Annotated in this window: 47 protein-coding genes, 5 tRNA genes and 1 rRNA gene (1 of these 53 running past the window's edge); 18 read left to right on the forward strand and 35 right to left on the reverse strand. The window is 44.9% G+C overall.

Going from position 1 to position 57671, the window contains the following annotated elements; all coding sequences use genetic code 11:
• The 7 genes from ACU01J_RS17050 to trxA all read right to left on the reverse strand — a co-directional run.
• Nucleotides 1-125, reverse strand: a 16S ribosomal RNA gene (locus tag ACU01J_RS17050); the annotation flags it as partial.
• Nucleotides 126-729: 604 nt separating this feature from the next.
• A complete protein-coding gene (fre, locus tag ACU01J_RS17055) occupies nucleotides 730-1443 on the reverse strand; it encodes an NAD(P)H-flavin reductase (RefSeq protein ID WP_481086792.1) in 714 nt (237 codons plus the stop codon).
• A gap of 14 nt (nucleotides 1444-1457) precedes the next feature.
• Entirely contained in the window at nucleotides 1458-1727 is a 270-nt protein-coding gene (locus tag ACU01J_RS17060; RefSeq protein WP_004409626.1) for a 2Fe-2S iron-sulfur cluster-binding protein, read from the reverse strand.
• A complete protein-coding gene (gene ubiD / locus ACU01J_RS17065; protein WP_481086793.1) occupies nucleotides 1724-3580 on the reverse strand; it encodes a 4-hydroxy-3-polyprenylbenzoate decarboxylase in 1857 nt (618 codons plus the stop codon). The genes ACU01J_RS17060 and ubiD overlap by 4 nt, the downstream gene beginning before the upstream one ends.
• Nucleotides 3581-3673: 93 nt before the next feature.
• Entirely contained in the window at nucleotides 3674-4669 is a 996-nt protein-coding gene (locus tag ACU01J_RS17070; RefSeq protein WP_481086794.1) for a hypothetical protein, read from the reverse strand.
• 107 nt (nucleotides 4670-4776) lie between these two features.
• A complete protein-coding gene (gene rho, locus ACU01J_RS17075) occupies nucleotides 4777-6036 on the reverse strand; it encodes a transcription termination factor Rho (RefSeq protein WP_481086845.1) in 1260 nt (419 codons plus the stop codon).
• Between the two features lie 197 nt (nucleotides 6037-6233).
• The gene (gene trxA / locus ACU01J_RS17080) at nucleotides 6234-6560 is read right to left on the reverse strand and encodes a thioredoxin TrxA (protein ID WP_053440774.1); all 327 of its coding nucleotides are present in this window, start codon (nucleotides 6558-6560) and stop codon (nucleotides 6234-6236) included.
• Between the two features lie 112 nt (nucleotides 6561-6672).
• Between trxA and rhlB the strand changes: the two genes are divergently transcribed.
• A complete protein-coding gene (gene rhlB / locus ACU01J_RS17085) occupies nucleotides 6673-7974 on the forward strand; it encodes an ATP-dependent RNA helicase RhlB (protein WP_481086795.1) in 1302 nt (433 codons plus the stop codon).
• Nucleotides 7975-7981: 7 nt separating this feature from the next.
• On the forward strand, nucleotides 7982-9472 hold the full coding sequence (gppA, locus tag ACU01J_RS17090; protein WP_481086796.1) for a guanosine-5'-triphosphate,3'-diphosphate diphosphatase: 1491 nt from the start codon (nucleotides 7982-7984) through the stop codon (nucleotides 9470-9472).
• A gap of 74 nt (nucleotides 9473-9546) precedes the next feature.
• On the opposite strand, the gene ACU01J_RS17095 is transcribed toward gppA, so the two are convergent.
• The 3 genes from ACU01J_RS17095 to recQ all read right to left on the reverse strand — a co-directional run bounded on the left by ACU01J_RS17095 (nucleotide 9547) and on the right by recQ (nucleotide 12573).
• Nucleotides 9547-10218: a 7-cyano-7-deazaguanine/7-aminomethyl-7-deazaguanine transporter gene (locus ACU01J_RS17095; RefSeq protein WP_481086797.1), complete on the reverse strand. Its 672-nt coding sequence runs from the start codon at nucleotides 10216-10218 to the stop codon at nucleotides 9547-9549.
• A 203-nt stretch (nucleotides 10219-10421) separates the two neighbouring features.
• On the reverse strand, nucleotides 10422-10742 hold the full coding sequence (locus ACU01J_RS17100) for a DUF3630 family protein (RefSeq protein ID WP_481086798.1): 321 nt from the start codon (nucleotides 10740-10742) through the stop codon (nucleotides 10422-10424).
• Nucleotides 10735-12573, reverse strand: a complete 1839-nt coding sequence (recQ, locus tag ACU01J_RS17105; RefSeq protein ID WP_481086799.1) for an ATP-dependent DNA helicase RecQ — start codon at nucleotides 12571-12573, stop codon at nucleotides 10735-10737. Before recQ ends, ACU01J_RS17100 begins: the two co-directional genes overlap by 8 nt.
• 163 nt (nucleotides 12574-12736) lie before the next feature.
• Between recQ and rarD the strand changes: the two genes are divergently transcribed.
• The 3 genes from rarD (at nucleotide 12737) to ACU01J_RS17120 (ending at nucleotide 15257) form a co-directional block, all read left to right on the forward strand.
• On the forward strand, nucleotides 12737-13651 hold the full coding sequence (gene rarD, locus ACU01J_RS17110; RefSeq protein ID WP_481086800.1) for an EamA family transporter RarD: 915 nt from the start codon (nucleotides 12737-12739) through the stop codon (nucleotides 13649-13651).
• A 73-nt stretch (nucleotides 13652-13724) separates the two neighbouring features.
• Nucleotides 13725-14519 carry an AraC family transcriptional regulator gene (locus ACU01J_RS17115; RefSeq protein WP_481086801.1) on the forward strand — a complete coding sequence of 265 codons (795 nt, stop codon included), beginning with the start codon at nucleotides 13725-13727 and terminating at the stop codon, nucleotides 14517-14519.
• Between the two features lie 72 nt (nucleotides 14520-14591).
• Nucleotides 14592-15257 (forward strand): LysE family translocator, encoded by a 666-nt coding sequence (locus tag ACU01J_RS17120; RefSeq protein ID WP_481086802.1) that lies wholly within the window; start codon nucleotides 14592-14594, stop codon nucleotides 15255-15257.
• Between the two features lie 809 nt (nucleotides 15258-16066).
• Here the strand turns inward: ACU01J_RS17120 and uvrD are convergent.
• Nucleotides 16067-18238, reverse strand: a complete 2172-nt coding sequence (gene uvrD, locus ACU01J_RS17125) for a DNA helicase II (RefSeq protein ID WP_481086803.1) — start codon at nucleotides 18236-18238, stop codon at nucleotides 16067-16069.
• 325 nt (nucleotides 18239-18563) lie between these two features.
• Here uvrD and ACU01J_RS17130 point away from each other — a divergent pair, with 325 nt between their 5' ends.
• From ACU01J_RS17130 to ACU01J_RS17145, 4 genes are all read left to right on the forward strand, one after another.
• Complete coding sequence (locus ACU01J_RS17130; protein ID WP_481086804.1) at nucleotides 18564-18824, forward strand: BufA1 family periplasmic bufferin-type metallophore; 261 nt, start codon at nucleotides 18564-18566, stop codon at nucleotides 18822-18824.
• Nucleotides 18825-18897: 73 nt separating this feature from the next.
• Complete coding sequence (bufB, locus tag ACU01J_RS17135; RefSeq protein ID WP_481086805.1) at nucleotides 18898-19755, forward strand: MNIO family bufferin maturase; 858 nt, start codon at nucleotides 18898-18900, stop codon at nucleotides 19753-19755.
• Complete coding sequence (locus ACU01J_RS17140) at nucleotides 19752-20516, forward strand: HvfC/BufC N-terminal domain-containing protein (protein ID WP_481086806.1); 765 nt, start codon at nucleotides 19752-19754, stop codon at nucleotides 20514-20516. The genes bufB and ACU01J_RS17140 overlap by 4 nt, the downstream gene beginning before the upstream one ends.
• A 10-nt stretch (nucleotides 20517-20526) precedes the next feature.
• Nucleotides 20527-20982 carry a DoxX family protein gene (locus ACU01J_RS17145; protein ID WP_481086807.1) on the forward strand — a complete coding sequence of 152 codons (456 nt, stop codon included), beginning with the start codon at nucleotides 20527-20529 and terminating at the stop codon, nucleotides 20980-20982.
• On the opposite strand, the gene ACU01J_RS17150 is transcribed toward ACU01J_RS17145, so the two are convergent.
• Entirely contained in the window at nucleotides 20979-21191 is a 213-nt protein-coding gene (locus tag ACU01J_RS17150; RefSeq protein ID WP_481086808.1) for a hypothetical protein, read from the reverse strand. The genes ACU01J_RS17145 and ACU01J_RS17150 overlap by 4 nt on opposite strands.
• A 96-nt stretch (nucleotides 21192-21287) precedes the next feature.
• Nucleotides 21288-23330: an oligopeptidase A gene (prlC, locus tag ACU01J_RS17155; protein WP_481086809.1), complete on the reverse strand. Its 2043-nt coding sequence runs from the start codon at nucleotides 23328-23330 to the stop codon at nucleotides 21288-21290.
• 218 nt (nucleotides 23331-23548) lie between these two features.
• Between prlC and ACU01J_RS17160 the strand changes: the two genes are divergently transcribed.
• Nucleotides 23549-24388, forward strand: a complete 840-nt coding sequence (locus ACU01J_RS17160) for a 23S rRNA (adenine(2030)-N(6))-methyltransferase RlmJ (RefSeq protein ID WP_481086810.1) — start codon at nucleotides 23549-23551, stop codon at nucleotides 24386-24388.
• A 314-nt stretch (nucleotides 24389-24702) separates the two neighbouring features.
• Nucleotides 24703-26061 (forward strand): glutathione-disulfide reductase, encoded by a 1359-nt coding sequence (gene gorA / locus ACU01J_RS17165; RefSeq protein ID WP_481086811.1) that lies wholly within the window; start codon nucleotides 24703-24705, stop codon nucleotides 26059-26061.
• A gap of 204 nt (nucleotides 26062-26265) precedes the next feature.
• On the opposite strand, the gene ACU01J_RS17170 is transcribed toward gorA, so the two are convergent.
• The 13 genes from ACU01J_RS17170 to ACU01J_RS17230 all read right to left on the reverse strand — a co-directional run bounded on the left by ACU01J_RS17170 (nucleotide 26266) and on the right by ACU01J_RS17230 (nucleotide 38226).
• Nucleotides 26266-27579: a zinc metalloprotease gene (locus ACU01J_RS17170; protein ID WP_481086812.1), complete on the reverse strand. Its 1314-nt coding sequence runs from the start codon at nucleotides 27577-27579 to the stop codon at nucleotides 26266-26268.
• A gap of 373 nt (nucleotides 27580-27952) precedes the next feature.
• Nucleotides 27953-28873 (reverse strand): SPOR domain-containing protein, encoded by a 921-nt coding sequence (locus tag ACU01J_RS17175; RefSeq protein WP_481086846.1) that lies wholly within the window; start codon nucleotides 28871-28873, stop codon nucleotides 27953-27955.
• A 172-nt stretch (nucleotides 28874-29045) separates the two neighbouring features.
• Nucleotides 29046-30698 carry a phosphoethanolamine transferase gene (locus ACU01J_RS17180; RefSeq protein WP_481086813.1) on the reverse strand — a complete coding sequence of 551 codons (1653 nt, stop codon included), beginning with the start codon at nucleotides 30696-30698 and terminating at the stop codon, nucleotides 29046-29048.
• Nucleotides 30695-31060, reverse strand: a complete 366-nt coding sequence (locus tag ACU01J_RS17185) for a diacylglycerol kinase (RefSeq protein WP_481086814.1) — start codon at nucleotides 31058-31060, stop codon at nucleotides 30695-30697. The genes ACU01J_RS17180 and ACU01J_RS17185 overlap by 4 nt, the downstream gene beginning before the upstream one ends.
• 205 nt (nucleotides 31061-31265) lie before the next feature.
• On the reverse strand, nucleotides 31266-32204 hold the full coding sequence (locus ACU01J_RS17190) for an ABC transporter permease (protein WP_408687040.1): 939 nt from the start codon (nucleotides 32202-32204) through the stop codon (nucleotides 31266-31268).
• 2 nt (nucleotides 32205-32206) lie between these two features.
• Nucleotides 32207-33184: an ABC transporter permease gene (locus ACU01J_RS17195; protein ID WP_053440748.1), complete on the reverse strand. Its 978-nt coding sequence runs from the start codon at nucleotides 33182-33184 to the stop codon at nucleotides 32207-32209.
• Between the two features lie 131 nt (nucleotides 33185-33315).
• Entirely contained in the window at nucleotides 33316-34869 is a 1554-nt protein-coding gene (locus ACU01J_RS17200) for an ABC transporter substrate-binding protein (protein WP_481086815.1), read from the reverse strand.
• Between the two features lie 93 nt (nucleotides 34870-34962).
• Nucleotides 34963-36678, reverse strand: coding sequence for a dipeptide ABC transporter ATP-binding protein (locus ACU01J_RS17205; protein ID WP_481086816.1), 1716 nt, complete (start codon nucleotides 36676-36678; stop codon nucleotides 34963-34965).
• A gap of 911 nt (nucleotides 36679-37589) precedes the next feature.
• Nucleotides 37590-37666 (reverse strand) — tRNA-Pro (locus ACU01J_RS17210).
• A gap of 105 nt (nucleotides 37667-37771) precedes the next feature.
• Nucleotides 37772-37847, reverse strand: a tRNA-His gene (locus ACU01J_RS17215).
• Nucleotides 37848-37893: 46 nt separating this feature from the next.
• Nucleotides 37894-37970: transfer RNA gene (locus ACU01J_RS17220), tRNA-Pro, on the reverse strand.
• A gap of 68 nt (nucleotides 37971-38038) precedes the next feature.
• Nucleotides 38039-38114: transfer RNA gene (locus ACU01J_RS17225), tRNA-His, on the reverse strand.
• Nucleotides 38115-38149: 35 nt separating this feature from the next.
• A tRNA-Arg gene (locus tag ACU01J_RS17230) sits at nucleotides 38150-38226 on the reverse strand.
• 314 nt (nucleotides 38227-38540) lie between these two features.
• On the opposite strand from ACU01J_RS17230, the gene ACU01J_RS17235 reads away from it, so the two are divergent.
• Entirely contained in the window at nucleotides 38541-38954 is a 414-nt protein-coding gene (locus ACU01J_RS17235) for a c-type cytochrome (protein WP_481086817.1), read from the forward strand.
• Nucleotides 38955-39038: 84 nt separating this feature from the next.
• On the opposite strand, the gene rep is transcribed toward ACU01J_RS17235, so the two are convergent.
• Nucleotides 39039-41054, reverse strand: a complete 2016-nt coding sequence (rep, locus tag ACU01J_RS17240) for a DNA helicase Rep (protein ID WP_481086818.1) — start codon at nucleotides 41052-41054, stop codon at nucleotides 39039-39041.
• A gap of 208 nt (nucleotides 41055-41262) precedes the next feature.
• On the opposite strand from rep, the gene ACU01J_RS17245 reads away from it, so the two are divergent.
• The 4 genes from ACU01J_RS17245 to ubiK all read left to right on the forward strand — a co-directional run bounded on the left by ACU01J_RS17245 (nucleotide 41263) and on the right by ubiK (nucleotide 46486).
• Nucleotides 41263-41829 (forward strand): TetR/AcrR family transcriptional regulator, encoded by a 567-nt coding sequence (locus ACU01J_RS17245; RefSeq protein ID WP_481086819.1) that lies wholly within the window; start codon nucleotides 41263-41265, stop codon nucleotides 41827-41829.
• An 18-nt stretch (nucleotides 41830-41847) separates the two neighbouring features.
• On the forward strand, nucleotides 41848-42954 hold the full coding sequence (locus tag ACU01J_RS17250) for an efflux RND transporter periplasmic adaptor subunit (RefSeq protein WP_481086820.1): 1107 nt from the start codon (nucleotides 41848-41850) through the stop codon (nucleotides 42952-42954).
• Between the two features lie 11 nt (nucleotides 42955-42965).
• The gene (locus tag ACU01J_RS17255) at nucleotides 42966-46088 is read left to right on the forward strand and encodes a multidrug efflux RND transporter permease subunit (protein ID WP_481086821.1); all 3123 of its coding nucleotides are present in this window, start codon (nucleotides 42966-42968) and stop codon (nucleotides 46086-46088) included.
• Between the two features lie 146 nt (nucleotides 46089-46234).
• Nucleotides 46235-46486 (forward strand): ubiquinone biosynthesis accessory factor UbiK, encoded by a 252-nt coding sequence (gene ubiK, locus ACU01J_RS17260; RefSeq protein WP_481086822.1) that lies wholly within the window; start codon nucleotides 46235-46237, stop codon nucleotides 46484-46486.
• Between the two features lie 235 nt (nucleotides 46487-46721).
• On the opposite strand, the gene ilvC is transcribed toward ubiK, so the two are convergent.
• The gene (ilvC, locus tag ACU01J_RS17265; RefSeq protein ID WP_481086823.1) at nucleotides 46722-48206 is read right to left on the reverse strand and encodes a ketol-acid reductoisomerase; all 1485 of its coding nucleotides are present in this window, start codon (nucleotides 48204-48206) and stop codon (nucleotides 46722-46724) included.
• Between the two features lie 145 nt (nucleotides 48207-48351).
• On the opposite strand from ilvC, the gene ilvY reads away from it, so the two are divergent.
• Entirely contained in the window at nucleotides 48352-49245 is an 894-nt protein-coding gene (ilvY, locus tag ACU01J_RS17270) for an HTH-type transcriptional activator IlvY (protein ID WP_481086824.1), read from the forward strand.
• 214 nt (nucleotides 49246-49459) lie between these two features.
• On the opposite strand, the gene hemN is transcribed toward ilvY, so the two are convergent.
• From hemN to ACU01J_RS17295, 5 genes are all read right to left on the reverse strand, one after another.
• Nucleotides 49460-50848, reverse strand: coding sequence for an oxygen-independent coproporphyrinogen III oxidase (gene hemN / locus ACU01J_RS17275; protein ID WP_481086825.1), 1389 nt, complete (start codon nucleotides 50846-50848; stop codon nucleotides 49460-49462).
• A gap of 186 nt (nucleotides 50849-51034) precedes the next feature.
• Nucleotides 51035-51523: a DUF2489 domain-containing protein gene (locus ACU01J_RS17280; RefSeq protein WP_481086826.1), complete on the reverse strand. Its 489-nt coding sequence runs from the start codon at nucleotides 51521-51523 to the stop codon at nucleotides 51035-51037.
• A gap of 8 nt (nucleotides 51524-51531) precedes the next feature.
• Complete coding sequence (gene yihI, locus ACU01J_RS17285; protein WP_481086827.1) at nucleotides 51532-52092, reverse strand: Der GTPase-activating protein YihI; 561 nt, start codon at nucleotides 52090-52092, stop codon at nucleotides 51532-51534.
• Complete coding sequence (locus ACU01J_RS17290; protein ID WP_481086828.1) at nucleotides 52092-52730, reverse strand: class I SAM-dependent methyltransferase; 639 nt, start codon at nucleotides 52728-52730, stop codon at nucleotides 52092-52094. Before ACU01J_RS17290 ends, yihI begins: the two co-directional genes overlap by 1 nt.
• A 725-nt stretch (nucleotides 52731-53455) precedes the next feature.
• A complete protein-coding gene (locus tag ACU01J_RS17295) occupies nucleotides 53456-54073 on the reverse strand; it encodes a c-type cytochrome (RefSeq protein WP_481086829.1) in 618 nt (205 codons plus the stop codon).
• Between the two features lie 136 nt (nucleotides 54074-54209).
• Here ACU01J_RS17295 and yihA point away from each other — a divergent pair, with 136 nt between their 5' ends.
• The gene (yihA, locus tag ACU01J_RS17300; protein WP_481086830.1) at nucleotides 54210-54875 is read left to right on the forward strand and encodes a ribosome biogenesis GTP-binding protein YihA/YsxC; all 666 of its coding nucleotides are present in this window, start codon (nucleotides 54210-54212) and stop codon (nucleotides 54873-54875) included.
• 509 nt (nucleotides 54876-55384) lie between these two features.
• On the opposite strand, the gene spfP is transcribed toward yihA, so the two are convergent.
• Nucleotides 55385-55432 (reverse strand): small protein SpfP, encoded by a 48-nt coding sequence (gene spfP, locus ACU01J_RS17305; RefSeq protein ID WP_438356636.1) that lies wholly within the window; start codon nucleotides 55430-55432, stop codon nucleotides 55385-55387.
• A 193-nt stretch (nucleotides 55433-55625) separates the two neighbouring features.
• Nucleotides 55626-57671, reverse strand: partial view of a DNA polymerase I gene (gene polA, locus ACU01J_RS17310; protein WP_481086831.1) — the 3' portion only. Its footprint extends 750 nt past the window's final position; only the last 2046 of its 2796 coding nucleotides appear in the window; its start codon lies off the right edge, out of view — the gene reads right to left on this strand; the stop codon is at nucleotides 55626-55628.

Here is a 57671-nt window from a genome sequence, read left to right on the forward strand (position 1 = left end):
CACCCGTCCGCCGCTCGACGCCCTTAACGTTCCCCGAAGGTTCAGTTAAGTCGTTTCCGCTCGACTTGCATGTGTTAGGCCTGCCGCCAGCGTTCAATCTGAGCCATGATCAAACTCTTCAATTTAAAAGTTTTGATTCCCTAAATTAATAGGGTAAGGCTTAATGAATACTGACTTCAAAACTACTGTGTAATTTTAAAGCTATTATCGTTCCAACAGAACGATAATGAATTGACTGTGCCAAATAACATCTCTCTATAAAGAAAGTCATTATTTGTATTGGTCACTTCGTTTCATTGAAACCTAATTTGATACCGCTCTTTACTAAGAAAAATATCTAATTGGATTATCATCAACGAGTGCCCACACAGATTGATAGGTTTATATTGTTAAAGAGCTTTTCTTTAAGAACTGAGCGTTAGCGCTTTCTCTCAAAGTGGACGTGCATTTTAGCGATTCAGACTTCAGTGTCAAACACTTTTTTGAAGTTTTCCTTAAAATCTTTTTTGAAGAAGTTAAGTGGCTAAATTGTCTTATTTATCCTACTGACTTATCGCTGAGGCCTTGTGGCGTCTGCCGTGTCAGTGGATGCGCATTATAGGGAGTTCAGACTTAAGCGCAACCCCTTTTTCAAAAAAAAATGACAAAAATGAGCGTTCGTTGAATTTGTATTCAAAACTAAACAAAAAGGGAGCAAAACGCTCCCTTTTTCACCATATTCACCGGGTTTTAAATAAATGCATACGCATCAGCAAACATTCTTTCTGCTTGGGCCTGCTTATTTAAAGTGAATTGCTCTCTTGCGGCACCCGCCATTTCAAAACGGCCTGCTATATAGATATCAAATTCAGCCAGTGATTCAAAATCTTGCTCAACCGCTTGAAGTACGTTGCCAGTTTTACCAGCCCACTCACTTGGCGCTTCCTCTACTACAGGCACAAAGTGTACGTTGTTATGCTTCGCGGCAATCTCTTCTAATTCCGCTTTCGCATACAGTTGGCATTCATCACGGCCACCCCAGTATAGGTGGATATCGTTGTTTAACTCTTGCGCCACACAGTGATCCAAAATTGAACGCACATAACTAAAGCCAGTACCACCAGCGATAAGTAGTAGTGGACGCTCACTTTCTTCTTGTACCCAAGCATCACCATGAGGAGCATCAATAGTGATCTCTCCATCTTGCGCAAGGGCCGCTTTCATCGCTTCCACTACTTCTAGTGCGTAAGCATTTTGCTCTGCGGCACCAATATGCAGTTCAAGTTCACCTTCATGACGACATGGACTGCTCGCGATCGAAAAAGGTCTTTTATCCTTTTCACCCATCACCACCATCAGGTACTGACCCGCTTTGAAGTCTACAGAGGTTTCCGGGTGTAATAAGATTTGGTAAGTATTGCAAGCCAACGGCTGAATCGACTTTACTTTGCATTGAATAGTCATTTTGTTCCTCTTACTTACTCTTCAAAAGTAAGCACTAATTTACTTTCTGCGAAGGCTTGGCAAGCAAATATCCATCCTTGTTGTTGCTCTTTATCAGTGAGCATTGGTTCAAGGTGATATGAGACTGTTCCTTCTAGTTTACGACACAAACAGGCAGCACATGCACCAACCTGGCAACGGTGTGGAAAATTAATATTATTGTTGAGCGCGGCTTCCAACACCGTTTGTCCATCCTGCACTTCAAATTCTAGGTTATCAGGCTGCAAGATGACGGTATGCTTCATAGGATACCCAACTTATCCCAGAACGCATCGATTTTCGCTACGAGTTGAGGATCTTTCTTGATAGGTGTACCCCATTCTCGAACAACTTCTTTACCTTCGACTTTATTCGTCGCGTCTAACACTAAACGTGAACCATTTTGCTCGAAAGCCGATACTTGTTTAGTATCTCGAGCAGGATCCATTCGAGTGGTGATCGCCCAGATAATGTCATTCCAATCTTTAGCGTTCACGTCATTATCACAAACAACAATAAACTTGGGGGCTCCTCGCTCTTGAAGAAACAGTTCAACCTTTTCGGACAACTGTTGTGATTGCCCTGCTTGCTCTTTATTCATGGTAACAATAGCAAAGCTGTTATTCGCTGCGGTCGATGGAATATAGATATCAACGACTTCTGGATTTTGCTCGATAAAGGCATCTAGTTCAGACTGGGTTAGTTGAGGACTTTCTTCATCCTCTTGCTTTGAACCCACCAGTTCTGCTTCCCACTTAATTGTTGCGTCTAGGCCCATCTTAGAACCAAGCCCAACCACCGGTGAGGCAAAATCAAGAGAGTCAATTGGTGTATTTTCAATGAACAAGGTATCTCGCACTGGATCCATATGCTGTGTCATCGCTTTAACGACATCATCCCAGTTACGCGCATCGACTTTTTCATCACATACGACGACAAATTTGGTATACATGAATTGACGTAAGAAAGACCATACTCCCATCATCACGCGCTTAGCATGACCTGGGTATTGCTTCTTCATCGTCACTACTGCCATTCGGTACGAACAACCTTCCGGCGGAAGATAGAAGTCTTCTATTTCAGGGAACTGCTTTTGCAGAATCGGAACGAATACTTCGTTAAGTGCGACCCCTAAGACCGCTGGCTCATCAGGCGGACGACCGGTGTAAGTACTGTGGTAGATAGGATCTTTACGCATGGTGATATGAGTAATAGTAAACACATGGTGTTTTTCTTTCTCATTGTAATAACCAGTATGGTCACCATAAGGACCTTCATCGGCAAACTCGTTTGGATCGATATAGCCTTCCATCACAATCTCAGCACTTGCCGGAACTTCTAGATTGTTACTGATCGATTTAACCACTTCTGTTTTGCGTCCGCGCAGCAGGCCTGCAAATGCATATTCCGATAGCGTGTCTGGTACTGGGGTTACTGCACCGAGAATCGTTGCCGGGTCTGCACCAAATGCGACCGAAACAGGGAAAGGTTCCCCCGGATTGGTTTCCATCCAATCACGAAGATCTAATGCACCACCTCGGTGAGCAAGCCAACGCATGATAATCTTGTTCTTGGCAATTTTCTGCTGACGGTAAATACCTAGGTTTTGGCGTTTTTTGTTTGGCCCTTTAGTAACTGTTAGACCCCACGTTAGTAACGGAGCTACATCACCAGACCAACAACTCATCACTGGGACTTTATCTAGGTCGACATCATCACCTTGCCACACAATTTCTTGGCAAGCGGCTTTACGTAGTCGTTTAGCTGGCATATTCAATACTTGCTTAAACACCGGCAGTTTATCCAGTGCATCTTTAAAGCCTTTGGGTGGCTCAGGCTCTTTTAAGTAAGCCAGCAATTTGCCCACTTCTCGCAGTTGTTTGACATCTTGACGCCCCATACCAATGGCAACACGCTCAGGAGTACCAAATAAGTTGGTCAACACTGGCATGTCATAACCAATTGGGTTTTCAAATAAGAGAGCGGGGCCACCTGCGCGCAGCGTGCGATCACTGATTTCTGTCATTTCGTAATCAGGGTCAACAGGATGAAGGATGCGTTTGAGCTTCCCTTCTTTTTCTAGATGAGCGATAAAATCGCGTAAATCCTTAAAACTCATAGGCCTATTAATGCACTGGTTAATCTGCAGGCAGTATAACAAAAAAGAGGAATCGACCGATCCCTCTTTTTATTGTGGTTATATCTCAAAATACTATTGACTGAGGACACTTAAAATCGCGCGACTATTAACTCGCTGATTGCTACTAGCCAGCTCTTCCAACCACGAGGAATAACCTTGGCTCGCTAGCTCTCTAGCAATGAATTTAGCATCATCGGAAACGGCCATTCGAGCAATTAAGAAGTCCTGAACTTGTGGAGACATCGGGCGCACTTTAGTTAATTCGCTAATTGCCCGTTCTTTAAGACTTGGGTTACTCGCGGCTTGCATCACTTGGTTAAGCGAAAACTCGTTCCCCACTCGCGCTAAGCGTACCAATTCACGTTCACTGTTAAAGTCTGCTTTCATTAGCCACAGTAGCTTGTACACCTCAGCACTTTCACTCACTTGTGCCAGCCTGACCATTACTTCCGATGACGGTAGCCAGCTGGTCACTGCCTCTTGAGTCAACTGATCAGTTAATCCTTTGACCGCCTCTGGTGACAAGCTGTCTAATTCACGTATCAATAGCGCTTCTCGTGCCTGAACCTGATACTCAGTGCCCTTAAGCCAATCTTTGAGGGTCAAATCCTTACGCTCAGCATCCAGTACAAACGCAAGGGTCGATTGTTCTTGATACCATTGCTTAAGTAAGCGATTAGCAATGGCTGGGTAATTAAAGGCTGGGACAGAAAACTCATAACCATCCCCTCTTTCCAATACTTGATAAGTAGGCACCATAGATTTTTGCTGTTCGACAAACAGCGCCATCTTAGGCGTTAAGATGATATTCTGATCTTCTATCTTTTTAAGTAGTAAGTAACGGGAAACTTCTTGGACAGGCAAAGCAAGTCTTTGCAGAGCAAAGTTGAGTCCATCAATATCATCTTCAATCACAAACTGGAGCAGTTCTGCGACCTTGTCATGAACTTGTGATTCTTGAAGCCATTGCTCAACTCGCTGGGGCTGCATTTCCGTTGCAGTAGCGACTGGTACACCAATGATTAGCGTTGCTGATAGGAGTACCGACGACAACATTCCTTGTTGCATGTTAACCTCCTTGTAACATTTACCTCATTGTGCTTGTTCTACTGAGATAATGCAAACAAAAACGCCACCAATAATGGTGGCGTTCTATAAAATAGATTTATCAGAATTTACTGACGACGCATCGCATCGAAGAATTCATCATTTGTCTTCGTCATTGCTAGCTTATCAATCAGGAACTCCATAGCATCGATTTCGCCCATTGGGTGAACAATCTTACGTAGGATCCACATCTTCTGTAGCTCTTCGTTCTTAGTTAGAAGCTCTTCACGACGTGTGCCACTGCGGTTGAAGTCGATTGCTGGGAATACACGCTTCTCGGCAATCTTACGGTTCAGGTGAATTTCCATGTTACCTGTACCCTTGAACTCTTCATAAATAACTTCGTCCATCTTAGAACCAGTATCAACTAGCGCTGTTGCAAGGATAGTTAAGCTACCACCTTCTTCTACGTTACGTGCAGCACCGAAGAAACGCTTAGGACGGTGAAGTGCATTTGCGTCTACACCACCAGTCAGTACTTTACCTGATGAAGGCACTACGGTGTTGTAAGCACGAGCTAGACGAGTAATAGAGTCAAGCAGAATAACCACGTCTTTCTTGTGTTCAACAAGACGTTTCGCTTTCTCGATAACCATTTCCGCTACTTGAACGTGGCGAGATGCTGGCTCATCAAACGTCGATGCAATTACTTCACCTTTAACTAGTCGCTGCATCTCGGTTACTTCTTCTGGACGTTCGTCGATAAGAAGTACCATAAGCTCACATTCCGGGTGGTTGTGAGCAATGCTTTGAGCAATGTTCTGTAGCAGCATTGTTTTACCCGCTTTAGGCGGAGCAACAATCAAACCACGCTGACCTTTACCAATCGGTGACGCCAGATCAAGAACACGTGCAGTAATATCTTCAGTCGAACCGTTACCACGTTCCATCACCATACGCTCGTTAGCGTGTAGTGGCGTCAAGTTTTCAAATAGAATCTTGTTACGCGCGTTATCTGGTTTGTCATCGTTAACTGTATTGACTTTTAGTAGCGCAAAGTATCGCTCACCATCTTTTGGTGGACGAATCTTACCAGCAATTGAGTCACCTGTACGTAGGTTAAAGCGACGAATCTGACTTGGAGAAACGTAAATATCATCTGGGCCAGCAAGGTATGAGCTGTCCGCACTACGTAGGAAACCAAAGCCGTCTTGAAGTATTTCCAGAACCCCGTCGCCAAAAATATCTTCACCACTTTTCGCATGCGCTTTAAGGATGGAGAAGATAATGTCTTGCTTTCTTAGACGTGCTAGGTTTTCTAAGCCTAAGCTTTCGCCAAGTTTGACAAGATCAGACACAGGTCTGTTCTTCAGTTCTGTTAGATTCATAGTGGTGGATACTTGTTTAGTCAAAATAAGGATCTGTTTTTTGGTTAAGATGGATTTGGTCACAGGATCGACCAAGAAGAGACAACTTGTTTAATTAACGTGCGATAAACTAGCACTAAATAGTAGCCTAGTCTAGATTTTGTTGGTATTCAAAAAACAAAACCGTGCACTATTCGATGCACGGTCTTATCTAACTATTATAGATTAGCGTCTAGGAACTCTTTAAGTTGAGTTTTAGACAGCGCACCTACTTTAGTCGCTGCTACGTTACCGTCTTTAAATAGAAGTAACGTTGGAATACCACGAATACCAAACTTAGGTGGAGTACCTGCGTTTTGGTCGATATTTAGTTTACCGATAGTGAGTTTGCCTTCGTACTCGTCTGCGATTTCGTCCAAAATCGGCGCAATCATCTTACAAGGACCACACCATTCTGCCCAAAAATCAACAAGAACTGGGCCTGCAGCGTTAATTACGTCGGCATCAAAACCGTCATCAGTTAGCTGCAAAATCTTATCACTCATCTTCCACTCCAATGTGTTTTTTCGGAACTGGTTGGATGATAACCAGTATTTAGATGCCCTATTGGAATGTATTTACTTTCGTATTGCAAGCTTAAGCTGATATTCTATAGCAATGAAAAAGACGCATATCACAGAGCAAAAGTTCGCCGATTTGGGCTTACACCCTCAAATTACTGAAGGTCTGGAGAAAAAAGGGTTCGAATTTTGTACCCCGATCCAAGCCTTGGCGTTGCCGGTACTGCTCACCGGCCAAGACATCGCAGGTCAAGCCCAAACGGGTACAGGTAAGACATTAGCCTTCCTGACTGCTACTTTTAACCACTTACTGACCACTTCTGAACATGAAGGTCGTAAGCCAAACCAGCCACGTGCGATTATTATGGCACCAACGCGTGAACTGGCGATTCAAATCTATAATGATGCTGAATCGTTGGTCGCAAGCACTGGTATCAAAGCAGCACTTGCTTACGGCGGCGAAAGCTATGATAAGCAATTGTCTAAGCTAGAAGACGGTGTTGATATACTGATTGGTACAACGGGTCGTATTATCGACTTCTACAAGCAGAAGGTATTTAACCTTAACCATATTCAAGCCGTTGTTCTTGATGAAGCTGACCGTATGTTCGATCTTGGCTTTATTAAAGACATCCGCTTCTTGTTCCGTCGTATGCCTGAGCCTAAAGAACGCTTGAACATGCTGTTCTCCGCCACGCTGTCTTACCGCGTACAAGAATTGGCATTCGAACACATGCACAACCCTGAGCATGTTGTGGTTGAGCCAGAAGTAAAAACAGGACACCGCATTCAAGAAGAACTGTTCTACCCTTCAAATGAACATAAGATGTCTTTACTCCAGACGCTTATCGAAGAAGAGTGGCCAGATCGCGCGATCATCTTTGCCAACACCAAACATAAGTGTGAGTCTGTATGGGGACACCTAGCAGCAGATGGACACCGTGTTGGTCTATTGACCGGTGACGTTCCACAGAAAAAACGTGAGCGTATCCTAGAGCAATTCACTAAAGGTGAAGTCGACCTACTGGTTGCAACCGACGTTGCGGCTCGTGGTCTACATATCCCTCAGGTAACACACGTATTTAACTTTGATCTACCAGACGACTGTGAAGATTATGTACACCGCATTGGTCGTACTGGTCGCGCAGGTGCAAGTGGTCACTCAATCAGCTTTGCTTGTGAAGATTACGCAATCAACTTGCCGCCGATTGAAGAGTACATTGAGCACACAATTCCAGTATCTGACTACGACCCAAGTGCACTGATCGAAGACCTACCTGCACCGATTCGCATGCGTTCTAATCGTCCGCAGCAACGTCGCACCAATACTGGCGGTTCGCGTTCAGGAAATCGTCGTTCGAACTATCGCTCTCGTCCACGTCAACAAAAGGATTCTTAAGCCGTCTATGAGCCAAGCAGTTTCATCTCCGCTTTACGCAGCCATCGACCTCGGGTCGAACAGTTTTCATATGCTCGTTGTGCGTCATATTGATGGCAGCATCCAAACTATGGCTAAAATCAAACGCAAAGTTCGCCTTGCCGCAGGTTTAGACGATAGTAACGCGCTAAGTCTAGAAGCCATGCAACGCGGATGGGACTGCTTGAGTCTATTTGCAGAACGACTGCAAGATATTCCAACTGAAAAAATCCGTATTGTCGGTACCGCTACCCTGCGTACCGCAACCAATGTGGATGTTTTTCTTGAGAAAGCGAATCAGATCCTCGGTCATAAGATCGAAGTCATTGATGGTGAAGAAGAAGCAGCAACCATCTATAAAGGTGTTGCGCACACTTCTGGTGGTAGCGGTCGCCGCTTAGTGGTTGATATCGGTGGTGCCAGTACAGAGCTGATCATCGGTGAAGGCTTCGAAGCAAAAGCATTGACTAGTCTGAAAATGGGCTGTGTTACTTGGCTAGAGCGCCACTTTAAAGATCGCCAACTGACGGTAACCAACTTCAACAACGCTATTCAAGCGGCAAAAGAGACACTCCAGCCAATTCTAGAGCAGTACACAGAGATTGGTTGGGATGTGTGTGTTGGTGCTTCCGGTACTGTTCAAGCTCTGCAAGAGATCATGCTAGCGCAAGGCATGGATGAGGTTATTACTCATGCCAAATTGAAGCGTCTACAAAAGCAAGCTATGCTAGCTGATCATTTGGAAGAGCTGGAAATCGAAGGCCTAACACTTGAGCGTGCTTTAGTGTTCCCAAGTGGTTTGTCGATTCTGATTGCTATCTTTGAACTGTTAGAGATTGACTCTATGACCTTAGCGGGCGGAGCACTGCGTGAAGGCTTAGTTTATGAGATGGTCGATGAGTTAAAGCAAGACGATATCCGTGCTCGGACTATTGCTAGCGTACAGAGCCGTTATCAGATTGATGCCATATACGGTGAACAAGTGGCTGATATGGCCACTAAGCTGCTGTCTGAATGTCAGGATGATTGGATTGTCGAGTCTCAAGGTGACGTATTACTTGTCACAGCAGCCAAACTGCACGAGATTGGTTTAACCATCGATTTCAAGAAAGGTGGTGAGCACAGTGCTTACCTGCTGCAGCATCTTGATCTGCCAGGTTACACTCGTGCACAGAAACATCTGCTGGGTGAACTGGCTCGTCGCTATAGAGAGCAATTAACCTCATTACCGGAGCAGCACGCCCTTTCAAGTACCAGTGCGAAACGCGTTTTACGCTTACTACGCTTAGCGGTATTGCTGACTCACCGTCGTAATCCTGATCTCGAACCGAACATCAGTTTGAGCTCTGCAGATGACAAGTTAACTCTGACCATTAAGTCCCAGTGGCTACAAGCAAATCCACTGACTGCAGCTGAACTTGAAATTGAAGCCAACCGCCAAAGTGACATTGGTTGGCCGCTTTCTGTCGTAGAGTATTAATTACTACCAACGACCCAAATACAAAAAAGCCCGAGAGACTCACTCCTCGGGCTTTTTCTTGTTCGTCATTTCAATTACGACTTAGCGCCAACTATTGTAAAATCAGGATTCACTGCTGTTAGCTTACGCACTAAGTAGTTAAGTAGCACACCATACATTGGCACAAACAGACCTAAGCTGATCACTAGTTTAAACCCGTAGTCCACCAGCGCAATTTCAGTCCAGTGCTCTGCCATAAATGGATCTGGGCTTTGGTAGAACGCAATCGCAAAGAAAGCAATGGTATCTAGCGCATTACCAAATAGCGTCGAACAGGTTGGGGCTACCCACCACTGCTTTAACTGACGCAGACGGTTAAACACATGCACATCCAGAATCTGACCTAATAGATAAGCCATAAAGCTTGCGATAGCGATACGTGCAACAAATAAGTTGAACTCACCTAACTGACCAAAGCCTTGGAATGCACCTTCGTAGAAAAGTACCGATAAACCATAAGAGACCGCTAACGCAGGTAGCATCACTAAGAAGATAATGCGGCGCGCTAACTGAGCACCAAAGATACGTACAGTCAGGTCGGTTGCTAAGAAGATAAATGGAAACGTAAATGCGCCCCACGTTGTGTGGAAACCAAAGACAGTAAAAGGAAGCTGAACCAAGTAGTTGCTAGATGCAATGATGATCAGGTGGAACAGAACTAATAGAAAAAGGGCTTTGCGCTGCTGCGCAGGGGTAAAGTTACTCATGCGATACCTTTTTAGTTTGGTTTGGGGGTGAGGGAACCCAAATCGACACTCTCCGAGCCAGCGGAAATTGCCTTACCAACAATGTTAAATGAAATAGTGACGATGTTTGGGTTATGCCAAACATCGCGGCGGGCGATTATACATTAACCAATTTCACCTGCAATAGGTGAAATTGAAGCAATCGTTAGCGTGAATATTTCTATTTAGAAACCACGCTGAAAAAGAGAAGCGAGAAAGTCGAGTTCTTCTTTTGAATCTTCAATTGCTAGCGCTTCAAACCAAACACTTTCACTGTAATGTTCTGATTTAAGAAACAGTTGGCAACCTTCAAAGTCAATCAACCATAAATGGATGTCCGCATCCCACTGTTTTTCAATTACCGAAGCGGATAGCAGTTGCACCAACTTTTCTGCCAATTGCGGGAAACTATCAAAATCAAAACGAGGCGTTCGAATAATGATACGTCCTTCTTGTGCCTGATAATCAACAAGACCAAATTCCGTTTGTTGCATTAAATCACCCATGATTAGTTAAATGCTCCTGAATCAAATCTAAGAAAGGATCGGCGTACTTCTCTAGCTTGCGTTGGCCAACACCACTCACTGCTAACATTTCACCGTAAGAGGTCGGCAGAATTTCAGCCATATCAATCAAGGTGGCATCACTGAAGACTACGTATGGCGGGAGGCCATCTTCATCAGCAATCGCTTTACGCAACTTACGTAATTTCGCAAACAGCTTCTTATCGTAGTTCTTGCTCGATAGCTTGTCTGACTTAGCGGCACGTGCAGCAGTATCTAAACGTGGCACGGCTAATTCTAAGCTCATCTCGCCACGCAGCAGTGGACGCGCTTCTTCGGTCAGCTGTAATGTCGAGTTGCGAGTGATGTTTTGGAACAGCAAGCCTTTGTGAATCAACTGACGGAATACACTCACCCAGTAGTCGTGGCTGTTTTCTCGGCCGATACCATAGGTCGATAACTTATCGTGACCATTCTCTCGTACCCGGATATTTTGCATACCGCGTAATACTTCAACCACGTAGCCCATACCAAAGCTTTGGTTGACACGATAGACACAAGAGAGCGCTTTTTGCGCTTGTTCAGTGGCGTCAAAATGCTTAGGTGGATCAAGACAAATATCGCAGTTGCCACACGGCTTCTCACGATATTCACCGAAATAGTTGAGTAGTACCTGACGTCGACAGGTTTGTGCTTCAGCAAACGCGCTCATCGCATTGAGCTTATGTGCTTCAACTTGCTTTTGCGGGCCGTCATCTTTTTCATCAAGCATTCGGCGCAGCCAAGCAATATCCGCTGGGTCATACAACATCATCGCTTCAGCTGGTAAACCATCACGCCCTGCTCGGCCCGTTTCTTGGTAGTAAGACTCAATATTGCGTGGAATATCAAAGTGAACCACAAAGCGCACATTAGGTTTATTGATCCCCATGCCAAACGCCACTGTTGCAACAACGATTTGGATGTCATCACGTTGAAAAGCTTCTTGAACGTATGCGCGCTCATCCGCTTCCAGACCAGCATGATAGCTGGCGGCGCGAAGACCGTTGTTACACAGCTTCTCGGTGACCATTTCGACTTTCTTGCGACTGCCGCAATAGATTATGCCGCAGCTACCACGTTGGTTTTCAAGAAAACGTACTACCTGAGAGACAGGCTTATGCTTTTCAACCAAGGTATAACGGATATTCGGGCGATCGAAACTGCCAAGATAGGTATGCGGCTCATTAAGCTGCAAACGCTGCATAATATCTTTACGCGTGGCATCGTCAGCTGTCGCGGTTAGCGCCATCACAGGCACATGCGGGAAGTACTGTTTTAGCTGACCTAGCAAGGCATACTCAGGTCTGAAATCATGCCCCCACTGCGAAATACAGTGCGCTTCATCGACGGCAATCATCGATAGAGGCAGACTTTCCAGGCGCTCGATAAAGTCACGCATCAATACGCGCTCCGGTGACACATAGACTAACTTGAGCGCACCAGAGTGCATGCGATTGTAGACAGAGATAAGCTCTTCACGTGGCATGGTCGAGTTAATGCACTCTGCTGCAACGCCATTGGCTTTTAGCTGATCCACTTGGTCTTTCATCAACGAAATCAGTGGAGAAATTACTAACGTCAGGCCACTTCGTGCCAAAGCTGGGATCTGGTAACACAGAGACTTACCACCACCGGTTGGCATGATCACAAGGCTGTCTTGTCCAACGACCGCTGACTCAATCACCTCTTGCTGCCCATCACGGAAGGTCTGGTAACCAAAAACATCTTCGAGAATGCTTTGTGGCGTAGGCAGTTCTTCCATTGGTTGTAGTGCTAAAAGTGTCGAGGTCATGAGTTATCTCAGTAAGAATGCAGGTCGAATGCGTGTGAACGCAAGGGGCACATTGTAGAGGGGTTTAGGGGCGAATAAAACCGCAAATTGTTAGGTGATTCTGGGTCACATTCGTATACTGCATGTTTCAATTTGTAAATTCATTCAATCTGAGCACACAACTATGACTCCAGACGAACAACAGCGAGCCAAGCAAGGTGTCCTTCTCGCGATTGGTGCCTACACTATGTGGGGTATTGCACCAATCTATTTCAAAGCGCTCGGTGATGTTTCTCCGCTAGAAATTTTAAGCCACCGCGTCGTATGGTCGTTCTTCCTATTGGCCGCTCTACTCCACTTCGGTCGTCGTTGGCGCAATGTTCGAGACGTGCTCAAGTCAAAACAGAAGCTGATGTACCTAGTTACGACTGCGGTATTAGTTGGGGCAAACTGGTTGATCTTCATTTGGGCGGTCAATTCTGATCATATGCTCGATGCAAGTTTAGGCTACTACATCAACCCTTTAATCAATGTACTACTGGGGATGCTCTTCTTAGGTGAGCGACTACGAAAACTGCAGTGGTTTGCTGTTGCCCTTGCCACTTGTGGCGTGCTGGTACAGCTATTTATATTTGGTTCTATTCCAATTGTCGCGATCGCTTTAGCCCTGAGTTTTGGTTTTTATGGGCTGCTGCGTAAAAAGGTTAGCCTTGAAGCGCAAACAGGCTTATTTGTTGAGACCTTAGTACTGTTGCCTGCAGCCGCTATTTACTTAATGTGGATTGCCGATACACCGACTTCAAACTTTACGCAAAACCCATTGAATCTAAACCTGCTACTGATTTCGGCCGGCATCATTACCACTCTACCGCTGCTGTGTTTCACGGGTGCAGCAACGCGGCTCAAACTATCAACACTTGGCTTCTTCCAATACATTGGTCCAAGTTTAATGTTCCTACTGGCTGTGCTGATTTACGGTGAAGCCTTCACCACAGATAAGGCCATCACCTTTGCCTTTATTTGGGGAGCTTTGGTGGTATTTAGCTTTGATGGACTAAGAAATAATAAGAAATCAAAGCAAGCAGCCCAAACGCACTGATCGTATTTTACAAGACATTCAAGATAACTAACGCTAAGCTTGGTGAAATATTCACCAAGCTTTTTTTGTTTATATGGATAAGGTTCAATACCAAACAGTGCCCAATCAAGAGATAGGTTTGATCGATGCAAACTACCAGACATTTGCCTTTCAGCGTCACTATCATCTTGATTTTCACATTGGCCTGATTACCCAAGGTGAACAAAAATTCCATTATCAGGGTGAATCTCATCATGCAGGTCAGGGGCAGATAGTGTTAATGCCCCCGGATGAAATGCATGATGGCCAATCCAAGCTCGATTCTGGCTACAAGGTAAAAGTCTTTTCGCTCGATCCTCAGTGGTTAAGCGATCTTTCCGATCTAAAACGATCTTCCGATATCATCGGCTTTAACCAACTTGTGATTGATGACTCGCATGTTTTCAATACCTTATCTCAGCTGCATCAGAATCTAACTAACACCAACCTTAGTCAGCTTGCTCAAGATTGCCTGCCTTATGAAGGTTTTCGCCAGCTGTTCGAACGCTACGGTGCACAAGAGCAAAGAAATATCGTGCCGCTTGGCAATCAATCCGTCGCTACATTAAAACAGTATTTGATGGCTAACCTCGATCAGCCAGTTAAACTCGAGCAACTGTCTGAACTGTGCCAACTGAGCCCGACGCAGTTCCAACGCCATTTCAAAGCCAAAATCGGCTTAACACCTTATGCATGGCTGAGCCGTCTGCGCATGGAACAAGGGATGAAATTATTGAAAGCGGGTGTGAAAGGCACAGAAGTCGCCCATCAAGTTGGCTTTTACGATCAGGCGCATTTCAGTAAGGCGTTTAAAGCGGTATACGGCGTCAGCCCATCTCAAATCAACTAGTGTCGATTATTTACAATCTTTTGCTTGGTACTGCTGGCACAATTCAGTGATAAGTCATTAATCACTACAGCTATGAACGAATTAACCATCCTAACCACTCTTGCCGTTGTTCACTTTGTTGCCCTGATGAGCCCTGGTCCTGATTTTGCGCTAGTAGTGCAAAATACTACGCGTTACGGCCGTCAAACCGGCTTTTATATTGCGCTAGGTTTGTCTTGCGGCATCTTGCTTCATTCATTATTAAGTCTCACTGGTGTCAGCTACTTAGTGCATCAACAACCCACGCTATTTGCACTGTTACAACTCGCCGGAGGCAGCTACCTACTCTATCTTGGCTACGGCGCCCTTAAAGCCACCTGGGTTAAAGCTACAACTCAGATAAACGTTGAAGAGCCAGAACAAGCTGCGCAATTACTCGGCAGTAAAAAAGAGGCATTTTCACGTGGTTTTGCCACCAATATTTTAAACCCGAAAGCTCTGGTATTTTTTATCAGCTTAATGTCAAGCCTGGTACCAGCGAGCATGTCCCTACCAGGCAAAGGAGGTGCTTTACTTATTTTGTGGGGTATCTCTCTGGCTTGGTTTTCATTTTTAGCGTGGGCACTGTCTACCGCCCGTATGCAGCAAAAAGTCCGCTCTTTAGCCATCTACGTTGATGGGCTCTGTGGGGTACTGTTTAGCATTATTGGCGCCGGCATTTTGTGGCAATCAACGTTGTCGTTAATGAGCCAGCTATAGAAATATCTGTCTTCCCTTATCAACAAAGAAACGCCGATCGCCTCACTTGCTTGTGCGAGATCTCTTACAAGTAAGTGAGTAAATATAGCTTTTTTGCTGAGAGAAATGTAACCAATAAAACATAAGAGATTGATTTATAAGTATATGTACATTTTTACTTCGAATTTTTATGTAGAAAAACGTTTGCGTCATATTGCTCAAAATCGTCAAAAGCGTAATATTAATCCTGTCGGAAGGATACTGACACGGAACAGGAAATTGCCACGGATTAGGTAATCTTCAGGAAGAAGATACGGTTATTCAGGATGAATAGTCGGCATGGAAAGCAAATAGGACATTGAACGGACGCAATAGTAACTAGGATGGTTGCTACTAAGGATGGGAAATGGACACCTCTGGACGAGGAAAGGACTTATCATCAGGATGATGAAAAGGACACCGCTCAAGGAACAAGCGACGTGAGCTAACGAGGATTGTTAGTGGACCAGGATAGGGTCAAATACGGACACCGCTAGGATGGCGAGTAAAGGATTGAGCTGAAGGACGTCAGCATACTATCAAGGATTAGATGCATGGAGCACCTATAGTAGCCGGATTGCTGCGAGTAAGACTATAACCCCGATGGGCTCACGCCCTCGGGGTTTTTCTTTATCTTTTTCTCTTCATATTTGAACTTTAGACTGCGTTGTCTGCTTTCACTCCCAGTGTGCTGGCCCAGTCCCATCACATAGGTTCCCTATGCTCAGGGGACTCGTTCAATTGCCGCCTTGTCTACAAGTCCAACTATTTTGAGAAAATAAACTTAGCGGTTATAGCGTTTCTAGTTTGGCGTAAGCGGTCACCAACCACTTAATCCCTTCACCATTAAAGGCGACCTGAACTCGGCTTTGCGGACCGCTGCCTTCAAAGTTTATGATAGTACCCTCACCGAATTTAGGGTGCATAACACGTGAACCTAGACTAAAGCCAGTTTCGTTAAAGCTTTCTTTCACTACGGTTTGGCTAAAGCGGCCAGAGCTTGCTGGGCGGCTTACCTGCGCTTTCATACGCACTTCATCAAGACACTTTTCTGGCAGTTCGCGAATAAAGCGTGATGGTTTATGGTACTTATCTTGACCATACAAACGACGCATCTCTGCATAGGTAATGTAGAGTTTCTCCATCGCACGAGTCATGCCCACGTAGCAAAGTCGGCGCTCTTCTTCCAAACGGCCTGCTTCTTCCGCCGACATTTGGCTAGGGAACATGCCCTCTTCGACACCGACCATAAACACTAATGGGAATTCCAAACCTTTCGCACTGTGCAAGGTCATAAGCTGAACCGCATCATCAAATTCGTCCGCTTGGCCTTCCCCTGCCTCTAGCGCAGCGTGAGTCAAAAACGCCGTCAGCAGCGTCATATCTTCCGCTTCTTCTGGCTTTTCAAACTGACGTGTTGCAGTAACAAGTTCTTCCAAGTTCTCAATACGTGCTTTCGACTTCTCGCCTTTCTCTTGTTCATACATCGCGAACAGGCCAGAATATTTGATCACATGGTCGGTTTGCTCATGCAGTGACAATTCACAGGTGTCATCTTCAAGTGCATTAACCAATTCAATAAAGCGGCTAAGTGCGCCGGCTGCTCGCCCTGGCAACACTTGGTTTTCTAGCAAGTGCAGACTCGCTTGCCACATGGTGCTGCCTTGGTCGCGCGCGGCAAAGCGAATCGTTTCTAGCGTTTTATCACCTAGACCACGAGTTGGCGTATTCACTACACGTTCGAAAGCGGCATCATCATTACGATTCGACATCAGACGCAAATAGCTTAAGGCATCTTTGATCTCTTGGCGTTCGAAGAATCGCATACCACCATAAATGCGATATGGTAAACCCGCTTGAATTAAAGCTTCTTCAAGCACACGCGACTGGGCGTTGTTTCGGTACAGCATCGCGGCATCATTGAGCACACCGCCTTTATCCTGCCACTCTTTGATTTTATTGACCGCAAAACGCGCTTCATCTAACTCGTTGTAAGCCGAGTAAACTGAAATTGGCTCACCTTCTGCGCCGTCAGTCCACAGCTCTTTACCCATACGCTCAGTGTTATTGGCAATCAGAGTATTTGATGCTTCTAGAATGGTCTTAGTTGAGCGATAGTTCTGCTCAAGGCGAATGGTGTTAACGCTTGGGAACTCATGAGTAAACTTCTCAATGTTCTCAATCTTAGCGCCACGCCAACCATAAATAGACTGGTCATCATCACCAACAATCATCACATGTGAGTCAGGGCCGGCCATCATGCGTAGCCAAGCATATTGGATGTTGTTGGTATCTTGAAATTCGTCGACCAGAATATGTTTAAAGCGAGCTTGGTAATGTTCGCGGATATGTTTCTTATCACGCAGTAGCTCATGGGCACGGAGTAAGATTTCCGCAAAGTCGACTAACCCTGCGCGGTCACACGCTTCTTGGTAAGCGGTGTACAGTTGTAGATAAGTCTTAGTAATCGGATCACCATAGGCATCAATGTGATTTGGGCGCAGACCTTCATCTTTTTTGCCATTGATCCACCACGCGACTTGTTTTGCCGGCCACTGCTTTTCATCTAAGTTTTGCGCCTTGATTAAGCGGCGTAATAGGCGGACCTGGTCATCGGTATCAATGATCTGGAAATCTTCAGGTAGCGTAGCATCAAGGTAGTGAGCACGTAGGATTCGGTGACAGATACCATGGAAAGTGCCGTTCCACATTCCCGAAGCGCTGCCCATCATTATCTCTTCAATACGACCACGCATTTCCGCTGCTGCTTTGTTAGTGAAGGTCACTGACATAATTGAGAATGGCGAGGCTTGCTCAACCGACATCAACCACGCAATACGATGCACCAGCACGCGCGTTTTACCACTGCCTGCACCAGCTAAGACAAGTGAGTTTTCTAGTGGGGCGGCAACAGCTTCACGCTGCTTGTCATTTAGACCATCGAGAAGTAATGAAGGATCCATTCGGGGCTCAGCTACTGTTTATCTATACATGAAAAGGCATTATACCCGAGTGACCCCAAGATGCTAGGTGAGAAACACTTCCATTGCAGAGTAAGACACTACAAATACTGCGCCAGCAATGAAAAAAAAAACAGAAAAGATCGCACATTTATTCTTTCGTAAAAACAACACCTTAGATAAGCGGGGCAAATAAAAATCAACGGAAAGATAATTTTTTTGAAAGTTTTTTGCTCGCTTCTCTATCCTTTTAACTAAGCAAGTTGATGAATTCACACATGATTCGCTTGCTTATATAAGTAAAGGAATTAAGTCTGAGGAAATAATTATGAAAAAGTCTAATCTTGCTGTTACTGCTGCTGTTACAAGTCTCATTGCTTTTGGTGGTGCCGTTCTAACTGCAGCACCAGCGGTCGCGGCGGAAAAAGAAAAATGCTACGGCGTAGCTAAAGCAGGCAAAAATGACTGTGCAACAAAAACCAGCTCTTGTGCTGGTACAGCAAAAGAAGATAACCAATCTGATGCCTTTGTTGTCGTACCTAAAGGACTGTGTGGCAAATTAGCAGGCGGTAGCACTCAATCATCATAATCTCTACCGATGACCACTGGCGGTCTAGGCTCAACTGACCGCCTTGTCTCATCACTATTCAAGGATTGCGTTTGTGAAATCAACCAATTTTCATCCCCAAGTCGGCGTAGGGTTACGCTCTCCACATCTAGACTACTTTGTCGAACAAAAACCACAGCTGTATTGGCTAGAGATCCATAGCGAAAACTATTTCCAACCCTACTCTAAGGCAAGGCAACAACTGCACCTTCTTGCTAACCACTACCAAATCAGTTGTCACGGTATTGGTTTGTCACTGGGTAGTGTTGAGCGCGTCAGTCAACAGCACCTGACACAACTTCGCAGCCTGATTAATGAGGTTGAACCGTTTTTGGTGTCCGACCATCTCAGCTGGAGTCAAACTGGCGGCCACTACTTCAATGATTTATTGCCACTGCCTTATACCGAAGAAGCGCTCAAGGTATTCTGCCGTAATGTAGAAGAGGTTCAAGACGCCATACAAAGACCTCTGCTGATTGAAAATCCTTCTAGTTATCTCAAGTTCAACCACTCGACCATTAAAGAGTGGGAGTTTTTGACCGAAGTACAAAAGCGCACCGAGTGTCGACTATTGCTCGATTTAAATAACATCCACGTCTCCGCTTTTAACCATGGTTTCGACAGTGTTGAGTATATTAATGCCATCCCAGAATACGCGGTAGATGAGATTCACCTCGCTGGGTTTACCATCAAACAGCTCGAGCAAGGTGAAATCTGGATTGATACCCACAGCCGCCCAGTCAGCGATGAAGTATGGCAACTTTATCAATACTGGCTTGAGTCGTATGGCGAGCGTCATACTCTGATTGAGTGGGATTTAGATATCCCTAAGCCAGAGGTGTTGTTAAACGAAGCGACCAAAGCCAGCCATCAACTGCAACGTTGGCAAGATAAGCAAAGGAAGGTCTCATGAGTGATGTTTCTCTTGCCGAGCTACAACAGACGTTTGCCACTGCCTTGCACTATCAAGCCAGCGGTGAAGCGTGCAATATTGCTAGCGATACCTTCACGGCAGATGAGCGAATGCAGATTTATCGCAATAACTTTGTCATTAGTCTTAGCGAGGTGCTCGCTGCAACCTACCCTATGGTGTCTGCTCTGGTTGGCGAAGAGTGCTTTAATCAAATGGCCCGTCAGCATGTACTCAACCACCCATTAACTTCGGGTGATGTCAGCCACTATGGGGAACATTTCAGTGAGTCGATTAACCACTTTCCTGCGGTTGTCGAAGCAGCCCCTTATGCCGCGGAAGTCGCGCGATTTGAATGGTGTATTGATTTAGCCCAGCAGCAACAGGGGCAAATTTCACTCTCAGGTGAACTGTTGCCACTCGCCAAGCTTGCTGAAGTTGAGCCAATGCAACAGGCCTCAATTCATCTGCATTTATTACCGGGCGTGGTGCTTTTCCGTTCCTCTTATGCCGTGTACTCCTTGCAAAAAGCCATTGCCGACAACCAATTTGACGACTTGCAATTACATCAAGCAGAACAAGGCTTCATTTGTTGCTCTGTTCAGGGAAAGGTGTGGACAAAAAAGATAGCAAGCGACGCGTTTGACTTACTGCAGTACCTACATTCCGGCTACACGCTAGGTGAAATACCACCGGAACAACTACAACATATCAATCTGATTTTTGATAGCAATGTGATTGCTGGATTTACACTTGCGGATTAAGGGGATAGGCATGTCCGATTCAATCAAAAGTATGCTCAACACTTACGACAATATAATTAACGCAACTCAGAACGCTTTTGTTCCTCTGTTACTGCTGTTTTGCCGACTTTGGGTTGCCTGGGTATTCTTTAACTCTGGACTGACTAAGATGGCCACTTGGGATAGCACCCTCTATCTATTTGAGTACGAATACCAAGTACCGATTCTACCATGGCAACTAGCCGCTTATATGGGTACCGCAGCAGAGCTGATTCTGCCTGTGCTTGTGGCGTTGGGAGTATTGACACGACCAATGGCTGCGATCTTATTTGTGTTTAATATTATCGCCGTGGTGTCCTACCCTGTATTGTGGGAGCAGGGCTTCTTTGACCACCAGTTATGGGGATTAATGATCCTAATCGTGGTGCTATGGGGACCTGGCCCCTTCTCTATCGATAAACTGTTAAGAGCTAAGTTTGCTCGTTAGCCATCACTATTTAAATCATCGTTGACCGAGTTAACCGCATCACGAGAGGCGTGCCCAATCTCTTTGGTCGCATCTCGTGTTGCATGACCGATAGCCGTTGTGGCATCACGAGTCGCGTGACCAATGTCAGTCCCCGCTTGTTTAAGCTCAGCACAACCAGATGCACCCAGCAGTACGCTCAATATCAACATCTTACCTAGTTTCAGCATATTACCTCCTTAGCATGCGACCCTAATTATCATATCAATAAAAAACGCCCCTGACTCATCAAATTAGGGGCGTTTTGGTTATTTTTCTAAAAAGAATTAGGCACTAATCCCCGAATGACGTAGCAAAGCATCAATTTGTGGCTCACGACCGCGGAAGCGTTTGAACAGTTCCATCGGCTCTTCACTCCCCCCCATTTCAAGGATGTTATTGAGGAAGCTCTTACCCGTTTCGGTGTTAAAGATGCCCTCTTCTTCAAAACGAGAGAATGCATCTGATGACAACACTTCTGCCCACAAGTAGCTGTAGTAACCAGCACTGTAACCACCTGCAAAGATATGGCTAAAACTGTGTGAGAATCGGTTCCACTCTAGGCTTGGCAATACCGCCACTTTGGATTTCACCTCCGCTAGCGTTTCAAGTACACGAGGGCCAACTTCTGGGTCAAACTCAGTGTGCAGAGTGAAATCGAACAAGCCAAACTCTAACTGACGCAGAATAAACATCGCTGATTGGAAGTTCTTCGCCGCCAACATTTTCTCTAACATCTCTTTTGGTAGTGCTTCGCCTGTTTCAAAGTGACCCGAAATAAACGCCAGTGCTTCTTCTTCCCAACACCAGTTTTCTAGGAACTGACTTGGTAGCTCCACCGCATCCCACGGCACACCATTGATGCCCGATACCGCACCCGACTCAACCTGAGTCAGCATGTGGTGAATACCATGACCAAATTCGTGGAACAGCGTTACCACTTCATCGTGAGTAAACAGCGCAGGCTTGTCACCGACTGGGCGGTTAAAGTTACACGTTAAGTACGCCACTGGCGATTGCAGCTCACCAGATTCATTAATACGGCGAACGCGACACTCATCCATCCAAGCGCCACCGCGTTTATGTTCGCGAGCATATAAATCGAGATAGAAGCTACCACGCAGCTTTTCATCAGCATCGAAGATATCGAAGAAGCGCACTGACTCATGCCAAGTATCCACACCTTCGCGCTCTTTAACCGTCATACCAAACACGCGCTTCAGCACTTCAAAAAGACCGCTTACCGCTTTCGCTTCTGGGAAGTATGGGCGCAGCTCTTCATCTGAAATTTGGAATAAGTGCTGTTTCTGCTTTTCGCTGTAGTAAGCAATATCCCATAGGTTTAGCTCTTCAACGCCAAACTCTGCCTTGGCAAACTGGCGCAGTTCTTCAACCTCACGTTCACCTTGAGGTTTTGCCTTGCTGGCTAAGTCATTCAAGAAACCTAATACCTGCGAAGGATTCTCGGCCATCTTGGTTGCCAAAGACTTTTCACTGTAGGTGTTAAAACCAAGCATGCGAGAGATTTCGTAACGCAGTTTTAGCTGTTCGTTGATGATCTCTGTGTTATCCCACTCACCCGCTTTCGGGCCGCGATCAGAAGCACGCGTCACGTACGCTTCGTACAGCTCTTTACGCAGATCTTGGTTATCACAGTAAGTCATCACTGGCAGATAAGATGGGATATCCAGCGTTAACAAGTAACCGTCTAGTTCTTTAGATTCAGCCGCCGCTTTCGCTGCCGCCAATGCCGATTCTGGCATACCTTCGAGTTCTTTCTCATCCGTCACATGCTTGCTCCAACCCATGGTCGCATCAAGTACGTTATTAGAGAACTTAGAGCCTAGCTCTGACATACGCTTGCTGATTTCGCCATAGCGATGCTGCTCATCAGCAGGCAAGCCAATGCCCGACAGTTCAAAGTCACGTAGAGAATCAGTAATGGTTTTCTTCTGCGCTTGGGTCAACTGAGCAAACTCATCGCTCGCCTTGATCGCCTTATAAGCATCAAACAAACCTTTATGTTGGCCAACCCAAGTGCCGTACTCTGACAGCAGTGGTAGGCAGCTTTCGTATGCATCGCGCAGTTCATCACTGTTGACCACCGAATTCATGTGGCTCACCGGTGACCAAATACGACTTAAGCGATCATCCACCTCTTCAATTGGTGCTACCACACTGTCCCACATTGGGGTGATATCACCAGCAAGCACCTGTTCGATTTTAGAACGGCAGTCAGCAATCGCCTGCTCTACCGCTGGTTTAACATGTTCTGGTTTAATCTGTGAAAACGGGGGCAAATCGGTAAAACTAAGCAGTGGATTCGACATAAATCATTCCTTTTGTTAGCCAAAGCGAACTACGGGTTCGTCTATTGAGTATATTCAGTGTCTTAAAGATTAAATATAGGTGCGATAAGCATTTTTCAATAGAGAGATGCAGCTAAGTTGTTGCTAAATACGAGCATCGCACAGCCACTGAGTATATAATCAGCGAATCGTTCGTATTAACTTCAATATGGTTGCAAGACCATTTCGAGAGAGTCATTTTGTTAAGTTATCGCCACAGTTTTCACGCTGGTAACCACGCTGACGTGGTTAAGCATATCGTTCAAAGCCTTATTCTGGATGCGCTCAAGCAGAAAGATAAGCCATTTGTTTACCACGATACCCACTCAGGTGTTGGTCGTTACGACCTGACTCACGAGTGGTCAGAAAAAACTGGCGAGTACAAACAAGGTATCGCTCGTATTTGGGATCAAGCAGATATCCCACAAGATATTCAAAGCTACCTTGAGTCAATTAAAACGCTCAATAATGGTGATGCACTGCGCTACTACCCAGGTTCACCTCGTGTTGCTCGCGCTCAGATTCGACCGCAAGATCGTATGGTCCTGACTGAGTTGCACCCTGCCGATCACCCGCTACTTGAACAAGAATTCCACCGTGATCGTCAGGTCTCCATCTACAAAGAAGATGGTTTTAAACGGTTGAAAGCAAGTTTGCCTCCACAAGAGCGTCGTGGTTTGGTACTGATTGACCCACCTTACGAGTTGGCAAAGGAGTATCGCGACGTAGTGACTGCTATTGCTCAAAGCCATAAACGCTGGGCAACAGGTATCTACGCAATTTGGTACCCAGTAGTTAACCGCTGTGACATTGAAGACATGATTGAAGGCTTAGAAAGCTTAGGCATTCGCAAGATTCTGCAAATCGAATTAGGCGTATCACCAGATACCAACGAGCGTGGTATGACAGCATCGGGCATGATTGTGATTAACCCGCCGTGGAAGCTAGAAAGCCAGATGAAAGAAATTCTACCATTCCTGCAAGAAGCGATTGCCCCTGCAACCGGTCACTTTAAAGTGGAATGGATAGTACCGGAGTAAGATTACTCTAGCCTAAATAGTTGGAGTTGCAGCTAGGCGACAAGTAAATACAGCCCTATGCGCATAGGTGTTCTATGTAATTAGGGCGGCCGGCGCTCCGGTGAATTTACGCAGTCAACAACGCTGCAGCTTCAAATATGACGGCTATTATCGCTATTTGTCATAACCAACCTCACTTTTTCCCATTGGGAAATCAGTCAGAGTCGATTTATGATAAGCAACAAGGACAGCTCTGAGTGACGGATTGAGTTTGCTCAAATTCATCCCTATATACTCAGTAGCAATCAAATAAATTAATAAGCTCGGAGAAAGTAATGGCGACTCATTTTGATTACATCTGTATCGGCGGCGGCTCAGGCGGCATCGCATCGGCTAACCGTGCAGCTATGTACGGCGCAAAAGTCGCGCTGATTGAAGCTCAAGACCTAGGCGGTACGTGTGTCAACGTTGGCTGTGTACCGAAGAAGGTTATGTGGCACGGTGCGCAAATTGCGGATGCAATGAACCTATACGCTGAAGACTACGGCTTCGATGTAGATGTAAAAGGCTTTGACTGGAGCAAGCTAGTTGAAAGTCGCCAAGCTTACATTGGTCGCATTCACCAATCTTACGATCGCGTTCTAGGCAACAACAAAGTAAACGTTATTAAAGGGTTTGCTAAGTTCGTTGACGAGAAAACGGTTGAAGTGAATGGCGAGCACTACACGGCAGACCATATCCTAATCGCTGTAGGTGGTCGTCCAAGCATTCCTAACATTCCTGGCGCTGAGTACGGTATCGACTCTAACGGTTTCTTTGAGCTAAACGAGCAACCAAAACGCGTTGCTGTTATTGGTGCTGGCTACATTGCGGTTGAAATCGCAGGCGTACTGAATGCGCTAGGTACTGAAACTCACCTGTTCGTTCGTAAAGAATCGCCACTGCGTAGCTTTGACCCAATGATCATTGAAACACTAGTTGAAGTCATGGACGCTGAAGGTCCTAAGCTGCACACTCAATCTATTCCAAAAGAGATTGTTAAAGAAGCGGATGGCAGCCTGACTCTTCACCTAGAAAACGGCAACACGCAAAACGTTGACCAACTTATCTGGGCAATTGGCCGTCACCCAGCAACTGACGCAATCAACCTTGCATCTACTGGCGTTGAAACTAACGAGCGTGGCTACATCAAGGTAGACGAGTACCAAGAAACCAACGTGAAAGGCATCTACTGTGTTGGTGATATCATGGAAGGCGGTATCGAGCTAACTCCAGTTGCGGTTAAAGCAGGTCGCCAACTTTCTGAGCGTCTGTTCAACGGCAAAACCAATGCGAAAATGGACTACAACCTAGTTCCAACTGTTGTATTTAGCCACCCACCGATCGGCACGATTGGTCTAACAACTCAAGAAGCTGAAGAGAAGTACGGCAAAGACAACGTGAAAGTTTACACCTCTGGCTTTACGGCAATGTACACAGCAGTCACTAAGCACCGTCAGCCATGTAAGATGAAGCTAGTTTGCGCTGGCGAAGAAGAAACTGTTGTTGGTCTACACGGCATCGGCTTCACGGTTGATGAGATGATTCAAGGTTTCGGCGTCGCAATGAAGATGGGCGCAACCAAAGCAGACTTCGACTCTGTTGTGGCTATCCACCCAACTGGCTCAGAAGAGTTTGTTACTATGAGGGGTTAGTGTAGGAAAAGCATCTTACACACATAAATAAATCTGGAAAATAACCAACCACCGACTAAGCTGTATGCCTAGTCGGTGTTTTTTTAGTAAGGTTTTGGCATGAAATTATTGCCAATGAGTGAATGTCAATGATCTGTTCGTCGTTTAGTTCACTCTATTTCTGCAACAAAGCCAAAACACTCTAAACCCGAAATAGGTTACTATTTATTGTGCAGCAAGGGGGTCATCAGGAGTTTCTGGCTGTTGGCGTTGGCTCAGTTGCTGTTCTATGTGTTTGAGTACTTGCGCATCCACATAAGAATATGCCGTATTTTTCAGGCCGTTGACAGAAGGAGCAACTAATGTTGGTAGGTAGGCTCCACCCTGTCCCATTAGACTATCAACATATTCAGTCTGATGCGCTAATCCAATAACATGAGAGATCTCATGCACTAGCGGAGCATAGGCAAGGTAGTGATTGCCATAATAAGTGGTTATCTTACCTATGTCTGTATTCAGAAGGACCATGTTTTTATGTCTTGATGAATCATATATCGTACCACCCAATATAGAAGGATTGTGGTGTTCAGCGTCAGGTAAAGGAGATCTGGTAATTATTACATTTGCGCGAGCTTCATCGTTAGTAATTGTAAAATGTGCATTAAAGCCTAATGCCTGAAGTGACTCTTGTGTAACAGCAACAGTCTTTCTAATAGTCTCTACTTCATCGCTCCAAAAAATGTGTTGGGCGATATAAACGAAAAATTGTGCATTTGGCCCTAACATTTTGGGATGATTAGGAACATCAACGTTTGGCACAACGAGATCATCCTCGGACATATTAAGGTAAGGACGAACAGTGAGAGCACTAGTGCCACTATCTGTGGTACCAAAATGGTTCGTACCACTTGTTACAGCTAATCGATATCCTCCAGCTTGCTCGATTGGTAACAGAAACTTATATATGGCAGTAGGCTCCAGATTCCATGTGATATCATAGACAATATCATTGGTAGTCTTTGTATCTATATTTATAGGACAATGAAACCCTACTTTAAAACCTTTCGTTTCCGAGTAGTCAACTGTACCTCCATCTCTGGCAGTAATAGAGTACGAAGAACACGTAATTGGTGGAAGAGTTGAGTCAGTCTTGAACGAAAAACTATTTTGCTCCAATTCATGAGGGGTTAAAGTGAGAGTCGGAGCGAAACCATCGTGAATAAAGTCGCTAAATGTGTAATTACTAGAAGAAAGTGATACGAATGCATTATTGACATCAGAGAAATTGCTGAAATTTACACGTGTGAACTGTATATCTAACACTTGTTGATTACCAGTTTCACTTATCCTTGCTTCTATAGGAAGTTCGTGCCCATAATTCGCTCCTGGGCCTATGAATAGTCGAGCTTGTAACTGTTTATCTTGAGTAGCTAACTTCTGCCTAATTTTCTCATAACTAGGTTTGTTAGTTGAGGGCTCTGTGGCTTGTGCACTTAATGACAAAAGTGCACAAGCGGTGATTAGTAATTTTTTTTTCATTTCTCACTCCGCTCTTGTTGATTTCATTACAACAGCGCACATATAAGACCACAAAAATCTAAGTTACAATGAATAAATATGCATATATAATTTTTGGTTTTAATGCTAACGGAACTGAAAGTTGCAAATGCAATTAGGAAAACCGGTGCACAAACATAAGAGACTAGAGGGCAACCCCTCCAAACTAAATCTTAACTTTTTTGCCAAGCTCATCTTGTAAAGACGTCAACTCCATATAAGGAATGAGGCACAAGCATTTAGGATAAATAGCGACTGAATTCTTAAATGTGATAAATTTGCTGTCGCTCGTAGCAAATAACCCCTCTCAAAAAGCAGGCCAATTGGCCTGCTTCTTTAGTTTATTAGTCACTACTTACTTCACGCACATGACATTGAGCAATGAAGTGCCTTTGAGCTGGTTGGTCTTACCACTGGTAAATAAGCCAATTTTTTTGCTCCCCCAATAAGGTAGATGCATTGGCCATTGGCTCTTTTCCATCTCACCAGACTTTAGCAAAGCCTGCCATTGTTCAACCGAAGCCATTCCCATTCCAAGGCGATAACAAGTCTTATACGCTTGCTCATAACTCATACGATTCCATGGCAACGAGTGTTCCATATAAAACTGGTCGTCACTAAACATCACGTACGGCACTTTGTACTCTACACCATTAATAGTGGTCGCTAAACGAATCGCTATTTCTTGTTGCGCCTTTTTCGATTCTGGCGTGGCAACAACGACCGGCTTGGCAGGTTGTTTTACCGTTGCTGGGATTACCGTTGTAGACTGAGCAGCAGGCTTAGACGATTTTTGGGGGTTAACTTGTGGCGGTATCGCTTTCGCTGGAGCCCCGCTCACCACTTCACGAATAAAGGCTTCTTTATAACCGTTTTCCGTTTTTACTTTAGCAAGGTCCTGCTTAACCTCAGCGAAATTCGTATAAGGACCTATTAGGCATCGCCAGCCTTTGGCTTCAGGCTTTATCCAGACATCGGTACCGATGTGCTTATACAGAGCCTTAGCTTTCTCTAATGACAACGGCTTACCAAACACACCACACTGAATCCAAAAAGTAGATTCACTGCCACGCGGCTTAGAATTGCCCCATATTCCCTTGCCGATCGGACAGGCTTTATCAAGTAGCGGCAGTTCATTGGTAGAGGCTTGGGTTGCATCACAAAGGAACTTTTGTGCCAGTGCAGGCGCGGGCATAACAGGTAAGGCCAATAGCGCTATAAGACTCCATCGCTTAGAAAAAAATTGCTTTGGCTTTGCTGCCATATCGATATCCATAAACTTCATTCTTTTATCCACTATGCAGACAAATAGTGTGACATTATTGCTTGTTCACTGTTGAGAAAAAGTGAATGCAAAAAAAGAGCCGTAATCAATTACGGCTCTTAGTGTAGTGAGAGTCTACATGCTAAATCAAAGGCTCAGATCACCCTTTAAGCAATTAATATCCTCACAACTTAACCCGACACGCAGAAAAGATATCTTTCTCTGCCTGATAGGTTTCCGTTTCGACATCCATAATGCCTAATAAGGAGTAAAACAGGTTGTCTTGCGAATAATGCTCTCGCAGCTTGGCACCTTGCTTGAGACAATCGTAGTTGATATTTTTCGCCTGCTGGAAACCTGGCGACATCCAAACAATAAATGGCACTGTGGTTTGGAAGTCTGGAGCAAATGCATATGGTGCTCCATGTAAATACAGGCCACCTTCTCCTAGCGACTCACCGTGGTCAGACAGATAAATGACTGCGGTATTGTATTTCGATTCAAGTACACTTAACTGCTCAATCACCTTACTCAATACATAATCAGTATAGCGAATAGTATTATCGTAACTATTGATGATCTGTTGCTGGGTGCAATTTTCGATATCGGCTCTAGGACAATCAGGTTGGAATACCGCCATACTTGGTGGATAACGCTTGAAGTAAGTTGGACCATGGCTACCAATCAAGTGTAAGGCGACCATTCTATTACCAGAAAGTTTCTCAATATTCGGTACTAAATTGTCTAGTAGCACCATGTCATAACAGGTATCACCATCGCACAAGTCATCTTTACGTGCTCGCGGCATCATCTGAATTTCAATATTTCGAGCGACCCCTTTATCCCCACCATCGTTATCTTCCCATACCATAGCGACACCTGCTCGATTAAGAATATCGAGTGCATTATCTTGATTGTTAGCTCGATCATGATCATAGCTATCATGGGTTAAGATGGAGAACATACAAGGTAGTGATACCGCTGTGGCCGTACCACAAGAACGCACATCCTGAAACGACACTACATCTAACTTACTGGTATAAGGGTTAGTTTCACGAGCATAGCCATTAAGCTGATAGTTTTGCGAGCGTGCGGTCTCACCAACAACTAGCACGACAAGGTTGGGTTTTTGCTTCGCTTGCTCTAGTGTCTGTTGAGACTGATGGGCATCGAGTCCGAGTTCAACATAAGGTTGAGGTACCGTAAAGTAGTTCTTCTTAATGTATTTCGTCGTCGCATAAACAAACTGAGTCGGCACAATCAGTTTCTTAATATAGCTGTGATTGCGACCAAATGAGGCGTAATCCTGATAGTAAAGCCCCGCAATAGCAATCACTACTAGAATAGAACACAGTATCGATAAGAGTTTTTTTCCAATCAGCTTGAACCACGGCTCTCGTCTAACTGATACCATAAGCAACAAAATTGCAGGAATAACACCGAACCCAACTGCCCACAATATCGAGTACAGACTAAGATAAGAGCTCGCTTCACTGCTATCAGTCTGCATAATATTGACGATCATGTCAGTATCAAACAGGGTACCGTAGTTATAACCGGCATAACTGACTAACGCAGACAAAACAAGTAACAAACTAAAGAAAGGCTTAGTCACCAAAGGCCAACTCAACAAGTTGAACAACAAATTGAGAACTGCAAAAAAGAAAATTGGAATAGAGATGATAAAACCGAGCTTTACTTCACTCATCTCAGAGAAAAGGCGGTGCAGTTCCTTGTAAATTGGCAAGTTTAACGCCACCGTGAAATACAGTGCCAATAACGCCACAAGAGTTACATTACTGATTTTTAATGTATTTATCTTCATTCTGGCAATCATAAAAGCCCTCCAATAATAATTCCCCACGTTACTAGGGCCAGAATCAGTGCCACAAATACTGCAGCAGATCCAATATCTTTGGCTCGACCACTTAACTCATGTAACTCACTGCCAATTCGATCAACTACGGCTTCAACCGCCGAATTCAGTAACTCAACAATAAGAACAATGAAAACACTGCCAATCAGCAGCACTTTTTCAACATTCGTAACTGGTAACCAGAAAGCCAGCAACGTCATCACTAGGCCAAGAACGCTCTCTTGCCTAAACGCCGCCTCATGCTGCCAAGCAGCTTTTAGCCCCTGAATTGAATAGCGTGTTGCATGCAGCACACGAACCACTCCCGTTTTTCCAGGTTTCACTCATTTACCTTCTTCATGACTAAATTATTATGTTTATTTTCAGTCTACTTCCACTGTAAGAAGTAGACTACAACTCATTTTAATAATCAGACACTAAATAGCTGTAAAACGCTCCGTCTAATCACGTAAACATTGATTACCAAATTGAAACACACTACAAACAAAAAAGCCGCAAATAATTGCGGCTTTATCGATAAGGATAGAATTACCCTTTGTAGATTTTCGGGTTAAATACATCACGTAACCAGTCACCCAGCAGGTTGATAACCAACACTAGCGTGACTAGCACAATGCCAGGGAATGCTGTGATCCACCATGCACCAGAGAAGATGTAGTTAAAGCCGATACTGATTAAGGCACCTAACGATGGTTGGTCGACCGGTAGACCTAAGCCAAGGAAAGAAAGCGCCGCTTCCGACATAATCGCGTTTGCAACCTGAACCGTCGAGATAACCAAGATTGGCGATAAACAGTTTGGTAGAATATGGCGGAACATAATACGTGGTGCTTTAAAGCCCATCACACGCGCCGCTTCAACATACTCTTTCTTCTTCTCAGCTAGCACTGAAGCACGAATGGTACGTGCATACTGCGGCCATTCAGCGACACCAATGATCACCACCAGCATCACCACTGCATACTGACTATAGAAATCACTACCAAAGCTGGCTTTAAAGATAGCCGAGACAATGATCGCCACCATCATGGTTGAGAACGAAAGCTGTACGTCCGCAAAACGCATTAGGAAGCTATCAATTCGGCCACCGAAGTAACCCGCAGACAGGCCAATCACGATACCTAGAATTAGCTGCAAACCAACCGCTAAGAAACCGATCGTTAGTGACAGGCGTGAGCCGTAGAGAATGGTCGATAAAATGTCACGACCCTGCTCATCAGTACCAAGTAGGAATCGCTCATCACCATCTTCCATCCAAGACGGTGGAAGCTCTGAGTCCATAATATCAATTGACGATAAATCGTATGGATCAGTTGGTGATAGAACTGGTGCAGCCAAAGCCATCACCAAAAAAAGCATGAATACAGTAAAACTTGCCATCGCGACTTTGTCACGCTTGAAGTAATACAAAAAATCCGACTGTTTAAAACGCTCCCAGCGAGAAGGAGCTGCTGCTGTTTGACTCATGATTAAGCTCCTTTACCTGTTAGATTTACGGTCGGGTTGATGATGCCGTATAGCAAGTCAACAATCGTGTTGGTTACCACGAAAATCAAGCCAACGAAGATAACGTAAGCCGTGATAAGCGGTGTATCGACACGGTTAATTGCTTCTAGGAAAAGGAAACCTGTACCAGGCCACTGGAAAACGGTTTCAGTCAGGATGGTATAAGCCACCATAGTACCAATCTGTACACCACCTACCGTTAATACTGGCAGCATGGTGTTTTTCAATGCATGTTGGTAGTAAATCTTGTTCAGAGCTAAGCCTTTCGCCTTACCAAACTTAATGTATTCTGAGCTTAGGACTTCGAGCATTTCAGAACGTACCAAACGAATAAATAGCGGTAGCATGATAGACGCTAGCGCAATACAAGGCAGAACAAGGTGAGCTAATCCATCAAGGGTAAAGTAGCCCGACTCCCAACCAAATATATTCGCTGTTTCACCTCGGCCATAAGATGGTAGCCAGCCTAACTCAATCGAGAAGACATACATCAACATAATAGCGGTTAAGAAAACAGGAATCGAGATACCGATACTACTGCCAGCCATCACTAACTTAGTAAAGAAGCTTTTTGGATGAATTGCCGAGTAAACACCAAGAGGTATCGAACAGAAAACAATGATCAGCGTAGCACCAAATACTAACTCAAGTGTCGCTACCAATTTATCAAGAATCACTTCAACCGCTGGGCGCTTGAAGAAGTAAGATGTACCTAAGTCACCTTGCAGCGCATTGCCGACAAAGCGAGTGTATTTTGTAATGAAGGGATCATTCAGACCTAGATCATCACGTAGCGCTTGGCGCTCGGCTTCTGAAACCGACTGACCAACCAACTCACGTAACGGGTCGCCTAGGTTATCCTGAATGGCAAACGCCACTAGACTGATCACAAACATCACTATCAGTGCCTGAAACAGGCGCTTGACCAGAAACGAAAACATTCCTTGCCCCTTAAACTTTCCATAGATTTCAGTCTTAAAAATGGTACTTAACCCGACTGAAACAAAGCTAAGCACCAAAAATCGACCAAGCACTCACAGAGTCATGAGCACTTGATCTGGTTCACTCGTGATTATTTAACCACTAGGTCACCGAAGTACGGGAAGTTCATGCCGTTGATGATTGGACCAATCTCAACGTTACCTTTCGCTGCCCATGATGGATCCTGCCAGTGTAGAGGTACGAATGCCGCTTCGTTGTATAGAATCTCTTCTACTTTCTTCAGCGATGCACTACGTTTCTCTAAATCAGTCATCGTGTTGGTCTCTTCAATTAGCTTATCAACTTCAGCATTTGAGTAGTGACCACAGTTGTATTGACCTTTACCTGTTTCAGCGTTACGCGTCATAGCGAGGAACTCAGTAAAGTTACCTGAATCCTCTGTATCTGGGTGCCAGCCGATCATTAGCATATCTGCTGCACACTTATCGAACTCAGGCCAGTATTGAGCTTTTGGCATTGTCTTCAGATCAACCTTGATACCGATCTTAGACAGCATTGCTGCAGAAGCTTGAGCAATCTTGTCATCGTTCACGTAACGGTTGTTTGGCGCCATCATAGTTAGCGTGAAGCCTTTCTCGTAACCCGCTTCTTTCATCAGCTCTTTCGCTTTCTTAAGATCGTAGCGAGGTTTAAGATCTGCATTGTGACCAACGAAACCAACTGGGCTCTGTTGACCTGCAGCCGTTGCCGCACCCTTCATTACTTTCTTAGTGATACCTTCGTTGTTGATTGCGTAGGTAATCGCTTGACGAACGCGCACATCTTTCAATGCAGGGTTGCTGTTTTGGTTCATTTGGAACGTGATTACGCGCGTACCTGGCATAGTGTAAAGATCAACACTGTCTGCTTTCTTAATACGTTTGTAGTCGTTTGGTGCAACAGGAGCGATCATGTCAACGTCGCCAGAAAGAAGGGCTGCAACACGTGTTGCGTCTTCTTTGATTGGTACTAGCGTTAGCTTGTCTACGTTACCGTCAGACTCTTTGTCCCAGTAATCGTTGAAACGCTCAAACGTTACTTTTACACCTTGCTCACGCTGAGTGATAATGAAAGGACCAGTACCTGAAACATTGGTCGATGCGTAAGAGTTACCGTGCTTAACTAGCTCAGCTTTGTCTTTACCATCTTCTGTCTTACCTGAGTAGAACTTGCTGTCCATTGGGAACAGGTAAGTCATTACGTTTTCTACTAGCGGGTAAACGCCTTCAGTTTTCACTTCAACCGTGTAATCGCCAGTTTTAGTGATTGAAACGATTGGGCCAAAGATACCTTTGAAGTCAGGAGAGCTTTTCAGACGGTCAAATGTCCACACTACGTCGTCTGCAGTTAATGCATTACCTGAGTGGAATTTAACGCCTTGGCGGATATTAAACAGCATCGTTTCGCCATCAATACGTTCCCAAGACTCAGCCAAACGTGGTTCAAATTCCATCTTCTGGTTAAAACGGATTAGTGGGTCAAATACCATGTGAGACATTTGCAGTGTACCGCCAGACAGTTGCTCATGCGGGTCAAGTGACACTGGGTCTGCATCATAAGCGACGGTAATATCTGCTGCCGCTGCGCCAAAGCTAAGGCCAGCTGCCATTAAAGCCACTGCTAGTTTGCTTTTCATGGTTTTCATTGCATAACTCCTTATGCGGGATTTCTATCCCTAGTTGTTGTATTTGCGTCTGTTTAATACCTGATGCTGCTTGTATCAGGAAAGGTCTACGACTTACGCCGTTTTTATTTCTTCTCTTAAGCCCTTAAATTCAGGCATTAGGGAAATTAGTTGCTTACTGTATTCATGCTGCGGCGATGTAAATAGCTGCTCTGTTGGGGCAACTTCTAACAAGGTACCCATCTGCATCACACCTACTCGGTCACACATTTGACGAATAACCGGTAAATCGTGGCTGATGAACAACATGGTGAGATTTAACTCATCTTGGAGGTCTTTCAGTAAGTTAAGGATCTGAGCCTGTACCGATACATCCAATGCTGAGGTCGGTTCATCACAGATAAGTAGACGTGGGCGAGTCGCCAATGCACGAGCAATCGAAATACGCTGACGCTGACCACCCGAGAATTCGTGTGGGTACTTCACACCCGCCATTTTGCCTAAACCTACGTGATCAAGTAGATCGTTAACGATCTGTCTGGTTTCCGCTTCACTGTTGGTTAATTTATGGAAACGAATTGGCTCAGCGATGATATCGAAGATCTTCATTCGCGGGTTCATCGAGGTGTATGGGTTCTGGAACACCATCTGCATTTGGCGACGAAGAGGACGACGCTCTTTCTCTGATTTTAATGACGTCAAGTCGATACCTTCAAACGTCACCTTGCCTGAATTTGGTTCATACAGACCAGCAATAACGCGCGCGATAGTCGATTTACCTGAACCTGATTCACCCACTAAACCAAATGTCTCACCTTCAAACACTTCGAAGCTAACGTTGTTCGATGCTTGAACGTATTCGCGGCGACTTTCAAACAGAGAGTCTTTAGTGACAAAGCGTAAGTTAACGTTTTCAACATTCAGTAGAGAGCCAGTGTAATCACGGTGATCTTGGCTTTGACCTAACCAATGGTTTTTCACATCCAGTGGCTCCATCTCGTGAGCTTCTTCGATGTAGCTCACCAACGGGAAGCGATCAAGCTTGATATCTGAACGCGGAACAGCAGAAATTAGGCTGCGAGTGTAGGAATGATCAGGGTCGCCAAGTACTTTATCGGTAGGGCCAAACTCAACCAAATCACCACGGTACATCACAGCTACACGGTCCGTGACGTTCGATACGACTCCCATATCGTGGGTAACCAACATACAACCGACATCATTCTTAATACACAACTCGCGGATTAAGCTAAGAATTTGGTCTTGGATAGAAACATCCAGTGCGGTTGTAGGTTCATCAGCAATAATTAGGTCAGGTTCACCTGCCAGAGCAATCGCTATAACCACACGCTGACGCATGCCACCTGAGAACTGGTGGGGATACTGTTTTAAACGGTTTTCTGGCTGTGGAATGCCCACTTGTTCCATCAATGACAGAGCACGTTTGTATGCCTCTTCGTCAGTGACTTTCATGTTGGCGTGGATGGTTTCTTTTAGCTGTTGCTCAACGGTGAACAGTGGGTTGAGCGATGTCATTGGGTCTTGGAAGATAAAACCAATTTTAGAGCCGCGCACACTGCGCATCTGCTCTGGAGTCAGACCTGAAATCTGCTCATCATCTAAATAAACGTCGCCACTTGCGATGCGACCAGGAGGGCTAAGTAGATCGATAACGGCATTACCGACTGTTGATTTACCTGCACCTGACTCGCCTACTACGCCGACGATCTCGCCACGCTCAATATTAAAAGAAAGCGATTTAACCGCGGCATGTACACCATGACGCGAAGGGTACTCTATTCGAAGATTTTTAACTTCTAAAAGTGACATTACCAGACCTCTACTGCTTCGGCAGCTTTCTGCCCTGTCTGAAAAGTGAATCCATTCTTACCAGAATATCGTTCTAGTAATTTACAAGCTCATCAATTTGGCAAAAAATTCACAGAAAAGCAACAAACATAGGACAAAAAGTTGAATTCGAACAAAAACCAAGCAGCTTATGAAAATAAATATGCAATATAGCTAGATCATCGTTTGCTCCAGATTGATGAAAAATAGCAACGAAACACCGAAAATACTAACCTTTGGCTATTTCATAAAACTTATAGCAACCAGAACAAATGAATATAAATTCAAACAAGAACACCAAAAGACAATTAACAACTTAAAAACAATTGGCCGGATATTAACTATTATTTGGTTAATTAATTTAAATTACAGCTCAAAATTGGCATTTAAATGATATTAAATGCAAATAATTCAGCTTATTCATCTATAAAAATAATCAATATATTATTCCATCCTGATTAAACATAATGCTTAAGTATTAGAATGTGATGGGCAATAAAGTTGGAAGAATGAGATCAACAGAAGAGGGTTCTGTGCGCAAGTGAGAGGCTAACGATTTAGAGGAGATTTAAACTAACAGCTAAACGATAAGAGATTCCCTACTCCCTCATTCTTCGGTCTATGGAATGACGGTTTATTGGGTATGAACTATCTAACACCAAATGTACCTTTCGTCGCGGACGGCCAGTCTAGGGCTTCAATAGTGGTCGGTGAAGAGACATATTCTAAACATCAGGCGAACCCTACCTTGGGTTCGAAAGCATTTGTGAATAGCTAGAAAGTAAAAAGCCCCGTCATTTCTGACGCGGACGGCTAGTTGAGGCTTTCTTGAAGTTCTAGTCCAGAACTCCAAATGTAAAAAAGCCCTAGTCTTTCGACTAGGGCTTCAATAGTGGTCGGTGAAGAGGGATTCGAACCCCCGACCCTCTGGTCCCAAACCAGATGCGCTACCAAGCTGCGCTATTCACCGAAACTGATTTTAATGAGAATTTAGCTCTTCAGAGGGTCGCCCTCTGGTCCCGCTATTCTCAAACTCAGAGATGCGCTACAAATACGCTATCCACCGAGCAAATAATGGGGTGGCTAACGGGACTTGAACCCGCGACAACTGGAATCACAATCCAGGGCTCTACCAACTGAGCTATAGCCACCGCTAATTTTTGTTGTTCACCGCTCTATGAGCGTCAAACGAAAGAGTGGTCGGTGAAGAGGGATTCGAACCCCCGACCCTCTGGTCCCAAACCAGATGCGCTACCAAGCTGCGCTATTCACCGACTTAGATTTTGTTCTGATTAATCAGAACCGGAAACCTAGGTTACCGCTCTCTATATTAATAGAGAAATGGGGTGGCTAACGGGACTTGAACCCGCGACAACTGGAATCACAATCCAGGGCTCTACCAACTGAGCTATAGCCACCACTGATATTTTTTACCGATAAACCTTAAGGCGATTGGCACGCCCGAAAGGATTCGAACCTTCGACCTTTGGCTCCGGAGGCCAACGCTCTATCCAACTGAGCTACGGGCGCATGCCCCATCGGCGGAGTGGAATAATACGTATATCACACTATGTCGTCTAGTACTTTTTCAACTTTTTTTATCGTTTGACGCCTTTTTCAACAATTAAAGTGTGATAAACCCCTATTTCCGATTAGATAACTGATTACAAGGAGGTAACTTGCTGTTTATTGCAACAAGTTAACAGGATATAATCACCCATTATTTACATTGATTTAACAGCAATTCACCCTTTGTATACGAAGTGTCTACTGCTTTAGGTCATAATCACACTCTAATAAATGGGTAAGCACGAACTTACCTTCAGGAATGTAAAGTGAGTTTAATGGATATGTCTCGAAAATTATTAACCGCTTTGGTCGCTGCAATCACTTTTTCTAGCGCCTCTTTTGCAGCAAGCGTAAGCCACGAAGAATATGATGCTATTGCAGAACGTATTAAACCTGTTGGTGATGTTTACCTAGCAGGTGCTGAACCAGTAAAAGCGGAGCCAACCGGCCCACGCGATGGCGCAACAGTTTACGGTATGTTCTGTACAGCATGTCACAGCACTGGCATAAGTGGCGCACCTAAGACTGGTGATGCTGGCGACTGGGCACCTCGAATAGCCCAAGGCAAAGACGTCCTAAAAGATCACGCAATTAACGGCTTCAATGCGATGCCTGCGAAAGGTTCTTGTATGGACTGTTCAGACGACGAGATCGTTGCAGCAATTGATCACATGATCAAAGGCCTATAAGCCTGAAAGACGGTGATAGATAAAAGAAAGGCTTGAGTATGTCACTCAAGCCTTTTTTTGTTGCTTATATATAGAGGGAGATGTTTATTTCTTAAACATGGCGCGTAAGTTAGCAATATGCGCTTGACCTTTTTCCATCCGCTCTTCAGCCGAGACTGGCTTCTTAGCCTGCTCCCATTCGACATCATCAAACGGAAGTTCATCTAAGAAGCGACTTTGAGTCGGTTTAATTAGTTCGCCGAACTGACGACGCTCCTTACACATGGTAAAGGTCAGTTCACGTTGAGCTCGAGTAATGCCGACGTACATCAAGCGACGTTCTTCTTCGACATTGTCTTCATCGATACTGGTTTGGTGTGGCAAGATACCTTCTTCACTACCAATTAAGTACACGTATGGGAACTCAAGACCTTTAGAAGCATGCAGCGTCATTAACTGTACCGCATCACTCTCTTCATCTTCTTCACCACGTTCCATCATGTCGCGTAGTGTTAAACGCTGAACCACTTCTTTAATCGTCTTCTCTTCTTGGTCGTAATTATCACCCTCAAGGTCAGCGACAATCCAAGAGTAGAGATCGGAGACGTTCTTCATCCGCATTTCTGCCGCTTTTGGGCTCGCAGAGGTTTCGTACAACCAATCTTCGTAGTTGATATCACGCACAAGCGAGCGCACCGCTTCCACCGTATCACCACGTTCAGCTTGGTCGGCAATTTTCACCAGCCAAGCAGTAAAACGGCGCAAGTTTTCCAGACCACGACCAGACAGGGTTTGTTCGAGGCCCATTTCAAAGCTGGCCTCAAACAAACTCTTACCACGCATATTGGCGTAGCTGCCAAGCTTCTCTAGTGTCACAGGACCAATTTCTCGACGCGGCGTATTCACAATACGTAAGAAGGCATTGTCATCATCCGGGTTCACCAACACACGCAGATAAGCCATGATGTCTTTAATTTCTGCTCGAGCAAAAAACGAAGTACCACCGGACAATTTGTAAGGCACACGGTTTTGCATCAGCGACTTTTCAATCAAGCGCGATTGGTGGTTACCACGGTAGAGCACGGCGTAATCTTTATACTCAGTGCGATTAAGGAACTTATGTGCGATTAGCTCACCGGTCACTCGCTCCGCTTCATGTTCTTCATTTTTTGCCAGCAAGACTTTGAGTTTCTCACCATCAGGAATTTCTGAAAAAAGCGACTTGTCATAGACATGCGGGTTGTTGGCAATCAAGATGTTAGCCGCACGCAGAATTCGGCTAGTTGAACGGTAGTTCTGCTCTAGCTTAATTAGGCGCAAGTTTGGGTAATCTTCCCCAAGTAGCACTAGGTTTTGCGGTTTAGCACCACGCCATGAGTAGATAGACTGGTCATCGTCCCCTACCACGGTCAAACGGCCACGCTCACCAACAATCAGCTTCACTAAGTCATATTGGCTGGTGTTGGTATCTTGATATTCATCAACCAATAGGTAGCGAATACGGTTTTGCCAACGCTGACGTACTTCTTCGTTTGTACGCAGTAAAAGTACCGGAAGTGAAATCAGATCATCAAAATCAAGTGCGTTATAAGCCTTCATCTGCTTTTGATACATTTCAAAGCAGAACGCAAAAAGCTGTTGCTGCTCGCCCTTAGCCTGCGCTTTAGCTTGCTCAGGGGTCAGCATGTCATTTTTCCAATTGGAAATGGTACTCAGCAACTGACGCAGGAGATCTTTATCACCATCAAGCTGTTTTTCAGTTAGCTCTTTCAGCAGCGCCATCTGATCTTGGTCATCGAATAACGAAAAGCCAGACTTAAGTCCGAGCGCTTTGTATTCGCGCTTGATGATATTCAGGCCTAAAGTATGAAAGGTTGAGACCATTAGGCCCTTGGATTCATTTTTGCCTAACGTCTGACCAACACGCTCTTTCATTTCTCGAGCGGCTTTATTGGTAAAGGTTACCGCAGCAATGTTGCGTGCCTTGTAACCACACTGCTGAACCAGATATGCGATCTTATTGGTAATTACACGTGTTTTACCCGAGCCTGCACCAGCAAGCACCAAACATGGGCCTGATACGTACTTTACGGCTGCGTCTTGATTGGGGTTCAGCTTCATGGTCATCTCTGAAGTACAAATAGTGGCGCATATAATAATAGTGCAACAAATAGATTGCTATGTTTACTCAACGTGACCAAGGCGTCTTATTGAAAAATTTTTTGCCCAATTCATACAATAGTTTGTTGTGTATATTGTCACAACTTAGCCTATAATGAATGAACGTTCATTCATTAACCGCATATGTAAACTGTCTGGTTCTGTTTTTATGAAAGATAAAAGACAACAAATCATTGACGCTGCTGAAACTCTGATTGCTGAATCTGGTTTTCGAGGCTTATCAATGCATAAGTTGGCCAAAGAAGCTGGGGTCGCAGCAGGAACGATTTATCGCTACTTCTCTGACAAAGAAGATTTACTGCATCAAGTTCGTTTAGAGGTGATTCAACGTAATGCTGAAGCCATTCAGCGTGATGTTGACGAATCATTACCGCTAAAAGTGCGCTTTCGAAAGATGTGGGTAAACATTTTTGATCTCTCGGTGTCCAACATCGACAATTTAAAGAATCGTGCTCAGTACGACTCTCTACCTTGTGTTCGTAGCCATGAGACTAAAGAAATTGAGCGAAAGATGTTTAGCAAGATCGAACAACTTTTCACTGAAGGGCGTGAAGCAGGGATATTCAAACCCTTGGCTAACCCAGTATTAGCCGCTCTCAGTTTAGAAGTCAGTGTCACTCTAGCTCGTAAACAATCGCTTGGATATTACCAACTTGATCAAGATGCCATTGAAGCGGCAATTGAAGCCAGTTGGGATGCAATCATTACACATTAACTTGGAGTTCTAATTAGAATGAAAAAGTGGACTTTCTTTATGTTACTTATCGCGGTACTGCTGTTTGGCAGCGTGATAGGTTTCAATCTCTTTAAGCAACAGAAGATCGCTGAATACATGGCGAATCGACCTGAACCCGAGTTCCCGGTAACGGTAACTGAAGTTCAAGCGGTTGATTGGGTACCTGTTATTGATGCGATCGGTTTTATCGAACCTAACCAAGGTGTTACGGTTGCAAATGAAACAAGCGGTGTGATCGACAAAATTTCATTTGAGTCTGGTACTCAAGTAGAAGAAGGTCAGCCTTTGGTATTGCTTGACTCAGCAGTTGAAAAAGCAAACCTAAAGAGTGCTCAAGCTAAGCTGCCTGCAGCTCAAGCGAAATACAAGCGCTACCAAGGTCTTTACAAGAAAGGCTCTATCTCTAAAGAAGCGTATGATGAAGCAGAAGCAAACTACTTCTCTCTACAAGCTGATATTGAGAGCCTAACAGCAGCGATTGATCGCCGCGAAATCAAAGCGCCATTCTCTGGTGTGGTTGGTATTCGTAACGTTTACCTAGGTCAGTATCTACAAGCCGGTACAGACATCGTGCGCCTTGAAGATGCTAGCGTAATGCGTCTGCGCTTTACGGTTCCTCAAACCGATATCTCTCGTATTTCTATCGGTCAAGAAGTGGATATTTTTGTTGATGCTTACCCAGAGAAACCATTCAAAGGTTCTATCTCAGCGATTGAGCCTGCGGTAAACATCCAAAGTGGCCTGATTCAAGTTCAAGCGGATATTCCAAACAGTGACGGTCAGCTGCGTAGCGGTATGTTTGCACGTGCAAACATCATTCTACCTAAGCTTGAAAACCAAGTGACTCTGCCACAAACCGCTATCACCTTTACTCTATACGGCGACAACGTGTACATCATCTCTGATAAAGATGGTGAGAAGCGTGTAATACAGCAAGTGGTTAAAGTGGGTGAACGTACACAAGACATCGCACACATCCTTGAAGGTGTGAAACCTGGTGATGTTGTTGTTACGTCAGGCCAGGTGCGTCTAAGTAACCACGCAAAAGTTCGTGTAGTAGAAAGCGATGCAACTACTCCACCAGCTAAAACACCAATGCTGTAACTGGAGGCCTCATGCGCTTTACTGATGTTTTTATTAAACGTCCAGTTTTAGCGGTATCGATCAGCTTTTTGATTGCTCTGCTTGGCTTACAAGCAATCTTCAAAATGCAGGTCCGTGAATACCCTGAAATGACAAATACAGTAGTAACAGTTTCGACAGGTTACTACGGTGCCAGTGCAGACTTAATCCAAGGCTTTATTACTCAGCCATTGGAGCAAGCAGTCGCGCAGGCAGACAATATAGACTACATGACTTCTCAATCGGTTTTGGGTAAATCGACCATTACCGTCAACATGAAGTTAAACACCGACCCAAACGCGGCACTGTCTGATGTTCTGGCGAAGACTAACTCGGTTCGCTCTCAGCTACCGAAAGAGGCCGAAGACCCTACTGTAACTATGTCTACCGGCTCTGCCACTGGGGTACTATACATTGGTTTTACCAGTGATGAGCTTTCATCAAGTCAAATTACTGACTACCTAGAGCGCGTAATTAACCCGCAGCTGTTCACGGTCAATGGTGTCTCTAAAGTTGACCTTTATGGTGGTATGAAGTACGCACTGCGTATCTGGCTTGATCCCGCTAAGATGGCAGCGCTTAACCTAACTGCAACGGATGTAATGGGCATACTTAATGCCAATAACTACCAGTCTGCAACGGGTCAAGCGATTGGTGAATTCGTACTTTACAATGGTAGTGCAGATACCCAAGTATCTAACGTTGAAGAGCTCTCCAACCTAGTGGTGAGTACCGATGAAGGTAATGTTACTCGTCTGAGCGATATTGCTAAAGTCACACTAGAGAAGAGCCACGACGTTTACCGTGCGAGTGCCAACGGTCAAGAAGCTGTGGTTGCTGCGATTAACGCTGCGCCAAGTGCTAACCCGATCAACATCGCTGCCGATGTACTGGAACTATTGCCTCAGTTAGAGCGCAACCTGCCAAGTACCATCAAGATGAACGTGATGTATGACTCAACCATTGCGATTAACGAGTCTATCCACGAAGTAATCAAAACGATTGTAGAAGCAGCGGTTATCGTACTTATCGTTATCACCCTGTTCCTAGGTTCGTTCCGTGCGGTAATCATCCCTATCGTTACTATCCCGCTTTCACTGATTGGTGTAGCGATGGTAATGCAAAGTATCGGGTTTTCGTGGAACCTGATGACGCTACTGGCGATGGTATTGGCTATCGGTCTGGTAGTCGATGACGCGATCGTTGTTCTTGAGAACGTAGACCGTCATATTAAGCTAGGTGAATCACCGTTCCGTGCAGCGATCATCGGCACCCGTGAAATCGCGGTACCAGTTATTGCCATGACCTTAACGCTGGGTGCGGTATATGCACCGATCGCGCTGATGGGTGGTATTACGGGCTCGCTATTTAAAGAGTTTGCCTTAACCCTAGCAGGCTCGGTATTTGTATCGGGTATCGTGGCACTGACGCTATCGCCAATGATGTGTTCAAAAATGCTTAAGGCTAACGAAAAGCCAAGCAAGTTTGAGCAGAAAGTCCACCATGTACTTGATGGCATGACTAACCGTTACGCGAAGATGCTAAAAGCAGTCATGCAGCATCGTCCAGTCGTGATTGGCTTTGCAATCATCGTATTCGCCAGTCTGCCGATGCTGTTTAAGTTCATTCCAAGTGAACTGGCACCATCAGAAGATAAAGGCGTTGTGATGCTAATGGGTACTGCACCGTCTAACGCTAACTTAGACTTCATGCAAAACACCATGAACGACGTAAACCAAATTCTGTCTGATCAGCCAGAAGTAGCGTTTGCACAGGTGTTTACTGGTGTGCCTAACTCAAACCAGGCATTTGGTATTGCGTCTATGGTGCCTTGGAGTGAGCGTGAAGCGAGTCAGTCTGAAGTAGCAAACCGCGTAGGTGGGTTAGTGGGTAACGTTCCGGGCATGGCTGTAACCGCTTTCCAGATGCCAGAACTACCAGGTGCCGGCTCAGGCCTTCCAATCCAATTTGTTATTACCACACCAAATGCGTTTGAAAGCCTATTTTCAATCGCAACGGATGTGTTAACTGAAGTCAAGTCGAGTCCAATGTTCGTTTATTCGACACTCGATTTAAACTACGACTCAGCAACGATGAAGATCAACATCGACAAAGACAAAGCCGGTGCTTACGGCGTAACCATGCAAGACATCGGTATTACGCTAAGTACGATGATGGCCGACGGTTATGTAAACCGTATCGACTTGAATGGCCGCTCTTATGAGGTTATTCCTCAAGTAGAGCGTAAGTGGCGTCTAAACCCAGAGTCGATGAACAACTACTACGTACGCTCTGCGAATGGCAAAGCAGTACCACTCGGCAGCTTGATTACGATTGATGTTGTGGCAGAGCCTCGCTCGCTACCTCACTTCAACCAGCTAAACTCAGCGACCGTTGGTGCCGTTCCAGCACCAGGCACAGCTATGGGTGACGCAATTAACTGGTTTGAAGGTGTTGCGGCAGAGAAACTACCAAGCGGTTACAACCATGACTACATGGGTGAAGCGCGTCAGTACGTGACAGAGGGTAGCGCACTATACGCAACCTTTGGTCTAGCACTGGCGATCATCTTCTTGGTTCTAGCGATTCAGTTTGAATCACTGAAAGATCCGTTGGTTATCATGGTGTCAGTACCACTAGCGATTTGTGGTGCCTTAATTGCCCTTGCTTGGGGCGCGGCAACTATGAACATCTACTCTCAGGTTGGTTTGATTACCCTAGTTGGCCTAATTACTAAGCACGGTATCTTGATCTGTGAAGTAGCCAAAGAAGAGCAGTTACACAACAAACTGAACAAGATGGACGCGGTAATGGAAGCGGCGAAAGTACGTCTGCGCCCTATCCTAATGACCACAGCTGCGATGATTGCAGGTCTTATCCCGCTAATGTATGCGAGTGGTGCAGGTGCGGCGCAGCGCTTTAGTATCGGTATCGTAATCGTTGCTGGTCTAGCGATTGGTACCATCTTTACGCTATTCGTACTGCCAGTGATTTACAGCTACCTAGCTGAAAAACACAAGCCACTACCAGTGTTTGTTGAAGACAAAGATTTGGAAAAGCTGGCGCGCGTTGATGAAGCAAAAGCAGCTCACCGTGAGCTAGCAGACAACAAATAGTCTGCTAAAAACTGAAAAGGTCACTTCGGTGGCCTTTTTATTTGCCTCATTTAGCTGATATTCGCTTCGAATTTTTACGATCGAGGTAGCGACTTTCCCGTATCAATTACATAGAATGAGGGCAAATCGAAAGGAGTTTTAGTCACATGTTTGACCCAAAGAAACTAGAGCAAATTGCTAAACAAATTCATGACTCTATGCCTACGCCAGTAAAAGAGCTTGGCTCAGACGTAGACCAAAAGGTTCGCCAAGTCATCCAAGGTCAGCTGAATAAGCTAGACGTGGTTAGCCGCGAAGAGTTCGACGTACAGACACAAGTCCTACTGCGCACTCGCCAAAAGCTTACCGAGATGGAAAAGAAGCTAGCCGATTTAGAACAAAAGCTAGCGGATAAATAATAAAAAAGGCTTGGTCAACGGAGACCAAGCCTTTTAATTAGATGTTGTGTTTATTGTATTAATTGACCCCAGTCTATCTGGAGTTCTTTGCTAACCTACGGTCTAGATTAGCGAATTACGCAGAATTCAGTCTTCACAGCTAAGAGCTTAAGTTCGCGGAGGTAACACGGAGTTTGCGCTAGCGCTAGCAAATGAGTATTACCGACAAAGAAATTAAGCTCCTTAGCGAAGAAGATTAGCCGCCTACCGCGATGTTCTTCATATCAGTCATGTACCCACGTAGCTCTTCACCGATGTACTCAACTGGGTGGTTACGGATAGTATCGTTTACTGCGATTAGCGTAGCGTTATCTACTTGGTTTGACGTTTCGCCTAGACCTTTACCAATCACGTCTGTACCTACTGAAGGCATGAACTTCTCACGTAGTAGTGGTGTTGCTACGTTAGCGAATAGGTAGTTACCGTATTCCGCTGTATCTGAGATTACTACGTTCATTTCGTATAGACGCTTACGTGCTACTGTGTTTGCGATTAGCGGTAGCTCGTGTAGTGACTCGTAGTACGCTGACTCATCGATGATGCCTGATGCTGTCATTGCTTCGAATGCGAGTTCAACACCTGCACGAACCATAGCGACTAGTAGGATACCGTTGTCGAAGTACTCTTGCTCAGAGATTTCAACGTCGCCTGCTGGGTAGTTTTCAAATGCTGTTTCGCCTGTCTCTTCACGCCAACCTAGTAGGTTTGCGTCATCGTTCGCCCAGTCAGCCATCATAGTGCTTGAGAACTCACCAGTGATGATGTCATCCATGTGCTTGTTGTAAAGCGGACGCATTAGATCTTTTAGCTCTTCAGATAGCTCAAAAGCTTTGATTTTCGCTGGGTTTGATAGACGGTCCATCATGTGCGTGATGCCACCGAATTTCAGTGCTTCTGTGATGGTTTCCCAACCATACTGAAGAAGTTTACCTGCGTAGCTTGGGTCGATGCCGTCAGCAACCATCTTCTCGTAAGATACAATAGAACCTGCTTGTAGCATGCCACATAGGATTGTTTGCTCACCCATTAGGTCAGATTTAACTTCTGCAACGAATGAAGATTCTAGACAACCTGCGCGGTGACCACCTGTACCTGCTGCCCATGCTTTCGCGATATCCCAGCCTTCACCTTTAGGGTCATTTTCTGGGTGAACAGCGATGAGTGTAGGAACACCGAAACCACGCTTATACTCTTCACGTACTTCTGTACCTGGACACTTAGGTGCAACCATTACAACCGTTAGGTCTTTACGGATTTGCATGCCTTCTTCAACTACGTTGAAACCGTGCGAGTAACCTAGTGCAGCGCCTTGCTTCATTAGCGGCATTACCGTTTCAACAACGTTAGTGTGCTGCTTGTCAGGAGTCAGGTTGATTACTAGGTCAGCGTCAGGGATAAGCGTTTCGTAGCTTGCTACTTCAAAACCGTTTTCTTTTGCGTTCTTGTAAGACTGACGCTGCTCGTCAATCGCTGCCTGACGTAGTGCGTACGCTACGTTTAGGCCAGAGTCACGCATGTTTAGACCTTGGTTTAGGCCCTGTGCACCACAACCAACGATAACGACTTTCTTACCTTTCAGGTAATCCGCTTCTGTTGCGAATTCGCTGCGGTCCATGAAACGACAACGACCTAATTGGTCTAGCTGCTCGCGTAGGTTTAAAGTATTGAAATAGTTAGCCATCTGGGCGCTCCTTTAAAGAATTTTTCCGTTGAGGTCGGTCGTTTTGTTACCGAATGAGTTCATACTAAAGCAGACATTCTGTTGCTTAAAGTGATATATTCACAATTAGTAATTGCAATTAATGCAACAAGGATATGACCCCTTCATGAACATTAAGTGCCTGCAGTTGTTCATTCACCTGTGTGATAGTAAAAGTTTTGCCAAGACCGCCTCGGCGATGCATATCAGCCCTTCAGCACTCAGTCGCCAGATCCAAAAATTGGAAAGCGATACTGGGCAAGCATTGTTCCTGCGCGACAATCGCAGTGTCGAACTCACCCCTGCGGCGAAAAAGCTGTTACCCGTGGCACTGAATATTTTGGGCGAGTGGCAAAACTACAATGCGCAGCTAAAAGGTCATGAAGAAGAATTAAAGGGCGAGATACGCTTGTTCTGCTCAGTGACGGCCAGTTACAGCCATTTGCCAGAGCTACTCTCAGAGTTTCGTCTCCAGCACCCTTTCATTGAATTCAAACTCTCGACTGGTGACCCCGCTCAAGCAATTGGCAAGGTGCTAGCTGATGAAGCGGATATTGCCATCTCAGCCCAACCAGAGCAGTTACCAGCACGGATCGAGTTTGAAACCATCAGTGAAATTCCCCTGTCTGTGATTGCCCCGGTTGGGGTGAGCAACTTTGCAGAAGAGCTAAGAAAAGATAAGCCTGACTGGTCTGTGATTCCATTTATTGTCCCCGAGTCAGGTACTGCCCGAGAGCGCGCCAATGCTTGGTTTAAGTCAATGAAGATTAAACCTAACATCTACGCGCAAGTGTCAGGTCATGAAGCGATTGTCAGTATGGTCGCGCTAGGGTGTGGTGTCGGTATTGCACCAGACGTGGTGATCAATAACAGTCCGGTCAAAGAGAAGATAGAACGGCTTAAAGTCGCCGCTTCAGTCAAACCGTTTAAGCTTGGGGTGTGCTGCAAGCGCTCACAGCTCGACAACCCGTTAATTAAAGCACTGTGGCAAATGGCCCACGATACCTATATCGCTCCATAATCTAAACGCCAGATACAACAAAGCCACCGCTTTTTCAGAAATCAAGAAACACGGTGGCTTTTACAATTAAAGCAGTTTTCTAAATAGTTGGAGTCACAGCTAGGCGTCAAACAACCTTATTCCCCTGAGCATAGTGCGCTATGTGATTGGGACGGCCGGCGCTCCGGGAAGGTTGTGAAGGCAACGACGCTGTGGCTTCAAATATGACGAAAACTCAGATGACGCGAGAGAACTGCTGCTGCCTAGCCTTAGCTCTTAAATACTTATCGAAACACATACAAATGTTACGAATCAGTAGTCGGCCACGCAGTGTCACGCGAATTTCTTCGTCATCCACTTCGACTAGCTCATCATTAATGAAGGTCTGCAGTAAACCTAAGTCTTCTTTGAAGTATTGATTAAATGGCACCTTAAACTCGGACTCAATCATGGTCTTATCCAGTTTAAAGTTACAAATTAGCTGCTTAATCACTTCACGGCGAAGTAAGTCATCACTATCAAGCGAGACACCTTTCCATAAAGCATGACGCTGGTCAGTTACTTGCGCGTAGTACTTCTTCAACTCTTTCTGGTTTTGCGCGTACGCATCACCAATCATTGAAATCGCAGAAACACCGAAGCCGACTAAGTCTGCTTCACCTTGGGTGGTGTAACCTTGAAAGTTGCGGTGCAATACGCCATTACGCTGCGCCACCGCCAGTTCGTCATCCGGCTGAGCAAAGTGGTCCATACCGATAAACTGATAATCCGCACCTGTTAGGGTTGCAATGGTGTCTTGTAGAATCGCCATTTTCTCTTCAGCGATCGGCAAATCTTCATCTTTAATCTTACGCTGCGCAGCAAACAGTTGCGGCATATGGGCGTAGTTAAACACAGACAAACGACCAGGCTTCATTTCTAGTACTTGTTTAAGCGTCTCAGCAAATGAGTCCTTGGTTTGTTTCGGCAGGCCGTAAATCAAATCTAGGTTAGTTGAACGGAAGCCTAGATCTTTAGCTCGCTCAACCATAGCAAAGATAAATTCTTCATCTTGCTCACGGTTAACCAACTTCTGCACTTCTTTATTGAAGTCTTGCACACCAATGCTCAAACGGTTGAAGCCTTCACCACGTAGGTGATCCAGCATATCCAACTCGATTTCACGCGGGTCAACTTCGATACTGATTTCCGCATCGCCTTCAAAGTAGAACTCGCCGCGAAGAATCGCCATCACACGGCTAATTTGCGCTTTGGTTAGGAAAGTGGGTGTACCGCCGCCAAAGTGAAGCTGAGTCACTTTACGACCTTGTAGCAATGCCGCGCGTGTCCGAATTTCTAGCTCTAACACATCAAGATACTCGTCCGCTTTATGGGCATGACGAGTGATGACCTTATTACAACCACAGTAGTAGCAAAGCTTGTGACAGAAAGGGATGTGAATATAAAGAGAAAGCGGTCGCTCTGGATATTGAGTACACGCCATGTCGTAGTCTGCGACTGTAAAAGCTTCATGGAATTCTAAAGCTGTTGGGTATGAAGTATAACGAGGACCTGAATAGTTGTACTTATCAAGAACCGCCTGATCCCAGACAATTTGTTGGCTTGCGACGACGGGCTGCGACATGATGGTATTTCCGTTTGGGCTGTAATGCTTATGTGACCACTAGGATCATGGTAATTAGCAGGCTATTTTGCCACACCTTAGAGTGAGTCGTCGGTGCGCTGGCTGCTTTTTGAGTAGCAATACTCAGAATTGATAACTCGATCACTACCCTTTAAGTGTAAGCGATCGAGTTATAAAAGTTACGCGCTAGATCATTTGAATGTTGATCTGGTTGTTTAGCGGTTTCACTTTTTTCTGCAGACGTTTTAGCTCTTCAGTAATATCTTGCTGAAGGCGTGACTCTGCTTTGTGGCGCTCAAGATTTTGCTTCATGCGCTCTTGTTTAGCCAATTCCTGACGAGCTTCTCCGAGCGCCATATCTTTAACGATATGGAACAGCTCTGAAGTCGCTGGGTATTCTTGGTCGAAATCGACACGCTCTTCACCTTGGACATAGTCCATGATGTTATAAAGACGAATACTGATCTCAGATAGGTCACACTGCTCTTGAATGCCGGCTAAGCAAAGGACGTTGACGCTTTCAAAGATGTTGGCATTACGCTTTTCAATTGCCAGCTTTTGTTGCTGCAATTGCAATTCCTTTTGCTTCTTGAGCTGGAGCAGAAGGTAACCAGCATAAGAGGCTAAACCCAGGACAATGGCACTGCCTGCGATAGCTAATAAGGTTACATTCATCGTGCTCTTTACCCTTTAAATTGGTTCAGATCCAAACCTTCAAACTGAGAAAGTAGCTCATCGTCTGAATTCGCTTTCTTGCTCGGCTTCTGTTTTGCTACTGGCTCAACAACATCGTCTTCCTCGAACTCTTCTTCAGATTCTTCGTAGATACCAAGTTGCTTCATCAGGATTTCAATACGTGCAAGTTTTTCATCAACGTACTTCTGTAAACCCGCACCTAGGCTGTCGCCGTTATCTAGGCGATCCAACAGCACGTTCAGTTGCGCATCATTTTCAAGCATTTCTAGCTCTTTTTCAGCACTAATACGACGCTCAGCTTTGTTTGGTTTTTTCACCGCTTCAACAACTAAAGGAATCTTCTTTTTGCTGCCTAAACGTGGGTCGCGCTTTTGGCTCGCAGTCTGTTGCTTTTGTGTTTTTGCTTCAGAGTTGCGACCGCCGGTCTTTAGACCTTTGCGCTTTTTGTCTTTTTTACGTAGACGTCCTTCAACGTCTGATTCAGTACGATTACGAACAACGATTACGTCGCTATTACCGCCTGATCTTGCTTTCTTACTACGGCTCATTACTGGGCTTTCCTCAGTAAAATTACATCATTACCAATAAATTCAAGCTCGAGCTGATCCCGCTCTGCCAAGTATTGAAACGTTTTACGACTGAAAAAGACCACATGGGTCAGATCGTTTTTGTAGTGCCATGAGGCAAACGCTTCAATATCAATGACCATCTTAGTCATAAGACCAATCCAGCCACCCGGCTTAACTAAATTCAACCATTGCTGCCACACTTTATTGGGCTCATAAAGGTGCTCAATAACTTCTGTGGCAGTGATAAAGTCATACGACGTGTCTAACACCGAGCGATCTGGGTGATAGTAAAGGTCATACAAACTCATGGTGTGTCCTTGCTCTTCCAACATTAAAGATAATGTTGGTCCTGGGCCACAACCAAAATCTAACCCGTGAGAGTTGGGAGTTATACGCGTTAATATGGGGTCAGAAACCCGAGATAAAAAGCGTCGATATCCTTCGTCATTTGGATCATTCTCATGCAGATCGTAGTGGGCTTTTTCCGCTTTTGCATCCAAACGCTGGTCTGGATTAACAAACACAAGCTCACACTGCTGGCACTGAAGATACTCTCTACGCTTATCTTCATAATAGTGCTTGATGTTTAAGCTCTGACAAAGGGGGCAATTATGCATATCGGCTGCGTAAACTCATCCTCAAACAGGGATGCGAAACATACCAGAAACTGGCGTTAGAGTGGAGCACTATTGCGCAAATAATCATCAATTTTTGAAAAATAGGAATAAAAAAAGCGATAGAGTGTCTCTATCGCTTTCTAAATACCTTACGGTAAAACTGTGTTGTACTGAGTTCAGTACACCAATAATCCATTTGTTTTTAGCGCTTTCCCTGCCAAAAGTGTTGTTTGCCACCATCCTGGTGAGTTTTGGCTTTCCTTTAACTTCCTGTTATTGGGGCTAGTCCTTAGCCTGATCCTTTACGCTGTCTTAAACCATTAGACAAGTCGACCATCCGTATCAAGTAGGTGTCCTACCTACCCTGATTCCATTCTTCAACAACCAAGCATCCTTCGCTTGCGTCCTTGGAGACCTCTTGGTCTGAAATCCTTCATCAGCGCCCTGCCGATAACAATACTTTACCGTGATAGTGGCTTTGAACAATCCTCAAAAAACAATATTTGCAGTTAATTTCTTGCCTTCAAATCATAGCCTTTAATTTCAACACCTTGCGGAGATCCCACAGAAAATGGATAACTAATGTATGGACGATCTCTTACAAGTAGAGTGGCGAGAAAGAACATTGGCTCCGATTGGCGAGAGTGATCGCAATCATACGAAAAAGCCCAGACCGAAGTCTGGGCTTTTTCAATACAACTTATGCTCGAACAAATTCAAAGGGCTTAGTGTAGGCCACCAACATATTTTGAAAGAGTATCGATATCTTCATCCGTCAGCTTCTTCGCGATATCACGCATCATTTCGTTCATATCGTTTGCACGAGAGCCGTCACGGAATTTTTCTAGCTGAGCTTTAATGTAATCAGCATGTTGACCTGAAATTTTCGGAAAGCCAGATAGCTCAGTACCATCACCACGAGGACCGTGACATGCAATACAAGCTGTTAGACCACGTTCAGCGTCACCAGCGGTATAAAGAACCTTACCTGCTTCAACAACGTTTTCAGGTGTTGTGTTGTCCGAGATAGGTAGAGATGCGTAGTAAGCCGCAAGATCTTTCATATCTTGCTCAGACAGAGGCATAGCCATACCCCCCATCACAGGGTCTACACGACCTTGTTTACCACCACTAGTCATACCCAACTTGAATTCTTTCAGCTGCTTTTCGATATATTTAGCATGCTGACCAGCAATTTTCGGGTACATTGCGAGTTGACTGTTGCCGTCAGCACCATGGCAGGCAACACAGGTTTGAGATTTTGCTTTACCAGCTTCTATGCTGCCTTGGGCCCATACGGAGCAGCTGGCTAAAAGACTCAATATTAGCGCTAATTTCTTCATGACATTCCATTTATAATTATCAAGCTTCCAGTACCACTCATGGTACAATAGGCGACCTTATGCCGAGCACGGTTATTTTACACAATTTCACAAAAAAGTAATCAATCGACTACACAAAGTCGAGATGGAGTTAACAGTGAGCGTAAAAATTCATTATCAAAACACTCATTTCATCACAAGTGCGCCGGATATCCGCGCCTTGCCAGCAGATGAAGGTATCGAAGTTGCGTTTGCAGGACGCTCCAATGCGGGCAAATCAAGCTCTCTTAATCGCTTGACCAACCAGCGTAGCCTTGCAAAAACCAGTAAAACACCAGGTCGTACACAACTTATTAACTTATTTAAAGTGACTGACGGCTGTCACATTGTCGACCTTCCCGGGTATGGCTTTGCGCAAGTCCCGTTAGAAATGAAGAAGAAATGGCAAAAATCGCTAGGTGAATACCTACAGAAACGCGCCTGCCTAAAAGGTCTAGTAGTACTGATGGATATCCGTCACCCGATGAAAGACCTCGATCAGCAGTTGATTTTCTGGGCTGTGGACAGCGGTATTCCAGTCCAAGTGTTGCTGACTAAAGCCGACAAACTGAAAAGTGGTGCACGTAAAGCGCAAGTATTGAAGATTAAGAAAGACGCAGTTGGCTTTGGTGGTGATGTTAGCGTTGCTGCTTTCTCTTCACTAAAAGGACTCGGTGTTGACGTGCTGCGCAACAAACTCGATGAATGGTTTGCCCCAGCATTGTCACAATCAGTGGTTGAAGAGATCATTGAAGAAGAAAATATCGACGACGAACAACAATAGTATTGATTCGGAACGATATTTTTTAACAAGCCCTGCAGCAATGCGGGGCTTTTTTATACTCAGCTTATTAATAAGGGAGCGCAGAAACAAAACGCCCCACCATCCTGGCGGGGCAACGGGAGAGAAATAGTTGTTATAAATTATTGTGCGCCCTAGATTACGAATTTCTCCGTTGAGGTCAACTCCGCTCCCTCTCAAACATCCGCTAGCTAAATTAGACTTATTTCCAAACAAAAACAAACAGTTAAAGTTAAACTCAACCAATAAATTGAAAGATAATTGGATTGTTTTTCTGACCAAAATAACCAAACTGTGAATGGAGTAAAATTACAAAATTTTGTGTGATTACAGAAAGGTGAATCAATGGCTTGTCATGACAATGATCATCGACAAAGAGATAGGAAAATAGAGCGATAGTGAGAAATACCAAGATAAGGATATGAGTTTATTAGATTTTTCTTTCGCACAATAAAAAACGCCCCAGTCAAATACTGACTGGGGCGGCTGAATCAGCCTAATCCAATAACGTGAAACAAAAGGTCTGAAAGATAGAACATCTTACCTCTGTACCCTACGCAGATTAATGTACAACAATTGGTCAGAAATGAAAACCACTTTTGTAAGTTTTTTTCATTAAAATTTTATTAAATAACACTTTGACAAAATCATCAGAAACTTATTTCTTGACAAGAAAAAGCCAGCGTTTGTGCACTGGCTCATGTTATTAATCGTTTTTTGCTTATTTTTTGTCTAGTGTGCCTGATCCCAGTTATCACCATGACCAGCTTCAGCGACAAGAGGAACACTTAGCTCTGCTGCCGACTCCATTAATTCTTGTACTTTACTTTCAATTTCGGTCAAAGCTGACTCTTGAACTTCAAATACCAATTCATCGTGTACTTGCATCAACAGTTTAACTCGACCGTCACCTTCAGCTTGAATCCATTCATCAACCAATAGCATCGCTTTCTTAATGATATCTGCCGCGGTGCCCTGCATTGGCGCGTTGATCGCCGCACGCTCTGCCGCTTTACGACGCATACCATTACGTGATTGGATTTCTGGTAGATGTAGACGACGACCAAAGATGGTTTCAACATAGCCTTGCTCAGATGCCGCGCTACGCGTGTCTTCCATGTACTGCATTACACCTGGGTAACGTTCGAAGTATTTGTTCATGTAATCTTGCGCTTCACCACGTGGGATACCCAATTGTTTCGCTAGACCAAACGCACTCATACCGTAGATAAGGCCAAAGTTAACCGCTTTTGCACGGCGACGCTGCTCTGAACTCACTTGGTCAATGGTAGTGCCCATAATCTCGGCAGCGGTTGCAGCGTGAATGTCTTTGCCTTGCTGGAAAGCGTCTAACAGCGCTTTATCACCCGATAAGTGCGCCATGATACGCAACTCAATCTGAGAGTAATCGACTGCCATTATTTTGTAGCCACTCTCAGCAATAAACGCTTGCCTTATCAAACGACCTTCTTCATTTCTAATTGGAATCTGCTGCAAGTTTGGTTCAACGGAAGACATTCTACCTGTAGCTGTACCTGCCTGATTAAACGAACAGTGAACCCTACCTGTGACTGGATTAATCTTTGTAGGTAGGGTATCTGTGTATGATGTCTTGAGCTTAAACAAACTACGGTATTCAAGAAGAATTTTCGGTAGCGGGTAATCTAAAGCAAGCTCCTGCAATACCTCTTCATTCGTAGAAGGAACTCCTTTCGGAGTTTTCTTAATGACTGGCATTCCCAACTCTTCGAACATTACTTCTCGCAGCTGTAAAGTGGAATTGACGTTAAATTCTTTGCCAGCAATATCAAAGATCTTCTGCTTCAGTTCTTCTAGTCTCTTGGTAAATTCAACGGACAGTGCATTCAACTGGAAATCATCAATTAACACACCTGTACGCTCTATACGAGACATAACCGGAATTAGTGGAACTTCTACTTCGCTATAGATATACGAAAGCTTCTCGTCTTGAGCGATATTTTCCATCAAGCGATTATGCAGGCGAAGCGTCACATCCGCATCTTCTGCGGCATACGGTGATGCTTGATCAAGCTCTATTTGATTGAAGGTCAGTTGCTTCTTGCCTTTACCGGCAATCTGCTCAAATGAGATGCAGCTATGCTGAAGGAAGCGTAGCGCCAAGCTGTCCATATCATGCTTACCACCTACGCTGTTATATACATACGAAGCCAGCATGGTGTCGTGCTTGATGCCTTTCATTTCAATGCCGTAGCGCGCTAATACACTGGCATCGTATTTGAGGTTTTGGCCCACTTTCGCTTGAGCTTCATCTTCAAGAATCGGTTTTAACTGCTCTAGTACCCAATCACGATCTAGCTGCGCAGGGGCATCTAGGTAATCATGAGCAACAGGAACGTACGCAGCGACACCTTCTTCGGTTGCAAACGAAAGGCCCACAAGATTCGCGACCATGTAGTCTAAGCTGTCAGTTTCGGTATCAAAAGCGAATACCTCGGCTGCTTTGAGCTTATCTAGCCACGCGTTAAAACTCGCTTCATCTAGAATGGTTTCGTACTGGCTGCGATCAATGGTCACTGCTGAAGTGTCCATTTCTACGCCACTTGATGCTTTCGCTGCGCCCGTTGCTCCGCCGGATTTTTCATCCGCTTCTACGACACCGTTACCGCCATCTAATAGCTCATTGAGCCATGACTTAAATACTAGCTGACCGTAAAGTTTGATCAGTTCGTCTGTGTTTGGCTCCGCTTTTAGCAGCGATTCTGGAGTTTCTTCGAGTTCGACATCTAGCTTGATGGT

The sequence above is a fragment of the Vibrio sp. 2433-A1 genome (assembly GCF_056726085.1).

What these genes read in the sequence shown, in the direction of transcription:
- fre (WP_481086792.1), bottom strand. Translation starts at nt 1,443, where the DNA reads ATGACTATTCAATGCAAAGTAAAGTCGATTCAGCCGTTGGCTTGCAAT.
- ACU01J_RS17060 (WP_004409626.1), bottom strand. Translation starts at nt 1,727, where the DNA reads ATGAAGCATACCGTCATCTTGCAGCCTGATAACCTAGAATTTGAAGTG.
- ubiD (WP_481086793.1), bottom strand. Translation starts at nt 3,580, where the DNA reads ATGAGTTTTAAGGATTTACGCGATTTTATCGCTCATCTAGAAAAAGAA.
- ACU01J_RS17070 (WP_481086794.1), bottom strand. Translation starts at nt 4,669, where the DNA reads ATGCAACAAGGAATGTTGTCGTCGGTACTCCTATCAGCAACGCTAATC.
- rho (WP_481086845.1), bottom strand. Translation starts at nt 6,036, where the DNA reads ATGAATCTAACAGAACTGAAGAACAGACCTGTGTCTGATCTTGTCAAA.
- trxA (WP_053440774.1), bottom strand. Translation starts at nt 6,560, where the DNA reads ATGAGTGATAAGATTTTGCAGCTAACTGATGACGGTTTTGATGCCGAC.
- rhlB (WP_481086795.1), top strand. Translation starts at nt 6,673, where the DNA reads ATGAAAAAGACGCATATCACAGAGCAAAAGTTCGCCGATTTGGGCTTA.
- gppA (WP_481086796.1), top strand. Translation starts at nt 7,982, where the DNA reads ATGAGCCAAGCAGTTTCATCTCCGCTTTACGCAGCCATCGACCTCGGG.
- ACU01J_RS17095 (WP_481086797.1), bottom strand. Translation starts at nt 10,218, where the DNA reads ATGAGTAACTTTACCCCTGCGCAGCAGCGCAAAGCCCTTTTTCTATTA.
- ACU01J_RS17100 (WP_481086798.1), bottom strand. Translation starts at nt 10,742, where the DNA reads ATGGGTGATTTAATGCAACAAACGGAATTTGGTCTTGTTGATTATCAG.
- recQ (WP_481086799.1), bottom strand. Translation starts at nt 12,573, where the DNA reads ATGACCTCGACACTTTTAGCACTACAACCAATGGAAGAACTGCCTACG.
- rarD (WP_481086800.1), top strand. Translation starts at nt 12,737, where the DNA reads ATGACTCCAGACGAACAACAGCGAGCCAAGCAAGGTGTCCTTCTCGCG.
- ACU01J_RS17115 (WP_481086801.1), top strand. Translation starts at nt 13,725, where the DNA reads ATGGATAAGGTTCAATACCAAACAGTGCCCAATCAAGAGATAGGTTTG.
- ACU01J_RS17120 (WP_481086802.1), top strand. Translation starts at nt 14,592, where the DNA reads ATGAACGAATTAACCATCCTAACCACTCTTGCCGTTGTTCACTTTGTT.
- uvrD (WP_481086803.1), bottom strand. Translation starts at nt 18,238, where the DNA reads ATGGATCCTTCATTACTTCTCGATGGTCTAAATGACAAGCAGCGTGAA.
- ACU01J_RS17130 (WP_481086804.1), top strand. Translation starts at nt 18,564, where the DNA reads ATGAAAAAGTCTAATCTTGCTGTTACTGCTGCTGTTACAAGTCTCATT.
- ACU01J_RS17140 (WP_481086806.1), top strand. Translation starts at nt 19,752, where the DNA reads ATGAGTGATGTTTCTCTTGCCGAGCTACAACAGACGTTTGCCACTGCC.
- ACU01J_RS17145 (WP_481086807.1), top strand. Translation starts at nt 20,527, where the DNA reads ATGTCCGATTCAATCAAAAGTATGCTCAACACTTACGACAATATAATT.
- ACU01J_RS17150 (WP_481086808.1), bottom strand. Translation starts at nt 21,191, where the DNA reads ATGCTGAAACTAGGTAAGATGTTGATATTGAGCGTACTGCTGGGTGCA.
- prlC (WP_481086809.1), bottom strand. Translation starts at nt 23,330, where the DNA reads ATGTCGAATCCACTGCTTAGTTTTACCGATTTGCCCCCGTTTTCACAG.
- gorA (WP_481086811.1), top strand. Translation starts at nt 24,703, where the DNA reads ATGGCGACTCATTTTGATTACATCTGTATCGGCGGCGGCTCAGGCGGC.
- ACU01J_RS17170 (WP_481086812.1), bottom strand. Translation starts at nt 27,579, where the DNA reads ATGAAAAAAAAATTACTAATCACCGCTTGTGCACTTTTGTCATTAAGT.
- ACU01J_RS17175 (WP_481086846.1), bottom strand. Translation starts at nt 28,873, where the DNA reads ATGGATATCGATATGGCAGCAAAGCCAAAGCAATTTTTTTCTAAGCGA.
- ACU01J_RS17180 (WP_481086813.1), bottom strand. Translation starts at nt 30,698, where the DNA reads ATGATTGCCAGAATGAAGATAAATACATTAAAAATCAGTAATGTAACT.
- ACU01J_RS17190 (WP_408687040.1), bottom strand. Translation starts at nt 32,204, where the DNA reads ATGAGTCAAACAGCAGCAGCTCCTTCTCGCTGGGAGCGTTTTAAACAG.
- ACU01J_RS17195 (WP_053440748.1), bottom strand. Translation starts at nt 33,184, where the DNA reads ATGTTTTCGTTTCTGGTCAAGCGCCTGTTTCAGGCACTGATAGTGATG.
- ACU01J_RS17200 (WP_481086815.1), bottom strand. Translation starts at nt 34,869, where the DNA reads ATGAAAACCATGAAAAGCAAACTAGCAGTGGCTTTAATGGCAGCTGGC.
- ACU01J_RS17205 (WP_481086816.1), bottom strand. Translation starts at nt 36,678, where the DNA reads ATGTCACTTTTAGAAGTTAAAAATCTTCGAATAGAGTACCCTTCGCGT.
- ACU01J_RS17235 (WP_481086817.1), top strand. Translation starts at nt 38,541, where the DNA reads ATGGATATGTCTCGAAAATTATTAACCGCTTTGGTCGCTGCAATCACT.
- rep (WP_481086818.1), bottom strand. Translation starts at nt 41,054, where the DNA reads ATGAAGCTGAACCCCAATCAAGACGCAGCCGTAAAGTACGTATCAGGC.
- ACU01J_RS17245 (WP_481086819.1), top strand. Translation starts at nt 41,263, where the DNA reads ATGAAAGATAAAAGACAACAAATCATTGACGCTGCTGAAACTCTGATT.
- ACU01J_RS17250 (WP_481086820.1), top strand. Translation starts at nt 41,848, where the DNA reads ATGAAAAAGTGGACTTTCTTTATGTTACTTATCGCGGTACTGCTGTTT.
- ACU01J_RS17255 (WP_481086821.1), top strand. Translation starts at nt 42,966, where the DNA reads ATGCGCTTTACTGATGTTTTTATTAAACGTCCAGTTTTAGCGGTATCG.
- ubiK (WP_481086822.1), top strand. Translation starts at nt 46,235, where the DNA reads ATGTTTGACCCAAAGAAACTAGAGCAAATTGCTAAACAAATTCATGAC.
- ilvC (WP_481086823.1), bottom strand. Translation starts at nt 48,206, where the DNA reads ATGGCTAACTATTTCAATACTTTAAACCTACGCGAGCAGCTAGACCAA.
- ilvY (WP_481086824.1), top strand. Translation starts at nt 48,352, where the DNA reads ATGAACATTAAGTGCCTGCAGTTGTTCATTCACCTGTGTGATAGTAAA.
- hemN (WP_481086825.1), bottom strand. Translation starts at nt 50,848, where the DNA reads ATGTCGCAGCCCGTCGTCGCAAGCCAACAAATTGTCTGGGATCAGGCG.
- ACU01J_RS17280 (WP_481086826.1), bottom strand. Translation starts at nt 51,523, where the DNA reads ATGAATGTAACCTTATTAGCTATCGCAGGCAGTGCCATTGTCCTGGGT.
- yihI (WP_481086827.1), bottom strand. Translation starts at nt 52,092, where the DNA reads ATGAGCCGTAGTAAGAAAGCAAGATCAGGCGGTAATAGCGACGTAATC.
- ACU01J_RS17290 (WP_481086828.1), bottom strand. Translation starts at nt 52,730, where the DNA reads ATGCATAATTGCCCCCTTTGTCAGAGCTTAAACATCAAGCACTATTAT.
- ACU01J_RS17295 (WP_481086829.1), bottom strand. Translation starts at nt 54,073, where the DNA reads ATGAAGAAATTAGCGCTAATATTGAGTCTTTTAGCCAGCTGCTCCGTA.